This is a genomic window from Stenotrophomonas cyclobalanopsidis (genome assembly GCF_008710035.1).
GTDB classification, from domain to species: domain Bacteria; phylum Pseudomonadota; class Gammaproteobacteria; order Xanthomonadales; family Xanthomonadaceae; genus Stenotrophomonas; species Stenotrophomonas cyclobalanopsidis.
Window position 1 is genome coordinate 51,411 of record NZ_VYKI01000005.1, and the last position, 55,312, is coordinate 106,722.

The 55,312-nt window shown below is 66.1% G+C and carries 53 protein-coding genes and 2 pseudogenes (1 of these 55 running past the window's edge); 32 read left to right on the plus strand and 23 right to left on the minus strand.

Features of this window, described 5'->3' with window-relative positions; translation table 11 throughout:
- Positions 1-79 precede the first annotated feature (79 nt).
- A complete protein-coding gene (locus FJU31_RS05765) occupies positions 80-898 on the minus strand; it encodes a helix-turn-helix transcriptional regulator (RefSeq protein ID WP_150453891.1) in 819 nt (272 codons plus the stop codon).
- A gap of 106 nt (positions 899-1,004) precedes the next feature.
- Here FJU31_RS05765 and FJU31_RS05770 point away from each other — a divergent pair, with 106 nt between their 5' ends.
- The 6 genes from FJU31_RS05770 to FJU31_RS05795 all read left to right on the plus strand — a co-directional run bounded on the left by FJU31_RS05770 (position 1,005) and on the right by FJU31_RS05795 (position 5,870).
- Positions 1,005-1,901, plus strand: coding sequence for an SDR family oxidoreductase (locus FJU31_RS05770; RefSeq protein ID WP_150453892.1), 897 nt, complete (start codon positions 1,005-1,007; stop codon positions 1,899-1,901).
- Positions 1,902-1,994: 93 nt separating this feature from the next.
- Positions 1,995-2,786, plus strand: coding sequence for an exodeoxyribonuclease III (locus tag FJU31_RS05775; RefSeq protein WP_150453893.1), 792 nt, complete (start codon positions 1,995-1,997; stop codon positions 2,784-2,786).
- Between the two features lie 135 nt (positions 2,787-2,921).
- Entirely contained in the window at positions 2,922-3,860 is a 939-nt protein-coding gene (locus FJU31_RS05780) for an acyl-CoA/acyl-ACP dehydrogenase (protein WP_150453894.1), read from the plus strand.
- The gene (locus tag FJU31_RS05785; RefSeq protein WP_150453895.1) at positions 3,848-4,600 is read left to right on the plus strand and encodes a PIG-L deacetylase family protein; all 753 of its coding nucleotides are present in this window, start codon (positions 3,848-3,850) and stop codon (positions 4,598-4,600) included. Before FJU31_RS05780 ends, FJU31_RS05785 begins: the two co-directional genes overlap by 13 nt.
- Positions 4,597-5,184: a class I SAM-dependent DNA methyltransferase gene (locus tag FJU31_RS05790; RefSeq protein ID WP_150453896.1), complete on the plus strand. Its 588-nt coding sequence runs from the start codon at positions 4,597-4,599 to the stop codon at positions 5,182-5,184. The genes FJU31_RS05785 and FJU31_RS05790 overlap by 4 nt, the downstream gene beginning before the upstream one ends.
- A complete protein-coding gene (locus tag FJU31_RS05795; protein WP_150453897.1) occupies positions 5,181-5,870 on the plus strand; it encodes a glycosyltransferase family 2 protein in 690 nt (229 codons plus the stop codon). The genes FJU31_RS05790 and FJU31_RS05795 overlap by 4 nt, the downstream gene beginning before the upstream one ends.
- Positions 5,871-6,009: 139 nt before the next feature.
- Here the strand turns inward: FJU31_RS05795 and FJU31_RS05800 are convergent, their stop codons facing one another.
- Positions 6,010-6,876: an SDR family oxidoreductase gene (locus FJU31_RS05800; protein WP_150453898.1), complete on the minus strand. Its 867-nt coding sequence runs from the start codon at positions 6,874-6,876 to the stop codon at positions 6,010-6,012.
- 96 nt (positions 6,877-6,972) lie between these two features.
- Complete coding sequence (locus FJU31_RS05805; RefSeq protein WP_150453899.1) at positions 6,973-7,359, minus strand: sensory rhodopsin transducer; 387 nt, start codon at positions 7,357-7,359, stop codon at positions 6,973-6,975.
- Between the two features lie 181 nt (positions 7,360-7,540).
- Between FJU31_RS05805 and cho the strand changes: the two genes are divergently transcribed.
- From cho to FJU31_RS05825, 4 genes are all read left to right on the plus strand, one after another.
- Positions 7,541-8,398: an excinuclease Cho gene (gene cho / locus FJU31_RS05810; protein ID WP_150453900.1), complete on the plus strand. Its 858-nt coding sequence runs from the start codon at positions 7,541-7,543 to the stop codon at positions 8,396-8,398.
- Positions 8,399-8,500: 102 nt separating this feature from the next.
- Positions 8,501-8,953: a DUF421 domain-containing protein gene (locus FJU31_RS05815; RefSeq protein ID WP_425473636.1), complete on the plus strand. Its 453-nt coding sequence runs from the start codon at positions 8,501-8,503 to the stop codon at positions 8,951-8,953.
- 99 nt (positions 8,954-9,052) lie between these two features.
- Positions 9,053-10,216, plus strand: coding sequence for a zinc-dependent alcohol dehydrogenase (locus FJU31_RS05820; RefSeq protein WP_150453901.1), 1,164 nt, complete (start codon positions 9,053-9,055; stop codon positions 10,214-10,216).
- Entirely contained in the window at positions 10,213-10,542 is a 330-nt protein-coding gene (locus FJU31_RS05825; RefSeq protein WP_150453902.1) for a hypothetical protein, read from the plus strand. Before FJU31_RS05820 ends, FJU31_RS05825 begins: the two co-directional genes overlap by 4 nt.
- Before the next feature lie 120 nt (positions 10,543-10,662).
- On the opposite strand, the gene FJU31_RS05830 is transcribed toward FJU31_RS05825, so the two are convergent.
- Positions 10,663-11,064 carry a response regulator gene (locus FJU31_RS05830; protein ID WP_150453903.1) on the minus strand — a complete coding sequence of 134 codons (402 nt, stop codon included), beginning with the start codon at positions 11,062-11,064 and terminating at the stop codon, positions 10,663-10,665.
- Positions 11,065-11,235: 171 nt separating this feature from the next.
- Here FJU31_RS05830 and FJU31_RS05835 point away from each other — a divergent pair, with 171 nt between their 5' ends.
- The 4 genes from FJU31_RS05835 (at position 11,236) to FJU31_RS05850 (ending at position 14,358) form a co-directional block, all read left to right on the plus strand.
- Positions 11,236-12,000, plus strand: coding sequence for a DUF72 domain-containing protein (locus tag FJU31_RS05835; protein WP_150453904.1), 765 nt, complete (start codon positions 11,236-11,238; stop codon positions 11,998-12,000).
- On the plus strand, positions 11,993-12,796 hold the full coding sequence (locus tag FJU31_RS05840) for a DNA-formamidopyrimidine glycosylase family protein (RefSeq protein ID WP_150453905.1): 804 nt from the start codon (positions 11,993-11,995) through the stop codon (positions 12,794-12,796). Before FJU31_RS05835 ends, FJU31_RS05840 begins: the two co-directional genes overlap by 8 nt.
- A gap of 148 nt (positions 12,797-12,944) precedes the next feature.
- Positions 12,945-13,604, plus strand: a complete 660-nt coding sequence (locus tag FJU31_RS05845) for an NAD(P)H-binding protein (protein ID WP_150453906.1) — start codon at positions 12,945-12,947, stop codon at positions 13,602-13,604.
- Positions 13,605-13,806: 202 nt separating this feature from the next.
- A complete protein-coding gene (locus FJU31_RS05850; RefSeq protein WP_150453907.1) occupies positions 13,807-14,358 on the plus strand; it encodes a cysteine hydrolase family protein in 552 nt (183 codons plus the stop codon).
- A gap of 122 nt (positions 14,359-14,480) precedes the next feature.
- Here FJU31_RS05850 and FJU31_RS05855 read toward each other — a convergent pair whose 3' ends face one another.
- The 5 genes from FJU31_RS05855 to FJU31_RS05875 form a co-directional block, all read right to left on the minus strand.
- On the minus strand, positions 14,481-15,407 hold the full coding sequence (locus tag FJU31_RS05855) for a GAF domain-containing protein (RefSeq protein ID WP_150453908.1): 927 nt from the start codon (positions 15,405-15,407) through the stop codon (positions 14,481-14,483).
- Positions 15,408-15,753: 346 nt separating this feature from the next.
- A complete protein-coding gene (locus FJU31_RS05860; RefSeq protein ID WP_150453909.1) occupies positions 15,754-16,437 on the minus strand; it encodes a type 1 glutamine amidotransferase domain-containing protein in 684 nt (227 codons plus the stop codon).
- A gap of 99 nt (positions 16,438-16,536) precedes the next feature.
- Entirely contained in the window at positions 16,537-16,863 is a 327-nt protein-coding gene (locus tag FJU31_RS05865; RefSeq protein WP_150453910.1) for a TetR family transcriptional regulator C-terminal domain-containing protein, read from the minus strand.
- A 45-nt stretch (positions 16,864-16,908) separates the two neighbouring features.
- On the minus strand, positions 16,909-17,787 hold the full coding sequence (locus FJU31_RS05870) for a LysR family transcriptional regulator (protein WP_150453911.1): 879 nt from the start codon (positions 17,785-17,787) through the stop codon (positions 16,909-16,911).
- A gap of 15 nt (positions 17,788-17,802) precedes the next feature.
- Positions 17,803-18,837: a YeiH family protein gene (locus FJU31_RS05875; protein ID WP_150453912.1), complete on the minus strand. Its 1,035-nt coding sequence runs from the start codon at positions 18,835-18,837 to the stop codon at positions 17,803-17,805.
- A gap of 331 nt (positions 18,838-19,168) precedes the next feature.
- Between FJU31_RS05875 and FJU31_RS05880 the strand changes: the two genes are divergently transcribed.
- From FJU31_RS05880 to FJU31_RS05895, 4 genes are all read left to right on the plus strand, one after another.
- Entirely contained in the window at positions 19,169-19,966 is a 798-nt protein-coding gene (locus tag FJU31_RS05880; RefSeq protein ID WP_150453913.1) for a DUF4198 domain-containing protein, read from the plus strand.
- A 30-nt stretch (positions 19,967-19,996) separates the two neighbouring features.
- Positions 19,997-20,902 (plus strand): EF-hand domain-containing protein, encoded by a 906-nt coding sequence (locus tag FJU31_RS05885; protein ID WP_150453914.1) that lies wholly within the window; start codon positions 19,997-19,999, stop codon positions 20,900-20,902.
- 112 nt (positions 20,903-21,014) lie between these two features.
- Complete coding sequence (locus tag FJU31_RS05890) at positions 21,015-22,466, plus strand: DUF2271 domain-containing protein (RefSeq protein WP_150453915.1); 1,452 nt, start codon at positions 21,015-21,017, stop codon at positions 22,464-22,466.
- 125 nt (positions 22,467-22,591) lie between these two features.
- Complete coding sequence (locus tag FJU31_RS05895; RefSeq protein ID WP_150453916.1) at positions 22,592-24,952, plus strand: TonB-dependent hemoglobin/transferrin/lactoferrin family receptor; 2,361 nt, start codon at positions 22,592-22,594, stop codon at positions 24,950-24,952.
- Between the two features lie 80 nt (positions 24,953-25,032).
- Here FJU31_RS05895 and FJU31_RS05900 read toward each other — a convergent pair whose 3' ends face one another.
- Entirely contained in the window at positions 25,033-27,219 is a 2,187-nt protein-coding gene (locus FJU31_RS05900) for a TonB-dependent receptor plug domain-containing protein (RefSeq protein ID WP_150453917.1), read from the minus strand.
- Between the two features lie 364 nt (positions 27,220-27,583).
- Here FJU31_RS05900 and FJU31_RS19545 point away from each other — a divergent pair, with 364 nt between their 5' ends.
- The 3 genes and pseudogenes from FJU31_RS19545 (at position 27,584) to FJU31_RS05915 (ending at position 28,779) form a co-directional block, all read left to right on the plus strand.
- Positions 27,584-27,874: an excalibur calcium-binding domain-containing protein gene (locus tag FJU31_RS19545; protein ID WP_150454002.1), complete on the plus strand. Its 291-nt coding sequence runs from the start codon at positions 27,584-27,586 to the stop codon at positions 27,872-27,874.
- 147 nt (positions 27,875-28,021) lie between these two features.
- A pseudogene (locus tag FJU31_RS05910) lies at positions 28,022-28,264 on the plus strand (alpha/beta fold hydrolase); the annotation flags it as partial.
- A gap of 146 nt (positions 28,265-28,410) precedes the next feature.
- A complete protein-coding gene (locus FJU31_RS05915; RefSeq protein WP_246161225.1) occupies positions 28,411-28,779 on the plus strand; it encodes a hypothetical protein in 369 nt (122 codons plus the stop codon).
- 12 nt (positions 28,780-28,791) lie between these two features.
- Here the strand turns inward: FJU31_RS05915 and FJU31_RS05920 are convergent, their stop codons facing one another.
- Together FJU31_RS05920 and FJU31_RS05925 are read right to left on the minus strand one after the other, a co-directional pair.
- Positions 28,792-29,151, minus strand: a complete 360-nt coding sequence (locus FJU31_RS05920) for a DUF6713 family protein (RefSeq protein ID WP_150453918.1) — start codon at positions 29,149-29,151, stop codon at positions 28,792-28,794.
- Positions 29,152-29,255: 104 nt separating this feature from the next.
- On the minus strand, positions 29,256-29,816 hold the full coding sequence (locus FJU31_RS05925; protein ID WP_150453919.1) for a fasciclin domain-containing protein: 561 nt from the start codon (positions 29,814-29,816) through the stop codon (positions 29,256-29,258).
- Positions 29,817-30,127: 311 nt separating this feature from the next.
- Here FJU31_RS05925 and FJU31_RS05930 point away from each other — a divergent pair, with 311 nt between their 5' ends.
- Positions 30,128-31,501, plus strand: a complete 1,374-nt coding sequence (locus FJU31_RS05930; RefSeq protein ID WP_150453920.1) for a putative bifunctional diguanylate cyclase/phosphodiesterase — start codon at positions 30,128-30,130, stop codon at positions 31,499-31,501.
- A 170-nt stretch (positions 31,502-31,671) separates the two neighbouring features.
- Positions 31,672-32,970, plus strand: coding sequence for a chloride channel protein (locus FJU31_RS05935; RefSeq protein ID WP_150453921.1), 1,299 nt, complete (start codon positions 31,672-31,674; stop codon positions 32,968-32,970).
- 33 nt (positions 32,971-33,003) lie between these two features.
- Here FJU31_RS05935 and FJU31_RS05940 read toward each other — a convergent pair whose 3' ends face one another.
- A complete protein-coding gene (locus tag FJU31_RS05940; RefSeq protein ID WP_150453922.1) occupies positions 33,004-33,411 on the minus strand; it encodes a BLUF domain-containing protein in 408 nt (135 codons plus the stop codon).
- 624 nt (positions 33,412-34,035) lie between these two features.
- On the opposite strand from FJU31_RS05940, the gene glgX reads away from it, so the two are divergent.
- Complete coding sequence (gene glgX, locus FJU31_RS05945; protein ID WP_150453923.1) at positions 34,036-36,180, plus strand: glycogen debranching protein GlgX; 2,145 nt, start codon at positions 34,036-34,038, stop codon at positions 36,178-36,180.
- A 40-nt stretch (positions 36,181-36,220) separates the two neighbouring features.
- On the opposite strand, the gene FJU31_RS05950 is transcribed toward glgX, so the two are convergent.
- The 4 genes from FJU31_RS05950 to FJU31_RS05965 all read right to left on the minus strand — a co-directional run bounded on the left by FJU31_RS05950 (position 36,221) and on the right by FJU31_RS05965 (position 41,346).
- Positions 36,221-36,697 (minus strand): hypothetical protein, encoded by a 477-nt coding sequence (locus FJU31_RS05950; protein WP_150453924.1) that lies wholly within the window; start codon positions 36,695-36,697, stop codon positions 36,221-36,223.
- A 123-nt stretch (positions 36,698-36,820) separates the two neighbouring features.
- On the minus strand, positions 36,821-38,446 hold the full coding sequence (locus tag FJU31_RS05955) for a histidine kinase famiy protein (RefSeq protein ID WP_150454004.1): 1,626 nt from the start codon (positions 38,444-38,446) through the stop codon (positions 36,821-36,823).
- A gap of 129 nt (positions 38,447-38,575) precedes the next feature.
- On the minus strand, positions 38,576-39,469 hold the full coding sequence (locus tag FJU31_RS05960; RefSeq protein WP_150453925.1) for an SDR family oxidoreductase: 894 nt from the start codon (positions 39,467-39,469) through the stop codon (positions 38,576-38,578).
- Positions 39,466-41,346 carry a glycoside hydrolase family 15 protein gene (locus FJU31_RS05965; RefSeq protein ID WP_150453926.1) on the minus strand — a complete coding sequence of 627 codons (1,881 nt, stop codon included), beginning with the start codon at positions 41,344-41,346 and terminating at the stop codon, positions 39,466-39,468. Before FJU31_RS05965 ends, FJU31_RS05960 begins: the two co-directional genes overlap by 4 nt.
- 222 nt (positions 41,347-41,568) lie before the next feature.
- On the opposite strand from FJU31_RS05965, the gene FJU31_RS05970 reads away from it, so the two are divergent.
- From FJU31_RS05970 to FJU31_RS05985, 4 genes and pseudogenes are all read left to right on the plus strand, one after another.
- Positions 41,569-42,912 (plus strand): alpha/beta fold hydrolase, encoded by a 1,344-nt coding sequence (locus FJU31_RS05970; RefSeq protein ID WP_150454005.1) that lies wholly within the window; start codon positions 41,569-41,571, stop codon positions 42,910-42,912.
- Positions 42,906-44,438: pseudogene (locus tag FJU31_RS05975) on the plus strand (GMC family oxidoreductase); the annotation flags it as partial. The gene FJU31_RS05970 and the pseudogene FJU31_RS05975, both read left to right, overlap by 7 nt.
- Before the next feature lie 50 nt (positions 44,439-44,488).
- The gene (locus tag FJU31_RS05980; protein WP_150453928.1) at positions 44,489-45,292 is read left to right on the plus strand and encodes an SDR family NAD(P)-dependent oxidoreductase; all 804 of its coding nucleotides are present in this window, start codon (positions 44,489-44,491) and stop codon (positions 45,290-45,292) included.
- A 57-nt stretch (positions 45,293-45,349) separates the two neighbouring features.
- Positions 45,350-45,772: a hypothetical protein gene (locus tag FJU31_RS05985; protein WP_150453929.1), complete on the plus strand. Its 423-nt coding sequence runs from the start codon at positions 45,350-45,352 to the stop codon at positions 45,770-45,772.
- Between the two features lie 11 nt (positions 45,773-45,783).
- On the opposite strand, the gene FJU31_RS05990 is transcribed toward FJU31_RS05985, so the two are convergent.
- The 5 genes from FJU31_RS05990 to FJU31_RS06010 form a co-directional block, all read right to left on the minus strand.
- Entirely contained in the window at positions 45,784-47,010 is a 1,227-nt protein-coding gene (locus tag FJU31_RS05990; protein WP_246161227.1) for an arsenic transporter, read from the minus strand.
- Positions 47,011-47,045: 35 nt separating this feature from the next.
- Entirely contained in the window at positions 47,046-48,281 is a 1,236-nt protein-coding gene (locus tag FJU31_RS05995) for an MFS transporter (protein WP_223176402.1), read from the minus strand.
- Positions 48,282-48,389: 108 nt separating this feature from the next.
- Positions 48,390-49,640 carry a DUF2254 domain-containing protein gene (locus FJU31_RS06000; protein ID WP_150453931.1) on the minus strand — a complete coding sequence of 417 codons (1,251 nt, stop codon included), beginning with the start codon at positions 49,638-49,640 and terminating at the stop codon, positions 48,390-48,392.
- Between the two features lie 136 nt (positions 49,641-49,776).
- Complete coding sequence (locus FJU31_RS06005; RefSeq protein WP_150453932.1) at positions 49,777-50,541, minus strand: EAL domain-containing protein; 765 nt, start codon at positions 50,539-50,541, stop codon at positions 49,777-49,779.
- Positions 50,542-50,636: 95 nt separating this feature from the next.
- Complete coding sequence (locus FJU31_RS06010) at positions 50,637-52,295, minus strand: cryptochrome/photolyase family protein (RefSeq protein WP_150453933.1); 1,659 nt, start codon at positions 52,293-52,295, stop codon at positions 50,637-50,639.
- Positions 52,296-52,337: 42 nt separating this feature from the next.
- Here FJU31_RS06010 and FJU31_RS06015 point away from each other — a divergent pair, with 42 nt between their 5' ends.
- The 3 genes from FJU31_RS06015 (at position 52,338) to FJU31_RS06025 (ending at position 54,333) form a co-directional block, all read left to right on the plus strand.
- A complete protein-coding gene (locus FJU31_RS06015) occupies positions 52,338-52,484 on the plus strand; it encodes a DUF2256 domain-containing protein (protein ID WP_425473633.1) in 147 nt (48 codons plus the stop codon).
- An 89-nt stretch (positions 52,485-52,573) separates the two neighbouring features.
- On the plus strand, positions 52,574-53,671 hold the full coding sequence (locus FJU31_RS06020) for a hypothetical protein (RefSeq protein ID WP_246161229.1): 1,098 nt from the start codon (positions 52,574-52,576) through the stop codon (positions 53,669-53,671).
- A gap of 146 nt (positions 53,672-53,817) precedes the next feature.
- Positions 53,818-54,333: a nucleoside 2-deoxyribosyltransferase domain-containing protein gene (locus tag FJU31_RS06025; RefSeq protein WP_223176403.1), complete on the plus strand. Its 516-nt coding sequence runs from the start codon at positions 53,818-53,820 to the stop codon at positions 54,331-54,333.
- A 67-nt stretch (positions 54,334-54,400) separates the two neighbouring features.
- Here the strand turns inward: FJU31_RS06025 and FJU31_RS06030 are convergent, their stop codons facing one another.
- Positions 54,401-54,901 carry a hypothetical protein gene (locus FJU31_RS06030; protein ID WP_150453936.1) on the minus strand — a complete coding sequence of 167 codons (501 nt, stop codon included), beginning with the start codon at positions 54,899-54,901 and terminating at the stop codon, positions 54,401-54,403.
- A gap of 164 nt (positions 54,902-55,065) precedes the next feature.
- On the opposite strand from FJU31_RS06030, the gene FJU31_RS19280 reads away from it, so the two are divergent.
- On the plus strand, positions 55,066-55,312 hold the beginning of the coding sequence (locus tag FJU31_RS19280) for a hypothetical protein (RefSeq protein WP_246161230.1). 479 nt of this gene lie beyond the right edge of the window; the window shows 247 of its 726 coding nt (coding positions 1-247); the start codon lies at positions 55,066-55,068; the stop codon falls past the right edge of the window.

Sequence of the window (55,312 nt, forward strand, 5' to 3'; positions counted from 1 at the left end):
GTGCGTGCGTTTTGATGCTCGCGGGCCCGACTCCCCGACCCGCCGCGCCACCCCCCCCCCCCCCCCCTCGACTCTACGGCTATCGGCGCGCCTCGATGAACGCCGAGATCCGCTGCAGCGTCTCCGCATTGCCCGCGGTATAGACGATCATCGACAGGTCCGGGCGCGCTTCCACGGCAAAGGTCGAGAAGTCCAGCTCCAGCAGGCCCAGCTCCGGGTGCTTGAGCCGCTTGCTGCCATCGCCCTCGCTGGCCACGTCGTTGCTGCGCCAGAGTGCGGCGAATTCGGTGCTGCTGGCCGAGAGCTCGGCGGCCAGCTCGGCCACTTCGGTCTCGGCACCGGCACGGATGGCGTCGGCACGCAGCGACGCCACCACGAAGCGGGCGACGCTGCTCCAGTCGTCCTGCGCCGAGCGCACCCGGCTGTTGCTGAAGATGAAGCGCAGGATGTTGCGCTCGCGGGCCGGCACCTGCGCGTAGTCGGTCAGCAGCACCGTGGCGGCGTGGTTCCAGGCGACCACGTCCCAGGTCGGGGTGCGGATCAACGCCGGGCTGTAGGCCAGGGCGTCCAGCACCCGCTGCAGGCGCGGCGAGATGCTGTCGCCGCTGCGGTACTTCACTTCCGGCGGGCGGCCCAGCCCCAGCATGTAAACGTGTTCGCGCTCGGCGTCGGTCAGCCGCAGGGCGGCGGCGATGCGGTCCAGCACCTCGGCGGACGGCGCGCCGCCACGGCCCTGTTCCAGCCAGGTGTACCAGGTCGGGCTGATGCTGGCGCGCTGCGCGACTTCTTCGCGACGTAGGCCGGGGGTGCGCCGGCGACCGGTTTCGAAGCCGAAACTGGCTGGATCCAGCCGCGCGCGACGGCTCTTGAGGAATTCGCCAAGCGAATGCTGGTTCATGCCGGTGACCGCCTGCCTGTCAGTGGCTATACCTGTATAACGTCACTACTTTAACAGGATGCGGCGAACGGGATACTGGGCCCACTTTCCAGTGGAGGCAGACCTCATGCGTGTATTCCTGACCGGTGCCACCGGCTTCATCGGCAGCCGCGTACTCCAACAGCTGCAGGCTTCCGGCCACCAGGTCATCGGCCTGACCCGATCGGAGGCGGGTGCGGAGGCACTGCGTGCAGCGGGCGCCGACGTGCAGCACGGCGAACTGGGCGACCTCGCCAGCCTGCGCGCCGGAGCCAAGGCGGCGGATGCGGTGATCCACACCGCCTTCGACCACGATTTCAGCCGCTTTGCGGCCAACTGCGAGCAGGATGCCGCGGTGATCGGCGCAATGGGCGAGGTGCTGAAGGGTTCGGCGCGCCCGTTGCTGATCACCTCCGGCGTCGGCATGGGTGAAGCGGAGCCCGGCCAGCCGGCGGTGGAGACCGTGTTCAATCCGGGCCACGGCAACCCGCGCATCGCCTCCGAACGCGCAGGCAACAGGCTGCTGGAGGCTGGTGTGGACGTGCGGGTGATGCGCCTGCCGCAGGTGCACGATGCCGTCCGCCAAGGGCTGATCAGCTATTTCATCGATATTTCCCGGCAGCAGGGCGTGGCCGCCTACGTGGGCGAAGGCGCAAACCGCTGGTCGGCTGCACATGTGGACGACGTCGCCCGTGCGTACTGTCTGGCGCTGGAGCGCGGTCGCTCGGGTGAGCGTTACCACGCGGTGGCCGAGGAGGGCATCAGTGCGCGCCGTATCGCCGAAGTGGTGGCGACGGGGCTGGGCGTGCCGGTGCGCAGCATCACACAGGAGGAGGCCGCTGCGATGTTTGGCTGGTTCGCGCTGTTCGCCGGGATGGACCTGCCGGCATCGAGTGCACTGACGCAGCAACGCCTTGGCTGGCAGCCGGGTGGCCCGACGCTGCTGCAGGATCTGCGGGTGATGGACTACCGCGCGGGGCGCTGACAACGGGTGAATGGCCCTGCACCGCGCGTGCATCTGTCCGCGCGGATACTGGCCACCCTTGAATCGTGCATTGGGCCAGCCGGGGCCTCCGCCATGCCACGTCGGAAAACGCTGCGCATCGCCACCTTCAACGTCAACGGGATCGGCCCGCGGCTGCCGCAGCTGCTGGCATGGCTGGACCGTGAAGCACCGGATGTGGTCGCGCTGCAGGAGCTGAAGGCCACGGACGCAGCGTTTCCAGCGGCGGAGCTGGGGCAGGCGGGCTATGGCGCAATCTGGTGCGGCGAGGCGCGCTGGAACGGTGTCGCGGTACTTGCCCGCGATGCGATGCCGATTGAAAGCCGTCGCCGGTTGCCGGGTGATCCCGAAGACAGCCAGAGCCGTTATCTGGAAGCGGCCGTGCATGGCATCGTCGTGGGCGCCCTGTACCTGCCCAACGGCAACCCGCAGCCCGGTCCGAAATTTGATTACAAGCTGCGCTGGATGCAGCGCCTGCTGGACCATGCCCGTTCGCTGGTCGACCTTCCACACCCGGCGGTGCTGATGGGCGACTTCAATGTCATCCCCACTGATCTGGATGTGTATGACCCCAAGGCGTGGAAGCGTGACGCGCTGTTCCAGCCCGATGTCCGTGATGCGTTCGAGCGATTGCTGGCGCAGGGCTGGACCGATGCGCTGCGAAAGGTGCACGGCGAGAAGATCATCTACACGTTCTGGGACTACTTCCGCCAGCATGCCGAGCGCGACCGCGGGCTGCGCATCGATCACCTGCTGCTCAATCCGGTGCTTGCGTCGCGGCTGAAGGATGCCGGGGTCGATCGCTGGGTGCGCCTGCAGGACAGGGCCAGCGATCACGCGCCGACCTGGATCACGGTCAGCATCTGAATGCTTCATCGTAGCGTTGGGCAGCGGCCGTGATGATGCCTATCCACGGCAATCATCCAGCGGATACATCGGCAAGACAGCAACGTGACCGGGGAAGGCCTACGTTCCAGATCTGTCCCCTGCGACGTCCATGAAATGCTCGCTCCTGTCCTGCCTTCCCCGTTGTCCAACCTCGCCAGGCAGCGCCTGTTGCAGGTGCCTGATCTTCCGCTTCCGGGCCAGGGGCGCACCCTTGAACGCTGGCGTGCACTGGCAGCGCTGGGTCATGAAGACCTGTGCCTGGCCAAGGTGCTTGAAGCCCATCACGATGCAATCGCGATCCTGCACGAACTACGCGTGCCCGTGCCTTCAGAACAATTTCTGGCGGTATGGGCGGCAGAGGGCCCGGCCTGCACCTTGCGCGCGGAGCACGACGGCCGGCTTCGCGGCGACAAGCCGTGGTGCTCGGGAAGCAATCTGGTCGACACCGCGCTGGTGACCGTGCGTAGCGAGGCGGGCGTGCAGCTTTACAAGGTGGACGCATCGCAGTGGCACTGCATGGATGGCGAGCCGTGGCCGGCCGCTGGCATGGCCGGGGTGCCGTCCACCACGGTGCGCTTTGATGGCGCAGAGGCCGAAGCGGTGGGTCCGGTCAATGGCTACCTGGAACGACCGGGCTTCTGGCACGGCGGCGCCGGGATCGCGGCAGTATGGTTCGGCGCGGCAACAGCGCTGGCCGAGCGCATGCAGCACGGCTGTGGCGAGGGCCTGCGCGCGCGGTTGCTGGGCAAGGCCGATCTGGCACTGGCACCGGCAGCGGCGCTGCTGCGCGAGCTGGCCATGGCCATCGACGCGGCACCGCAGCTGACACACCGCGTGCAGGTGGTACGCGTGCGCAGCGTCGTCGAGCGCGCCGCCACGCAGGTGCTCGATCTGGCCGGCCGCGCGCTTGGCCCCGCACCGATGTGCATGGAAGATGCCCATGCCCGGCGCTGGGCGGACCTGACGGTGTTCATGCGCCAGAGCCACGCCGACAAGGATTGGCAATGGCTGGGCGAGCAGTGCGCCCGACAGGTGATGCCATGGTCGCTGTAGCCACCATCCACGGCCAGGGTTCGGACGAGCGTGCGTGGGAACACTGCGACTGGCTCTGGCAACAACCTGAAACTGCGCTGGCGGAACTCTGTGCAGGCGTGCGCCGGCTGGTAGTGGTCGCGCCTCATCCGGATGATGAGGTGCTCGCGTGTGGCGGGCTGCTCTGTGCGGCTGCAGGCATCGGCCTGGAGGTGCAGGTCGTTGCGGTGACCGACGGCGAGGCCTGCTACCCGGGCGAGCGCTGGTGGACGCCGCAGCGCCTGCGCCAGGCACGCCGTGAAGAGCTGCGCGACGCTTTGGGTGCGCTGTCCATCGATGCCGCCGCCATTGTCCATCTTGGCATTGCCGATGGCGGCGTCACCGACCACGAAGCCGGCCTGGAAGACTGGCTGTGGCAGACCCTGCGCGAAGACGACCTGGTGCTGGCGCCGTGGCGCTTCGATGGTCACCCCGATCATGAAGCGGCTGGCCGCGCCGCCTGCCGGGCGGTACGGGCGGCCGGCTGCAGGCGTCTTGAATATCCCGTCTGGGGCTGGCACTGGCTGGACCCCGGCTGCGCCCACATGGCGTGGGAGCAGCCGAAGCTGCTCGACATTTCCGCCGTCGCCGCGCACAAGCGCAAGGCGATCGCGCAGTTCCGCACCCAGACCGGCGATGTCTCCCGCCTGCACGCCGAGCCCATCCTGCCGGCCCATGTACTCACCCGCTTCTATAGAAATCACGAGGTTTACTTCGCATGAGCGCCCAGCCTTACTTCGATGACCTGCACGCCAACGACGATCCGTTCGGCTACCGCACCCGCTGGTACGAAGAGCGCAAGCGCGACCTGCTGATGGCCAGTCTGACCCAGCCCAGCTTCCAGCGCGGCTGGGAGCTGGGCTGCTCCAACGGCGTTCTCACCGAGCGCCTGGCTGGACGCTGTGAGCGACTGCTGGCCACCGACATCAGTCCGCGCGCGGCGTTCCAGGCGCGCCGCGGCCTGGCCCATCTGCCGCACGTGCAGGTGCACTGCGCGCAGCACCCGCAGCAGTGGCCGGCCGGTCGTTTCGATCTGATCGTGTGTGGTGAGATGGGCTACTACCTGGGCCCGGAAGCACTGGTCGAACTGCGCGATGGGCTGCACGCCGCGATGAAGGACGACGGCCTGCTGGTTGCCTGCCATTGGCTGCCGTCGTTCCCGGGCCGGGCCAGTCGCAGCGCGCTGGTGCACGAACGGCTCGGGCATGGCCTGCAGGAGGCGTTCTGCTACCGCGACAGCGATTTCATCCTGCAGGGCTGGACGCGCAGGCCACTCTCGCTGGCCAGCAACGAGGGCCTGAGATGATCGGCGTGCTGGTGCCGGCGCACAACGAGGCCGAGCACCTGGCGGCGTGCCTGCGCTCGCTGGCCATCGCTGCAGCGCATCCGGGGCTGGCAGGCGAACCGGTGCAGATCATCGTCGCGCTGGATGCGTGCACGGACGGTAGCGCTGAGGTCTGTGCGCAGATGGCCACCGAAGTCCTCAGCCTGCAGGCGCGGTGCGTAGGCGCTGCGCGCGCGGCCGCGGCGGCCGTGCTGGTCGAGCGCGGCGCCGCGTGGCTGGCCAGCACCGATGCAGACAGCGCAGTCCCGCCCGATTGGCTGGTGGCCCAGCGTGGCGCTGGCACCGACGTGTTCTGTGGCGTCGTCGATCTCTGCCCAGTGGCGCCGCAGCAGGCGTGGCTGCGCAGCTGCTTCCAGCGCAGTGAGCGCTGGGGTGAGGGGCATGGTCGCGTGCACGGGGCCAACCTCGGTGTCTCGGCCGCTGCTTACCGGCGCGCAGGCGGCTTCGCAGCGAAGCGATGCGCCGAAGATGTGGATCTGGTGCGTCGGCTTGAAGCGTCGGGTGCGTCGATCCGCTGGGCTGGCGCGCCTGTGGTGACCACCAGTGGCCGGCTGTCAGGCCGCGCCGTCGGTGGCTTTGCCGATTATCTCGCCAGCCTGGCCGCGGCTGAGGCTTTGCCGCCTGCTCAGCTCTCCCTTGCGAGCTAACAGAAGGCTGCACTTCCGCTGCGTGTCGATAAGTCACCTCATTCCACCGGGGTTGGCAGCGCAGGGCAACAGCCGTCTGCCCCGCCAGCCCATGCGGGGTTGCGCCGCAGGGAATGCCCTGCGGCAGGCAAGCAGCAGGTTAAAGGGTCACAGCGCCACCGGAGATGGTCAGCAATGCGCCCGATGTATAGCTGGCGCTGTCCGCTGCCAGCATCACATAGGCAGACGCAAGCTCGGCGGGCTGGCCAGGGCGGCCGAACGGGGTTTGGCTGCCAAAGCTCTCAACCTCTTCTGCGGCCATCCCAGCAGGAATGAACGGCGTCCAGATCGGGCCCGGCAGAACCGCATTGACCCGGATGCCCTTTTCGGCCAGCAGTCCGGCCAGACCGATCGTGAGGTTGGCCACCGCGCCCTTGGTGGCGGAGTACGGCAGGATGTTGGGCGTAGGCTTCTTCGAGTTCACCGACGCGGTGTTGATGACCGAGCCGCCGTCCTTCAGGTGCGGAACGCTGAGGCGGGTCAGGTTGAAGAGCGCATGGACATTGGTATCGAACGTCTTGCGCCAGTCGTCCATCGTGATCTCGTCAAACGACTCGTAGTAGCGCTGGTAGGCGGCGTTGTTGACCAGGATGTCCAAGCCGCCCAGCTCATTCACGACGCGCTGGATCAACTGCTCGGCCTGCGCTTCGTCACTGATATCGCAGGGGATCAGTACCGCCTTCTGGCCGGCCTCCTGGATGAGCTTGCCGATGGCGGCAGCATCGTCCTTCTCGCTCTCCAGGAAGGCGATCGCCACATCCGCACCTTCGCGTGCATAGGCGATGGCCACGGCTGCACCGATGCCGCTGTCGCCACCGGTGATGAGTGCTTTCTTGCCCTCAAGCTGGCGGTGTCCCTTGTAGCTCTGTTCGCCGTGGTCCGGCTTCGGGTCGAGTTTGCTGGTCTTGCCGGGGAAGGACTGCTGCTGCGCTTTAAACGGCGGCTTCGGGTAATTGGGGAGTGGCATGCGTGCATCCTCTGCTGGGGAAGGGAACTGCCAGTGTGGGCACACCGCAGTAAACGCCGTGGCCCAGCAATGTCGGCAGGGCGTGCACGGCGTGGGTCACAGCGGGTGCGCGATGGTGGTCATGATGCTGTTCGCCGCCTGGCGCGAATCCAGGCGCGTATGCTGCACCACCACGGGCACGTCGGACTGGATGACGCAGGAGAAGCCAACGCCCAGTGGCACCGGGGCCGGTTCCTGCAGGTCATTGAAGCGTTTGTGGCAGGTGCGCTGGGCAGGAACGGTGAAGATGTAGGGGCCCTGCGGCTCGCGATCCTCGAAGTACAGCATCAGGCTGATCCGGGCATCGGTGCTGCCGGCATTGAGGATGCAGCACGTCTCGTGGCTCTCCAGCTCGGGCTCCCGGCCGTTGCTCCAGCTGGGGATATAGCCCTCGGCAATGGCCCAGCGCGTGCGCCCGAGGGCGCCGGATTCGTCCTGCGTCATGGTCCTTCTCCGTACGGGGGGCCACCAGAGTGGTCGAGGCACCCGCGTCGGGGGCGTGCATGGCACGTGTCCACGACATCAACGTGAAGCGTTCAGTGGCGTCCGCCGCTACGCGTTGGCGGTCCTGCGGCGCTTGCCTATCATGCATCGCTGGTTCCACTGCACCTGACTGCTGCCCTTCATGCCTTCCAATGCGCAGGCCGCGCGCCGTTCCGCCCGCGCCGCCGGCTATGTGTTTCCCGAGCATCTGCGCGAGCAGGCGCAGGCGCTGCCTGCACAGCCCGGTGTCTACACCTTCCACGGCCGCGAGGGTGGCCTGCCGCTCTACATCGGCAAGAGCATCAACCTGCGCACGCGCGTGATGGACCATCTACGGACGGCCGAGGAAGCTGCGATGCTGCGCCAGTCCGAGCGCATCAGTCATCTGCCGATGGCCGGGGACCTGGGAGCGCAGCTGCTGGAGGCAGCGATGGTGAAAGAACAGCGCCCGCTGTACAACCGCCTGTTGCGGCGCTTGCCGCGTCAATTCAGCCTGCGTCTGTACCGGGGCGAGATCAGCGTGGTGAACTCGTCAGAGGTGGATCTGACGACCACGCCGATGCTGTACGGCATCTACTCAAGTGCCCGCGCCGCGCGTGAATCGCTGCGCCGCGTGGCGGATGAGAACCGCCTGTGTTATTCGCTGCTGGGCCTGGAGCGGCTTCCCTCTGGACGCCCGTGCTTCCGCTCGATGCTGCGCCAGTGTGCCGGTGCCTGCTGCGGCGGCGAGACCCTGGCCGAGCATCAGACACGGCTGGCCGACGCGTTGAGGCTGCTGGAGATTGCCGAATGGCCCTACGCCGGACCGGTGGCCATCGAGGAGCGCGGCGAAGCGATGCGGCAGTTTCATGTCGTCGATGGATGGTTCTATCACGGCAGCGCGAAGACCTTGGCCGCTGCCCGGCGCGTGCGCCGCAGTGATCCGGTCTTCGATCGCGACGCGTACCGCATCCTTCGCAAGGGGCTGTCCTTGGGCCACTGGGCCCTGCACCCGCTGTGACAGGCCGGGCAGACGGAGTCACGCAGCGTGGACGACCTGTTCTGTATCCCTCCGGGCAGGCCATGCAGGGAGAAAACCGTGACCGATCTGTTCGAGCTGGGCATGCCGTGGTTCGAGTTCGTACTACGGGCCACCGCCGTCTACGTCGTGGTGCTGCTGCTGACGCGCCTCAGTGGCAAGCGATCGATCGGGCAGTCCGCACCGTTCGACATGCTGGTCATTGTCCTGCTCGGCACGGCGGTGCAGAACTCGCTGATCGGCGAGGACACCTCGCTGCTTGGCGGGCTCATCCTTGCGGCCACGTTGCTGGGTCTGAACTGGCTGGTCGGCTACTTGACCGCGCGCAATCGTCGGCTGCACCGTTGGGTGGAGGGCGCGCCGGTCGTGCTGGTGCGCAACGGCAAGGTGTTCTGGGACCAGTTGCGCCGCTGCAACGTAGCGCCGGAGGACCTGGATGTGGCCATGCGCAAGGCAGGCTGCGATGGCCATCACCAGATCGAACTGGCCATGCTGGAGACCTCGGGAGAGATCACCGTGGATGCTGAAGACCGCTGAAGCCGCAGCAGCGGAATGCACACGCCGCACACGGCAAGGTCACCGCCGGCACAGCGGTGGCCATGCGATGCTGCAGCCCCCAACGGCAGGAGAACGATGATGCAGGCGCTGACCTATCACGGCCGCAAGGATGTCCGCGTTGAGACCGTACCCGATCCGGTACTCGCTGCCGAGGATGACCTCATCCTGCGGGTGACCGCCACCGCCATTTGCGGCTCCGACCTGCACCTGTACCGGGGCAAGATTCCCGACCTGCACAGCGGCGACGTGCTGGGCCACGAGTTCATGGGTATCGTGGAAGAGGTTGGCAGGGGCGTGACCCAGGTACGCCCTGGCGACCGCGTGGTCATCCCGTTCGTGATTGCCTGTGGTGAATGCTTCCACTGCCAGCTGGCGGAGTACGCCGCATGCGAGACCACCAACCCCGGCAAAGGGGCGGCGCTCAATGCGAAGGGATTGATGCCGCCGGCCGCGTTGTTTGGGTATAGCCACCTCTACGGTGGGGTCGCTGGGGGCCAGGCGGAGTTCGTGCGGGTGCCCAAAGCCAACGTCGGTCCACTGCGCATTCCCGAAGGCGTGGCAGACGAGCAGGTGCTGTTTCTGTCCGACATCCTGCCGACCGGCTACCAGGCCGCGCTCAACGCCGGGGTGAAGGCGGGCTCGACGGTTGCCATCTTCGGTGCAGGACCGGTAGGGCTGATGAGCGCTGCCTGCTGCCGCCTGCTGGGTGCGGAAACCATCTTCATGGTCGATCACCTGCCGTATCGGCTGGATTTCGCGCAACGCACCTATGGCATCACGCCCATCGATTTCAGCAAGGTGGACGATCCCGCCGACTACATCGTCAGCCAGACCAGCGGGCGAGGCGTGGATGCCTGCATCGAGGCGGTTGGCTTCGAGGCAGAGGGCAGCTCGCTTGAAACTGCGTTGACCGCGGTGAAGCTGGAAGGCAGCAGCGGTGTTGCGATCCGCCAGTGCATTGCTGCCGCTCGCCGTGGCGGCGTCGTCAGTATTCCTGGCGTCTATGCCGGCTTCATCCACGGCTTCCTGCTGGGGGATGCATTCGACAAGGGCCTGACGTTCAAGATGGGGCAGACCCATGTGCAGGGCCTCATGCCTGAGCTCCTGACCGCCATCCTTGATGGCAAGCTGGACCCCGGCAACATCATTTCGCATCGGATGAGCCTGGCCGACGCCGCGCAGGGCTATGCCATGTTCGATGCAAAGGACGATGACTGCCGGAAGATCGTGCTGACCCCGTGACAGGCGATCCTGCGCGCGCTACGCCGCTGACCCCTGACAAGCGTTACATCGTGGTACGCGGCCGACTCTGGCGTGCGACCAACCCCAATCTCACCGCCACCGAGCGTGCGCGGTGGGTTGCCGCTCTCATGGACGCGCGGCGCGCGGTGCAGGGCGCAATGAGGAGTGGGGAGTCGACCGCGCTGCGCAGTGCGCGCCGCGCGGTGGAGGCGGCCAAGCGAGGCCTTGGCGAGCGCGGCCCGGTCTGGTGGACAGATGGCGGCAAGGACTACAACCGCTATCTGGTGAAGAATACGCCATACGCGAGCTGGTTCGACGCGCTTTGAAGCCGGAGGCGAAGCAGCTCAGCCTCTCCGGCGTATGCGCCTTGTCCTGGTCGCTGGCGTCGCCCGTGGGATTGAATGGCAGCTTGCTCATCAGAGGGGTTCCTTGGTGGGTATGAAGTCTCAGCGCTGTGACGGGCGCGCGGCACGGCCCTGCGCGAGCGTCTGGTTGACCGCTTCCTGCAGCTGCGGGATGTGGAAGGGCTTGGCCACGAAACGGGCCTTCTGGTGGCGAGCGGGGACCACCTGGTCATAGACTGCCGACGCGAACAGGAATGGCACTCCCAGCTCTGCCAACCGGTCGGCAACCGGGAACACCACGCCGTCGCCGAGCTCGATATCGAGAATGGCCGCGTCAAACTGTCCGTTGCGGAGCAGGCTCAATGCCTCGAACACGCTCTCAGCATGCGTAATGGTACTTCCGTCGCTGGACAGCGCATCTTCGACCAGCTCGGCCAGGTCAAGCTGATCCTCCACCAGCAACAGGCACTGTTCCTGGACCCGTTCACTTCCGTACTTCTGCATGCCGAACCTTGTTCATTACCTCTTATAGGAAGGTACTGTCCGCTTCCGTGCATCAAGGCAGTGCCTGCCCCCTGTGTGCGGCATGCGAAGGCGCTGTTCTGCTGAAGCACTTCACGCGGGACGCGTGCCTGGTTCACCCCCGCAGGACAGGGAGTACGGGAAGCTGGATTGATGCAGACCGCGCCCCCCACCTTGCCATTTGAACCCATTCACGTAGGCTGCGCAGGGTGGTCCTTGCCGTCCGCGCATGCAGCCGACTTCGGTGAGGGTCAGAGTGCACTGCAGCGCTATGCAACCCGCTTTTCGCGGGTGGAGATCAACTCTTCGTTCTACCGCCCGCACAGACCAGAGACCTACGCGCGATGGGCGCAGGCCGTCCCCGCGCATTTCCGCTTTTCGGTAAAGATGCCGCAGGCCATCAGTCACGAAGCCGGCCTGCGGGGGGCGGGGCCGTTGCTTGACCCTTTTCTGCACGCAGTGAACTACCTCGGCGATCGGCTGGGCGTACTACTGCTGCAGCTGCCGCCGCGCCTGGCGTTCGATGCCCGCGTGGCATCGACCTTCTTCCGGGCAGTCCGGCATCGCACGGCCGTAGCCGTGGCCTGCGAACCCCGCCATGAAAGCTGGTTCTCGGCGCCGGCTGACGAACTGTTGGAACGTCACGGCATCGCACGCGTCGCCGCCGATCCTGCGCGGGTTCCCCGCGCGGCCGAGCCCGGTGGCGCGCGCCAATGGAGTTACTGGCGATGGCACGGTCGACCGCGCGTGTACTACAGCAGCTACCCGCACAGTGACCTGCGCGCGCTTGCCCAGGCGGCAGGTGCAGCCGCCGGCCAGGGTCCGGCCTGGATCATCCTGGACAACACCGCGCAGGGTCACGCCATACCCAATGCGCTGCGCCTGCAAACCCTGCTGAAGGAGAACCAGCATGCCTGAAGGTCCCTCTATCGTCCTCCTGCGCGAAGAGGCCGCTCGATTCAGGGGCAGGACGGTGCGCCATGTCGGCGGCAACAGCAGGGTGGACCTGGCGCCCCTGGTAGGGCGACGGATAAAGGCGGTACGCAGCTGGGGCAAGCATTTCCTGCTGGAGTTCAGCCACGTCTCACTGCGGATCCACCTCATGCTGTTCGGCAGCTACCGTATCAACGAGCGCAAGGATGGCGTTCCGAGGGTTTCGTTGCAGTTCGACAGAGAGGAATTGAACTTCTACGCGTGCTCGGTCAAGCTCATCGAGCAGCCTCTCGACGATGTCTATGATTGGCGGGCGGACGTGATGAACGACGCCTGGGATGCACGCCTGGCGCGCCGCAAGCTGAAAGCCATGCCCGATGCCCTGGTTTGCGATGCCCTGCTGGATCAGACCGTGTTTTCCGGCGTTGGCAACATCATCAAGAATGAAGTGCTGTTCCGCATCGCCGTGCATCCGGGGAGCCGGGTAGGGGATCTGCCTCCCCGAGTGCTGACCCGCCTCATCGATGAGGCGCGCAATTATAGCTTCGACTTCCTGCGCTGGAAGCGTGGGCACGAGCTCAAAAAGCACTGGCAGGTGCACGCCCGGAAGGCATGCCCGGGTTGTGGTGGGCCAATCAGTAAACTGTACATGGGGACCACGCAGCGCCGCACGTTCTTCTGCCCTGGCTGCCAGCGCCTGTACGGACCTGCAGATGCTCCATCGCTGCCGACAGAGCAGGCGGCATCTTCCCGGCGATCACGCCCAAAGGTTCCGCGTTGACGGCTGACATGTCAGCACGGTGGCGTTGCAGCTGCATGCAGATGGGCATGGAGAGTCTCGGTGAGTGAGGCAGCGTCATGACTGCCAATCACGCTGCGTTTGATCGCGGCACTCCACACTGGACTCCAGTCAGTCCAGAGGAGCTTGAATGAGCCAGGTTTTCATCGTCGGCGCGGCCGGCAAGGTCGGTCGTTCATTGGCCCAGCAGGCCAGCGCACGCGGCCACCGCGTACTGGCACTGCACCGTGCGCAGGAACAGGCCGCCGAACTCACCGCGCTCGGCGCACGCCCGGTGCAGGGCGACCTGTTGCAGCTGGATGTTGCCGCGCTGGCGGCGAAGATGCAGGGCTGCGACGTGGTGGTGTTCTCAGCCGGTGCCGGCGGCAAGGGCGGCGCGTCGATGACCGACGCCATCGATGGACGCGGACTGGAACTGGCCGTGGCTGCGGCTCAGGCTGCTGCCGTACCGCGTTTCCTGCTGGTGTCGGCCTTCCCGGAGGCCGGACGCGGCAAGCACCTGTCGGATACGTTCGAGAACTACATGGTGGTGAAGAAACGCGCCGACGTGCATCTGGCCGAAAGCCCGCTGGACTGGGTGATCCTGCGCCCGGGCACGCTCACCGACGAACCGGGCACGGGCCGGGTGCGGGCCGGGCTGGCCATCCCCTACGCCAACATCGCCCGCGCCGACGTCGCCGCCACGCTGCTGGCATTGATCGAACACCCGCAGCTGCGGCGTTGCATCATCGAACTCACCGAGGGCGGAACCCCGGTGTTCGATGCGCTGCAGGCGCTGTCGCCGGCATGAGGGCTTGACCACGACAACGCGCTGACGCAGCATCGAGCGCATGCTCCTTCGCGCCACCACCACCGTCACCACCACCACGACTGCCGCTGGCGGGTCGTGAGGTCGTTACGTGACGTGAAATAGCGCACTCTCGCAGGACCCCGCCAGTCATGGACGGGGTCGTATGTTTCTCCGTCCGTGTCCACCCCACAGGAGAAACACCATGAGCCCATCCGGAATCCCCCGCCGCGGCCTGCTGGTCATCGACATGCAGCACGGCCTGTTCAGCGGCGCGCATCGCCCTTACCGCGCTGACGAAGTGCTGGCCAGCATCAATGCGCTGATCGACCGCGCACATGCCGTCGGTGTCCCGGTGTTTGCCGCACGCCACGTCGGTCCCGCAGGCTCGCCGCTGGTCAGCGACAGCCCGCTGTCGCAGCTGCTGGCCGACCTCGCCATCGATCCCGCGCGCGACACCGTGTTCGAGAAGAGGCGGCCAAGCTGCTTCTTCGAGACCGGCTTGGCCGAGCGGCTGGCGGCGGCCGGCGTCGAGGAGCTGGTCATCGTCGGCATGAAGACGGACTACTGCGTGGATAGCACCTGCCGCGCCGCGCGCGACCTCGGCATCCCTGCGGTGCTGGTGGCCGACGCGCACACCACCACCGATTCGCCCGTGCTTGAGGCGAAGATCATCGTCGAGCATCACAACGCCACGCTGCGCGGGGCGTTCGTCAGCCTCGTCGCCAGCGCAGACTGCACGTTCGCGGCAGGGTAGGCCGTCCGCAACGCATACACTGGCCGTCGATGTGCCCGCGCCAACCAAGATTGGCGGCTACCAGGGCAGGGCCATGAGCCCGTCTGGTAGATGCCCACCTTGGTGGACACACTCACCCTCGCTCAGCGCTGCTCGTCCTTGCGCGCGCTCAGCTCACGGTCGGCACGCAGGAACACCGCACTGGTGCTCTCCTCGCCGGTACCGCCGGCGGCGCCCAGCAGCAGCGGCCGCGGCAGTCGCGAGGAAGCATCGTCGGCCACGGCCTGCAGGGCGGCCAGGGTCGCGGCGGCCTGGTTGCTGCCGAGCACCGCGATGAACTCGCCGCTGCCGGTGACCCGGTTGATGCTGTCGCCACGTCCGGCATCCAGGCACTGTTCCAGTGCCACGTCCAGCTGCTGCAGCTGACGTTCCAGGCTGCGCTCGCCCATCTGTTCGGCCAACGTGGCCATGTCCTGCAGCTCGAGGATGACCACGGTGCAGGCAGTGCCGGTGGTGGCGTGCGCCGCTTCCACCAGCGGGCTTTGCTCGAGGATGGTCGCCACTTCCTGCTCGCGCTCGCGGCTGCGCGCTTCCAGCAGGGTCATGGTCAGCCGGGCCAGGGCCTGCAGCGCCTCGCGCTGCTCCTGGCTGAGCGAGCGCGGGGTCAGGTCGACCACGCAGACGCTGCCGACCGCTGCGCCTTCGCGGGTGACCAGCGGCATGCCCGCGTAGAAGCGCGCCCCCATTTCGTTCAACACCGGGTTGTCGACGAAGCGGCTGTCCTGTTTCAGGTCGCCCACTTCCAGCAGCTGCTCAGGCTGGCGGATGGCGTGGTCGCACACCGCCACGTCGCGGTCGGTTTCGGTGCCATCCACGCCGATGCGGGCCTTGAACCACTGGCGATCACGATCGATCAGGGTCACCATGGCCATCGGCGTACCGCAGACGGCGGCCGCCACCTTCACGATATCGTCGTAGGCCGGCTCGGGCAGGCTGCCGACCACGTGCAGCGCATCCAGCGCGTGCTGGCGTTCGGCTTCATTGAATGCGGCAGAAGAGTGATCCGTCATGGTTATCCTGGGCAGTCAGAGGTTCTCGCTCATGCTAGAGCACGCCCGCGCCCGACGGATGAACCATCGCCGCACCCGGCGTGCATCCCGGCGCATGTCCTGCACACTCTCGCGGGCTCGCTCGAAACTGACAAACGATAGGCTGCTGATGGCCTCGCTGTCGGGCAGGTGATCTCGATGCCTGGAACGTTACCTGCGTTCGCAGGCGTCAGAGGCTGCAGTCGGTCGCATCATGGCCGTGCCGTGGTCCACCACGCGATCTGCGGCGCCTGCGCTCACCTGAGTGCGCCTGCGTGCAGAGGTGAAGCGGTCCAGGTGTTTGCACCCGACCGCTTCTGCAGTTCGCTCAGGCCTGGGTCACGGCCTGGATCAGCACCGTGGCAGCCTCGGCCGACGAGCCCGGGTTCTGGCCCGTCACCAGCAGGCCATCGCGGCGCACGTACGAACCCCAGTCCGGACCCTTGCTGTAGTCACCACCGAGGTCCTTCAGCATGTCCTCCACCAGGAAGGGCACGACCTTGGTCAGGCCCACCGCGTCCTCCTCGGTGTTGGCAAAACCGGTGACCTGCTTGCCGGCGACCAAGGGCTTGCCATCGGGCGCCCTGACCTGGCGCAGCACGCCCGGTGCGTGGCAGACCAGGCCGACCGGCTTGCCGCTGGCAACGAACGATTCGATCAGCGCGATGGAGTGGGCGTCATTGGCCAGATCCCACAGCGGGCCGTGGCCGCCGGGGTAGAACACCGTGTCGAAGTCGGCAGCGTTGACGATGTCCAGGCGCACGGTCGCGGCCAGCTGCGCCTTGGCGTCGGCGTCGGCTTCGAAGCGGTGGGTCAGTTCGGTCTGGAATGCCGGCTCGTTGCTCTTCGGGTCCAGTGGCGGCTGGCCGCCCTTGGGCGAGGCCAGCACGATCTCCGCGCCTGCATCCTTGAAGGCGTAGTACGGGGCGGCCAGTTCTTCCAGCCAGAAGCCGGTCTTGTGCCCGGTATCGCCAAGCTGGTCGTGCGAGGTCAGAACGATGAGGACTTTCATGGTGGTGCTCCTGTTGGAGGGTTGGTGCAGTAGACCGGCCGTCTAGCGGTCGATTGTGAAAAAACACTCCGCAGGGAGTGTGTCGGATGCATCCCTCGCTCAGCGTGAGGGATGCAGGATCTGTCGGGTGCTGAGCCGTGCGTTCTCGAAGGGCTGCGGGCCGCGCACGATCTTGACCATGATGCTGGCGCCCAGCCAGAGCTGGTAGAGGCTTTGTGCCAGCGCGGCGGCATCACCGTCGCTGGCCAGCGAGCCGTCGGCCCGGCCGCCTTCGATCGCCCGGGTCAGGCGTTCGATGATGCCGGCCGTGCCACTGCGCAGGGCCGCACGCATGGCCGGCGAGAGGTCAGCCACCTCGGCGCCCAGCTTCACCGCCAGGCCACCCCAGGCGCGTGCGCTTGACCAGCTTTTGTAGAGTCGAGCCATGCTCGACTCAGGGCCTGCAGCCGAGCATGGGCTCGGCTCTACAGATCAGCCTTTGCGCACCCTCTGCAGGAAGGCCTCGACCGCCGGCACCTGATAGGCCCCCTCGCGACGCAGGATGCTGAGCGGTCGCTGCAGCCCCAGCGCCCGCACCGGAAGCCGGAGCACACTGCCGTCCTGCAGGTCACGCACCACGCTGATGCTGGGCAGCCAGGCAATGCCGCCGCCATGGATCGCGGCCTGCTTCAGCGCCTCGGTATTGCCGAACTCCACGATGCTGCCGGTCTGCACGTCCAGTTCCCGCAGCAGCTCGGCGATCAGCTCGCGGGTGCCCGAGCCCGGCTCGCGCATCAGCAGCGGCAGTCCGTTGATGTCGGCCGGATTCGCGCGTCGGCGACGGGCCAAGGGATGCTGCGCACCCACCACGGGAATCAGCTCATCACGGCTGAATTCCTCGGCGACCACGCCTTCGACCCGCACCGGCCCCTCCACGAAGCCGACGGTGAAGCGCAGGTCGGCCACGCCCTGCGCGACCTGCCCGGTGTTGCCGACGAACAGGGAAATACCCACCTGCGGGAACAACGTGCGGAACTGCGCGACGAAACGCGGCAGCACATAGGTGCCGATGGTGTTGCTGGCGCCCATCGACAGCTGCCCGGCGCGGGCATCGGCGAAATCACGCATCGCCGCCTGCGCGCTGTCGGCCACGGCGAACAACCGCGCCGAGTAGGCATGCAGTACCTTGCCTGGTTCGGTCAGCCGCATGCCGCGCGGAAGCCGCTCGAACAGCATCACTCCCAGACGCCCCTCGAAATCCTTCAATTCCCTCGACAACGCCGGTTGGGACACGCGCACGCGGATCGCAGCGGCGGAGATGCTGCCGGTCTCGGCGATGGCGTGGAAGATGGCCAGGTGATGGAGGTTCATGCGCGTGGGTTTCGGTCAGAGCTGCCCGATAAAGTACTGCACCACCAGGCTGCTGGTCGCCACGGCCACCCATACGCCCAGGCCCAGCAGGATGGGGCGGACGCCAGTGGCGGCCATGCGCCGCAGGTTGGCGGAAAGGCCGATGGCGGACAGCGCGAACACGATCAGCACCTCGGCCAGTGTATGCAGCAGCGGCAGCGCGGCGTCCGGCACCCAGCCGGCGGTGCGCAGGCCCGATGCCACCAGGAACCACAGGATGAACCACGGGAAGATCGCGCCGAGATTGAAGCCGCCCGCAGCGCCTGCAATGTTGCTGCCCCGCTTCGCCAGCGCCGCCATCGCCACGGTCAGCACCAGACAGATCGGAATGATCAGGGTCGAGCGGGTCAGCTTGACGATGGTCGCGTAGCCGCCTGCCAGGTCACTGAAGGCGTAGCCGGCGGCCACCACCGACGAGGTGTCATTGATGGCGGTGCCCGCCCACAGGCCGAAGCCCAGGTCACTCATGTGCATCAGGTGGCCGAGCAGCGGGAACAGCAGCACCGCCACCAGGTTGAACAGGAAGATGGTTGAGATCGAGAGCGCCGTTTCGTGATCGTCGGGCTTGAGGATGGGGGTGACCGCGGCAATCGCCGAGCCACCGCAGATCGCCGTACCCACGCCGATCAACACCGTCATCCTGCCGTCCACGCGCAGCCAGCGGCCGAGCAGCCAGGCACTGACGAAAGCCACCGACATCGTCACCAGCGTCACCGACAGGGATGACATGCCGGTCTTCAGCACCTCGCCCAGGCTGAGCCCGAAGCCCAGCGCGATGATCGACCACTGCAGCACCTGCTTGCCGCCGAAGCGGATGCCGGCATCGAAGCGGCTGCCGGGCGCAAGCAGGATCTTCACCACAATGCCGAGCACGATGCCGAACACCGGACCACCGGCCAGTGGCAGCCAGTGCCCAAGTACGAGCGCGACGGCGGCGACGGCGGCCGTCAGCAGCAGGCCGGCGTAATGATGCAGGATCCAGGACGGGGGGCGGGAGAGCGGGCGGTCCATTTCAGCAGCTGCGTGGGTTGGGATGGCCAGTGTGGTCGTCCACGATCCATGCATCCAATACAAATAATGCAGCCATCTCATATCGAAATGGCATGGCAGCGAAAGCGGACCGGCGCTGACCATCGGCAACGCCCCCCCGATCCGGCGAGCACAGCGCACGATGGTCGCCCTCGGGAACGTGCGCCGAGGGGTGCCGGTGAACTGCGATGCCCGGTGATACATTTCGGCAGATTTCACTAATTGATAACCAATCTTATTTGGCATAGCATTCCGTCCGCCAGCCCCGGACCTTCGTCTCGCCAGCGCCCACGCTCACCGACACGAAGGCCCCATGAAGACTCTTTCCCTGCTCGCCGTCGCCGCGCTGGCGATGGCTGCATCCCTGCCGGCACACGCCCATACGCCCTACCTGGTGCCCAGCAACTTCGCGCCGCGGGCAGGGCAGACCGTTGCCGTGGACGCCTCGTTCGCCGAGACCTTCTTCGTTCCTGAAACCGCGTTCGATGACAGCCAGTTCACCGTGACCGGCCCCGACGGCAAGCAGGCGCCGCTGGCCTCTCAGGTGATGAAGACCCGCACCGTGGCCGAGTACACGCTGCCAGCAGGGACGGGTACTTACCGCCTCAGCACCGGCCCGCGCCTGGGCGCGCTGTTCCGCACCTGGGAACAGAATGGCAAGCGCGAGAGCTCGCGCGATCCGGCGGTGAAGATTCCGACCGGTGGCAAGGTGATCTCCGATTTCCAGTCGCTCACCCAGGCCGACAGCTACGTCACCGTCGGCAATCCCGACCGCGCCGCGCTGGCGCCGCGCAACAAGGGCGTGGAGCTGGTGCCGGTCTCCCATCCCAACGATCTGTACGTGGGTGAGACCTTCGATTTCATCGTGCAGTACGACGGCAAGCCCTTGGCCGACCAGGCCGTGGACGTCACCGAGGCGGTGTGGAGCTCGGACCGCACGCCGCAGGTGGTCAACCTGAAGAGTGATGCCGCCGGGCACGTGCGCCTGCCGCTGTCCGCAGCCGGCACCTTTATCGCGCTGACCCGCCACCGCACCGCTGCGCCCACCGGCGCGCCGGTGGCCGAGTACAGCAACAGCATCACGCTCTCGTTCCGCGTGCTGAATCCCTGATTTCCCCGTAACACCGCCTTCGAGGTCGACATGAAAACCACCGTGCTTGCCAGTGCGTGCGTTGCCGCGCTGCTGCTTTCTTCCGCTGTTTCCGCACAGACCGCGCCCGGCCCGCGTCCGCTGGTGGGCGGCCACGGCAACAACGTGCTGGCGTTCATCGCCGAGCACGATGACAACGGCGATGGCCGCGTGACCTGGGGAGAGTTCGAAACCTTCCGCCGCAACCGCTTCGACGCCACCGATACCGACCAGAACGGCACCATCGAAGAAGCCGAGTACGTGGCCGAGTTCGATGCCCGCGTGGCCGCCGAGATCGAGCGCGAACGCGCCGCCCAGGTCGAGCAGACCAAGACCCGTTTCGCTGCGCTGGACACCGACAGGAATGGCCAGGTCTCGCGTGCCGAGTTCGATGCCGCCGGTGAGAAGACCTGGCAGGGCGGGCAGAAGGCACTGGCCAGCAAGGGCGCGGATACCAAGGCCGCGCCGCAGCGCGAAGCGAACACCGCGGCCGGCGCGCAGCGCTTCGACAACCAGCAGCGCAGCCGCCTGGGCATGCCCACCAGCCACACCGCGGCCGGCTTCCTGGAGCTGTACGACGAAAACGGTGATGGCAAGGTCGACCGCGCCGAATACCAGCGCGTGCGCGATGCGCAGTTCGCCCGCACCGACAGCAGTGGCGACGGCCAGCTGAGCCTGGATGAGTACCTGGCCGAGTTCGAGGCCCGCGTGGACCGTCGCATCGATGCGCTGGACCCGGGCGGCGACCGCCAGGTGCACGTACGCTTCGGCGTGCTGGACGGCGACAAGGATGGCCACATGACCTTCGCCGAGTACCAAGTCTCGGGCAAGCGCCTGTTCGAAACCGCCGACCGCAACAAGGATGGCGTGGTCGATGCGGCCGACGCCAAGGTGCCGGCACCCGCACCGCGCCGTTGAGTGCCCGGGTCACCCCGCGCGGGTGACCCGCCGTTGCAACCGTTGTTCTTTCTGCTGACCGGGCCGCCTGCATCAGGTGGTCCGGGAGGCTCCATGCCTGATCGAGCCCTCGATGACGTCCCTTTCCAACCTGCTGCTGGTGACCTGCGTGACGCTGTGCGGACTGCATGCGGGCAGCGCCAGCGCTGCCGAACTGCACCGCGACGATGTGCTCGGCACCTCGCTCGACCTGCGCATTGACGCGCCTGCAGTGCAGGCCGCTGCTGCCCAGCATGCGGCGCTGGCCGAGATCGAGCGACTCGATGCCGTGCTCAGCCGCTGGCGCGCGGATAGCGAGCTCAGTCGCTTCAATGCCACCACCGGGCCCCAGCAACTGTCCCGCGATCTGCGCGCCGTGCTGCGTCTGTGCGAGGAATGGCGCGCACGTACCGAAGGGCTTTTCAGCTGCCGCCTCGGCACGGTGGCGCAGCGCTGGCGGCAGGCCCAGGAGAGCGGCGTGCTGCCGACGCGCGAGGAGCTGCGCGCATTGGCATCGGCTGCCGCCAGTGCCGAAGTCAGCCTTGATGACCGCGAGCCGGTGACCCGTCCGCAGGCGGTGGTGTTCGATGTCGATGCCCTCGCCAAGGGCTACATCATCGATCGCGCCCTTGCCGCCGCACGTGCAGCAGCACCTGCCGCCACCGCGATCGGTTTGGATATCGGCGGCGATGCCCGTTACTGGCAGGCCAGCGTGGCAGGGCAGGCCCGGCCGGTGGGTGTGGCCGATGCCCGCGCACCGCGTGACAACCGGTCCGTGTTCGCCACCGTGGCGCTGCGCTCGCAGGCCATCGCTGCCAGCGGCCATGCTACCCGTGGCTACAAGGTGGGACGTCGCCAGTACAGCCACATTCTCGACCCATGGTCGGGCTGGCCCATGCAGTTCGCACCGTCGGCGACGGTGGTGGCGCCCGATGCCAGCAGCGCCGATGCGTTGGCCACCGCGCTGTCGGTGATGCCGATCCGCTCCGGGCTGGAGCTGGCCGATGCGATGCCGGACGTCGCCGCACTGATCCTGAGTGATACCGGTACCGCCTTCGCCTCGCAGCGCTGGCCGGCCTTGCTGGTGGCCACCGACAGTGCAGCCACTGCACCCGAGCAGCTGGTCATCGATTACCAGGTACCCAACCTGGCCAGCGAGCGTTACCACGCCCCGTACCTGGCGATGTGGATCGCCCGCGAGGATGGCAGCCCGGTGCGCCAGCTGCTGGTGCTGGGCGAGCGCTCGCGCTACCTGCAGGATCTGCCGCAGTGGTGGCGCCGCTACGGCCGCGATGATCTGCCGGCGATCCAGGGTATCGCCCGGCCGACCCGCATGCCTGGCCGCTATTCGGTGGCCTGGGATGGTCGCGATGATCGCGGCCAGGCACTGCCGCGTGGTGCGTACCGCGTGCAGGTCGAGGCCGCTCGGCAGGGTGGGGGTCACGAATTCCTGTCCCTGCCGATCGATACCGGCCAGGACAGCAGTCTTCCTGCGAAGGCGCAGGGCAGCAGCGAGATCGGCACCCTGCAGGTCTCCAGGCCCTAGCCACACCTCATTACCGATTACTCCCAGCAACGCAGACCGCGCCGTACCCCGGCGCTCCGCAGCCAGGAACGCCCCAGCCACATCGCGCACGGGCACAACCACCTTCCACAACTGCGGAGTTCCCGATGAAACTGCAACCCTCGCTGCTGGCCCTGGCCGTCGCCACCAGCCTCGCCGTGCCGGCCCTCGCCCGTGCGGCTGCGCTCGAAGCCGACAGCACCCTCGACACCATCCAGGTGACCGAGACGCGCAAGAAGTCCGACAACCAGAACGTCACCACACTGTCCGCCAAGAACCTGCAGCAGCAGGGCGCGCAGAGCATGGAAGACGCCATCAGGTACGTGCCCGGCGTGGAAATGGTCGATCTCGGTCGCGCCGGTTTCAACGGCTTCAACATCCGCGGCATGGAAGCCGACCGCGTGTCCATCACCCTGGACGGCCTGAGCTTCCCGCAGAGCATGGATCCGGGCACCTACCAGCCCTATGAATTCTTCCGTTCCGGCCGCGGCAGCGTCGATCTGGAAGCGGTGAAGACGGTGGAGATCATCAAGGGCGCCGACGCGATCACCGCCGGCAGCGGTGCGCTCAGCGGCGCGGTGATGTTCACCACCAAGGACCCGGCCGACTTCCTCAAGGCCAGCGGCAACGACAGCTTCGGTTCGGTGAAGTACGGCTACACCGGTTCCAGCGACGAGAACATGGGCTCGCTGACCCTGGCCAACCGCACCGGCAGGTTCGAATCGCTGTTGGTCTACACCAAGCGCGATGGCCACGAGACCGAATCCTGGTACGACACCACCATCGATCGCCTTGGCCCGGGCCGCCGCACGCCCGATCCGGTCGACCGCGAGAGCGACAACCTGCTGTTCAAGGTCAACTTCCTGGCCACCGACACCCAGACCCTGGGCATGGTGTATGAGCGCGCGCGCTCCACCAACGATGTTGACAACTGGACCCGCAGCGACGGCACCGGTTCGTACTTCTTCCGTAGTGCCGAAGACCGCAGCGACCGCGACCGCTACGGCCTGAAGTACACCTGGCGCGCGGACAACGCGCTGTTCGACAGCATGGAAGCCACCGCCGACTACCAGAAGAACTACATCCAGGGCCAGACCAACGTGCTGGTGGCCAACGGCACCGCGGCCACCTATGGCACCCGCTGTTCGACCACCGACCCGTGCTCGCGCCAGGAAAACCGCTGGGACACGCAGAAGCGCAACCGCGTCGCCCTGAACTTCGACAAGAGCGTCGAAGCCGCCGGCCTGCGCCATGACATCGTCTACGGTGCCGCCTGGCAGCAGGCGAAGATCCACTGGAACTCGGTGGACTCGCGCTGGGGCAACGATGGCAGCCTGTTTACCCGCGATACCGATCCGTCACTGTGGCCGGACACCCGCGAGACCGACCTGACCGCTTACGTACGTGACCGCGTCCGCCTGCTCGACGATCGCCTCAGCCTGACCGGCGGCCTGCGCTACGACCGCTACAAGTACACCCCGGAGACCTCGGTCGGCGGCAATGGCCAGTCGGGCTACGAGGATGATGCAGGCAGCGTCGGCGTCTCCAAGTTCTCCTCGCCGACCTGGAACCTGGGCGCCGAGTTCAAGTTCACCGATACCCAGTCGCTGTGGGTGCAGGGCGGCCGCGGCTTCCGCGCGCCGGGCGTGAATGACATGTACGGCAGCGCCGCCAGCACCGACTACACCCGCGTGTCCGACGGAGCCACCGTGTCGTTGCCCGATGGCCGGAGCAACCCGGACCTGGATGCCGAGCGCAGCCTGAACCTGGAAATGGGCTGGCGGTTCCAGAGCGATCGCCTGCGCGTGGGCGTGTCGGTGTTCCGTGACAAGTACAGCAACTTCATCGACACCGCCCAGTACCTGGCCGACGAAGGCATCCAGTACCGCAGCAGCCGTGGCGTGGTCAGCAACGGTTACACCTACACCATGCCGATCAACCGCGGCGACGTGGAGGTGAAGGGCGTGGAGGCCGAAGGCATGTGGCTGCTGGCCGATGACTGGCTGGCCCGCGTGGCCTACTCGTACAACGAAGGTACCGACAACGACGGCGAGCCGCTGGCCAGCATCATTCCGGCCAAGGCCGTGGGCGGCCTGACCTACAACGCGCCGTCGCGCCGCTGGAGCGTCACAGCCAACGTCACCCACCAGCAGCGCAAGGACCCGTCGGATTACGGCAAGAGCATCACCAACGGCAGCTACGGTGTTGAAGTGGTGCCGGTCTACGCCTACAAGGCACGTGAGTACACCCTGCTGGATGTGTTCGGCAGCTACGCCATCACCCCGAAGATCAACCTGACCGCCGGCGTCTACAACGTGTTCAACAAGGAGTACTACCTGTGGAACCGCGTGCGTACCGCAGGTGCAGGCACCGCGATCTTCCAGGGTGCAACCAGCCCTGATGGCATCGGCCGCTGGTCGCAGCCGGGCCGCAACGTGCGCTTCACCCTGAGCTACGACTTCCTGTAAGCAGGGCAGGGGTCGGATCCCTTTCCGCAGGAAAGGGCTCTGACCTTGCTGCACGGAACGCATCCACGCACGGCATGGCTCTACAGCGTCTTCTCATACTGCACTTTGATGCCCATCCTGCTGTCGCTGCCGGTGTAGCGTGACACCGTCCCAACAGCATCCCGATACACCGTGCGCGAGCCCTGCCGCTGCTGCAGCACATTGGACAACGACAGATTCAGGCGACTGGCCTCGTCCAGCTTCCAGTCCGCGGCCACATCCAGGGTCCGCTCCGGCGTCGATGCGCGCGCCCACTCGGCACTGAGCCGGTTGGTGCCACCGCCGCTGTAGCTGTAATCCACGCTGCTGGAGAAGCGCTTCGACGCCTGCCAATGCAGCCCCACGTTGCCACTCAGCGGCGTCTGGTCGGCCAGCCGATTGTCCGGTCCCGGCACCGACGCCACCCGTGACCAGTTGCGGGTCAGGTTCGCCGTGATCTGCAGATCCATATCCGTCCGCAGCAGGTCGGCCAGCGCGAAGCGGGTATCCAGGGTGAGACCATGGGTCTGCGCCCTGCCTGCGTTGTACGGCGTGCTGATCCACAGCCCGTCCTGCACCGACAGCGAGCGCAGGATCACATCGTCGACGCGGCGCGCATACGCCCCCAGGCTCACCAGTCCATCCTTTCCAAGGTAGTGCTCGTAGCTGGCATCCATGCCCCACGCGATCTCCGGCCGCAACGCCGGGTTGCCCTGCTGGTCCGGGTTGGTCGGGCCGTTACCGTTGTTGACCGAGTACCGCCGCGGCAGCAGCTGCCAGGGCTGAGGTGCATTGAAGGTACGGGCCAGGCCGAAACGGAACTGATCCTTGCTGGACGAGGACGGTTTGAACACCCACTGCGCGATGGGGCTGAACACGTTCGAGCGGCTGCGCAGGATGCCGCTGGTACGGCTGCCGACGGCCGTGTCCAGTCCTTCCCAACGCAGGCCGAGGTAAGTCTGCAGGCGCGGCGAGGTGCGCCACTGGTCCTGCGCGTAGAGTGCGAGGCGACGGATGTCGGCCCGATAGTCGTCCTCGATCAGATCCAATGGGCTGCCATTGCCCGCACGGTCGCGCTGTACGCGGCGTTCGTTGCGGTCGGTGTAGCCCGCGTCCCAGCCGAAGGCCAGATCATGCCGATCGCTGAAGCCGCTGACGTACTTGCCGGTGCTGGAGTAGGCGGTATGGGTCGCGCGGGTGCGCACGCTGCGGTCCAGGGCGAAGCTGCCGTCGGGCGCGTAGCCGAGGAAGGCGAAATCCACGTCACGGCTGAAGTGCATCACGCCGAATTTGACGTCCAGCGTGTCACGCTCACCGATCTGGCGCTTCCACTGCCCATCGCTCTTGGAGGTCCATGTGCGTGAGTCGTTGATCCAGCGGTTGCGCGGATAGTCACTGGGGCCGCCGTCAAGCACGACCTCGTTGCGCTCACGGGTCCAGGCTTCCTTCCTGTACTGCTGCAGGTTGTTCCAACTGACTTCATCGCGGTCGCCCAGGGTCCAGGTCAGCTTCGGCGCAACGTTGAAGGTGCTGGTCTGGCCGACGTAGCGCTCGCCGGTGCGGCGCAGATAGAGCCGTTCCTCCAGCGCATCGCTGGCCTGGTCCTCGATGACCGCGTCGAGGCGTTCCTTCGGAGCCGAGGCCGTGGCGCTGACCGACCAGGCCAGTGCCTGCCGCTTCCCCGACAGCAGCAGGGTGGCGGCGGGCGTGATGTCAGCGCCCGACTGCCCGGCACTGATCTTGAGCGTGCGCTGGCGTGCGCCATCATTGCGGCGCAGGACGATGTTGATGGTGCCGGCGATCGAGCGCGTGCTGTACTCGGCCACCGCAGTGGGCAGGATCTCGATGCGTTCGACCAGTTCGGGCGCGATGGAATCGATCGAGAACCCGGCCGGTGCCGGGTCGCCATCGATCAGGATCTGCACATGATCCCCGCCGAGCCCGCGCATGCGGATGCCTTCGGCGGTGACGGTGACCCCGGGAAGCCGGCGAAGAACGCTGCCGAGCCGGTCGTCATGGTGGCGCAGGATGTCCTCGCGGCCGATGCTGATGCGCAGGGTCGGGTCTTCACGGCGCAGGTCGGTCTGCGAGGGGCCGGTGACCTTGACCGTCTGCAGATCAGTCGCACGGGTATCCCGTGCAGGCGGCTCAGCAGGCTGGGCGTATCCGGTGTCGGCCAACAGGCTGATGCCCAGTGCCAGACTCGCGGCCAGGGATCGCCGTGGCGAGCCGGCGGGGTCGGTTTGCATGCATCCATTCCTTCAGGGGTCGAGGGGCGTCCTGCCCGAGCAACTCTATCGACCCCGGTCCGCGCGCAGCAGCGGTATGTTGTTGCAGCAGCCATTAGCAGAATTCATGGCGAGCGCCCACAAACCTGTAGCGTCGAGCCATGCTCGACTGGCTCTCAGGACGCCTTGCTCGACTGAAGGCCGGGGGACCATCGCCAGTGCGGCGGCCATGGGCTTCCGTACTGGTGCATTGTTTTGGTGCTGGTCCAGCCCATGCTAGCCTCCCCACCGGGACGCCCACGCCTGACAGGGGGAGGACATGGATTTCCGCAGCCACGTACCTGGCGTGCTGATCGCACTCGCACTCAGTACTCTTGCGGCACCGATGACCTCAAGCGCCCACAGCGGCGGACTGGACAGGAACGGCTGCCACACCAATCGCAAGACCGGCGACTACCACTGCCATCGCGTCGCACCCATCGCGCCGCGCATCATCGAACCGCCCCGCAACAACCTGGCCCCCGGGCCTGCAGGCAGAAACCGCCCGTTCGCCAACTGTGCTGAAGCTCGCGCCGCAGGCGCAGCCCCCGTGCGCCGGGGCGAACCGGGCTACGGCCCACACCTGGACCGCGACAACGATGGGGTAGGGTGCGAGCCCTATCGGGGTCGTAGATAGGGCCCCGTTCAGCGCGCCCGCTGCAATGCCTTCATCTTCGCCTTGCTGCGGTCCAGCCACGATGAAGTGGAGTCCGGTTCCAAGGTGGGGCTTGGTGCGCCAGCAGTTCCGTCTGAGGGAGGGAACGATGCGGGATCGCACCCTTCCGACTCGATCGCCGCGTTCTCGGCCACCGACTTCCGCGCCGACCTGAAGAAGTTCGACGTGCCGACGCTCGTCATCCACGGTGATGACGACCAGATCGTGCCGATCGACATCTCCGGCCGCCAGTCGGCCAAGCTCATCAAGGGTGCGAAGCTGATCATATACCCGGGTCCGCCGCACGGCCTGACCGTCACCCGCAAGGGCAAGGTCAACCAGGACCTGCTGACCTTCCTGCAGGAAAAGTAAGCGACGGGGGCCCCGGTATGTGCAGGGGCCTTCTGCTTTCCATCCTCGATGTCGCAGACCGTGAGACCGCCCTCCGTATTCTCTGGGCCATGCTTACGTCCTCCGCACATCACGGCTTCCAGCGCCCATCAACCCCGTCCGGCTGGGTGCAGACCGGCGAGCGCTGGGCGCTGTGGTGGAACGCGCGCGAAGTAGCCGCGGTCGTCCCGGACGGGCGGCCGGGCGTCCGGCTCTGGATGAAGGGACAGAAGATGTGGCAGACCAAGGATGTGCGAGCTGCCAGCATCCGCCAGGGAAAACGCTTCGCCGAGCGCTGGTGTGCCGCGCGGCTGTACCCGGAGCTGCCGTTGCGCGAAGCGGTGGCCCGGCTGGTAGAGCCTGCAGCGCATGATCCCGCGGTGCCGCTGCCGCCGAAAGAGCGGCAGCAGGTACGTCGTCTCGCCGACGCGGGCGGCTGCGATATCGCGCGCATCAAGGAAGCACTGGACGCGCGCCGGCCGCAGCACGCGCACTGAGCTCCTTTCGCATCATCGGCGATGGCGAAGGGTAGTCAGAACAAGTCCTGCTCCAGCAAACAGACACGCAGCAAGCGCCGCGATTGAAAGCGGAAGATGGAATTCCTCCCGCCCCGCCGCAGCAAACAGGACATGGATTCCTGCCGTCGCCATCCCGGTTATGCCGCAGATGATGGCGTAGGTTCTGGCGGACCGCTTTGCCAGCGCTACCTGCCGATAGCCGTGAAGCAGCCCACCAACGGCGACCAGATTGAACACCAGGAATCCCTGGACCCCGCCCGGCACCCGGAACATGTCCCATTCGTGCCAGAAAGCCGCATCGATCTGATGAAGGATCAACGACAACAGGGTTGCCAGATACCAACGCTCCATGAAGACTCCGTCCTTTTTATCGAGCGCGAGTCTATCAGTGTCCGATCACTGCCCGACCGGGCACAACGGAGCCCACCCTCTGCGATGGGCCCCGCCGGCAGGCGTCACTTCGGCATCAGCACGCTGTCGACCACGTGCACCACGCCGTTGGACTGCATGACATCAGCGGTTGTCACCGAGGCCTTGCCACCCTTGGCATCGATCACCCAGACCTTGCCATCCTGCAGCTTCACCGTCAGCGGCTCGCCCTGCACGGTCTTCAACGTGCTGGTGCCACCGTGGCTGCGGGCGGCGGCGGTCAGCTGGCTCGAGGTGTAGGTGCCCGATACCACATGGTAGGTCAGCAGCTTGGTCAGCTTGGCCTTGTTTTCAGGCTTCAGAAGCGTATCCACGGTACCGGCCGGCAGCTTTTCGAAGGCTTCGTTGGCGGGCGCGAACACGGTGAACGGTCCCTTGCCACTCAGCGTATCGACCAGGCCGGCGGCCTTCACCGCGGCGACGAGGGTGCTGAGGTTCTTGGCCGTGGAGGCATTCTCCACGATGGTCTTGTTGGCATACATCGGTGCGCCGCCCACCATCGGGTTGTCGGCGGCAAACGCTGCAGGTGCGGTACAGGCGACCGCGATACCCGCGGCAATGGCAAGACGCTGGATCTGGCTACGCATGTTCGTTTCCTCAGTGAACAAGGCCGTTCGGCCTCTGGATGGATGCAGGCGTGCCTGCGGATAACGCGCCAGTGGCAGCTGTCGCAGCGCGTTGTGCCTACCTCTACGTGTCATCGAGGCAGATTGGATGCGGCGGATTTCAAGCATCTTTTGAATGGTTCAACGACGTTGACGAGACGTGACGAGGGGCAGGGGGCATGCAGCGGGCCCGCGCCAGAAAATCGACGCTATTTGGCCCGGGCGCGGGCTTTGCTAACCTTCTCCGGGGCGCGACCAGGCGCGCTTCGGATGCCAAAAGGATGCTTAGGTAGATGCCCAACAGAGCAGCGCGGAAATGGCAGGGCCTGCCGAAGTTCCAGGAGGCACCGCGCCGCAGGAAGATCGGCACCATTCTGAAGCTGGCGGGTGTCTCATGCATTCTCCTGGGACTGGGCTGGACCGCGTGCTACCTCTATGTTGACCGCACCGAGCTGGCCGCGCCCTTCCTGGGCGTGATAGCGGTCGGGGTGCTGGCCCTGGCTCGTAGCCGCCGCGCCGATGGCATGTCCCTGCTGATCGTCGCCCATGGCGTCTTCCTGTCCGTGGTGGGCGTGGCGGTGATCGATGCGCCGATCGCCTGGGTGCCGCGCTCGGGGCACTTGTTCCTGTTGCCGCTCGCGGCGGGTGCGGCCTTCACCTTCGATGCGCGCGAGCGCTACGGCTCACTGGTCTTCCCGCTGGCCTGCCTGGCCACGTTCGCAGCGTTTGCCATCGGCGCGCTGGATTTCCTGGCCCCGGGCACGTCACCGCCGATCGAAGTGCGCGTGTGGGGCGCGCGGTCCAATACGGTCATCTCGATGACCCTGCTGGCCGCGATCTTTGCGATCTACCGCAAGGACATCGGCAACCGGCTGCGGTTGGAGCGCGAGCTGGGTCGCTCAGTGCGCAACGGTGAGATCGAAGTGCACTACCAGCCGCAGGTGCGCGGCAATGGCGTGGTGACCGGCGTGGAAGCGCTGGTGCGCTGGCGTCGTCCGACGGGCGAACTGCTGCCGCCGGGTGCCTTCATTGCGCAGGCCGAGGAAAGCGGCGCGATCCGTGACATCGGACTTGAGGTGCTGAGGCAGGCCTGTGAGCTGCTGGTGCAGTGGGCCAGCCAAGCCGAGACCCGCGACCTGCGGGTTGCGGTCAACATCAGCCCCATCCAGTTGCTGGACGACGGTTTCGTCGCAGCCATCAGCGCCGTCATCCGTGATGCGGGGGTAAACCCGGCGTTGATCGAACTGGAACTGACCGAGTCCGCGCTGTCGGCGGAAACCGCTGAGATGATCGAGAAAATGAAGGCGCTGGAGGCCCTGGGCGTGACTTGGGCGCTGGACGACTTCGGCACCGGTTTCTCCGGCCTGTCCACGCTGCGCACGCTGCCGGTACGCAAGTTGAAGATCGACCGCAACTTTGTCGACGAGGCCACCACCCAGGAACGCGCGCAGCGCCTGCTGGGCAAGATCGTGGAGATTTCCCAGGTGATGGGAATGAGCGCGCTGGCCGAAGGCGTTGAAACCAGCGCGCAGCGTGACCTGCTGGTGGGACTGGGCTGCGATCACTTCCAGGGCTATCTGTTTGCCAAGCCGATGCCGAAGGACGCGCTGGAGCAGTGGATCAACGCGCGGGTAGCGTTGGGCTTGCTCGATACATCGCTCCTGTAGAGCCGAGCCCATGCTCGGCTGCTTTTCGCGGAGAGCAACCGAGCGTTGGCTCGGCTCTACAGCTGGGCGCAGGCTTCTGCGGAGGTTGCTGGCCCAGCCACCGGATGCCGCAAGGTGGGCCGCCAAGGCGCCTTCTTTCCCGGGCCGGCCAGACTGCCCATACTGTCCGCATGAACCCGTTCCGCCGCATCCAGGCCTCTCTGGCCGGCCACCTGCGCAGCGAGGCCTGGCGACGCCGCGCCGCGCTGTGGATCGGCGCCGTTGCCGTCGCGCTGGTCGCCATTCTGTTCGCCAAGGCCAGCGACGCTGCGTTCGGCCTGTTCCAGCGCGCCATCGACCACTCGCCGTGGTGGGCGCTGCTGCTCACGCCGGGCATCTTCGCCTTGCTCGCCTGGCTGACCAGTGGCGCCCTGCGCCCGACCCGGGGCAGCGGCATTCCCCAGGTCATCGCCGCGCTGGAAAAGCCCGATGAGACCTTCCGGCAGGTCAATCTCTCGCCCGGCGTTTCCGCCGGCAAACTCCTGTTGACCTCGCTCTCGCTGCTCGGTGGTGCATCCGTCGGCCGCGAGGGCCCCACCGTCCACGTCGGCGCCAGCCTGATGTATCTTTTCGGCCGCTGGTTCGGCTTCAAGGACCCAAAGGAGCTGTCGCACTTCCTGCTGGCAGGCGGTGCAGCCGGCATCGCGGCGGCGTTCAATACGCCGCTGGCGGGTATCGTGTTCGCCATTGAAGAGTTGAGCGGGCGCTTCGAGCATCGGTTCTCGGGCACGCTGTTGACCGCGGTCATCGTGGGCGGCGTGGTTTCGCTGGGCCTGTTGGGCAACTACACCTACTTCGGCCACGTGACCGCACGCATGCCGCTGGGCCAGGCCTGGTTGGCCATCCTGCTGTGCGGGGTGGTGGCGGGCCTGTTGGGCGGGGTATTCGCCCGCATGGTGCTGGCCAGCGTTGCTGGCCGGCCGCGCTGGCTGGGCACGCTGCGGCAACGGCACCCGGTGCTGCTTGCCGCCGGGTGCGGCCTGGTGGTGGTCGGTCTGGCCGCCGCGTTCGGCGATGGTGCGTATGGCACCGGGTATGAGCAGGCACGCAGCCTGGTGCAGGGCCACGCCGAGGTGGGCCACGAGTTCGGCCTGATGAAGCTGCTCGCCAACCTGGCCTCGTACATTGCAGGCATTCCAGGCGGCCTGTTCTCGCCGGCACTGGCCGTGGGCGCCGGCATCGGCCACAACCTGGCCGCACTGATGCCTGCCGTCGACCCGCGCGCCTTCGTGCTGCTGGGCATGTGCGCCTACCTCACCGGCGTGACCCAGGCGCCGCTGACGTCGGCGGTCATCTCGCTTGAACTGACTGACAGTGGCGACCTGCTGCTGCCGATCCTGGCCACGGTCCTGATCGCACGCGCGGTGTCCGGGCTGGTGTGCCCGGTGCCGATCTATCGCGGCCTGGCCGAGCAGTTGCTTGTGAAATAACGCCGCGAACTCGAAGTACCCACCTGTCCAGGATCAACTCAGCAACTGACGCAGAAGCAGCAGGCCGCCGACAGGGTTGCCTGCGGGATCCAGCGAACGGTCCATGCTTCCCCAAGGCGCTACGAACAGGCGATCGAGTACGGTATTGGGCTGCATCAGGCAGCTCATATCCCAAGCCGGGAATCGACGGGTTTCGATCACACCGTCGCCCAGCATATGCAGCCGCTCATGGTCGCTGCTGGCCCTGATGCGGCCGATGGCACCCTCGATGCCATCCTCCGGCCCTTCGATGTACTGCAGGAACCGGGCGCCATCAAACAGCATTGCGCCGGTGACGCCCGCCATCCGGTTGAAGCGCTGGGCGCCGTGCACGATGCGTTCAAGGCGGGGGGCATCAATGCCCGGCACAGCGACGCTTCGGTAGGCAACAGCACGCAACATGGATCAGTCCGGTGGGGTTCGAGAACACAAGGTACTCCTTCCTGCCGGTCCCCGCTTGTCCATTTCCGCTCAACGGGCCGCTTTCCCTCCAGGCGCTTTCACACGGGGATCAGCGGTGCAGCACGCCGCGTTCTCCCCATAACCGGGATGCTGCGGCAAACATCACGGCTGGACATCACATGTGCGAGCGAGAGGGACACTACAGCTGCGGTGCAGCCGGCGAAACAGGCCGGTTTCGGCTGGACCGGGTTGAATGCGACACGGAGCGCGGGGCGGGACCCCGCATCGTGACGGTACACGCCCATTGTCATGCGTGCGACAGCGACTTTGTCGCGCGCGAACCGCTGGGGCTGACGGCGATTTCCGGTGGCGCCGTGATCAGCTGCACCCACTGCAGCAACCGCCAGGCCATAGGCCAGGGCGTCTTTGACAGCCTGCCAACCCCTGAACGTCCATCGGCGCTCAGAAGAAGGGAGGCGTGAGCCAGGCCAATCCTGAAAGCTTCAGCAACCGGGACGCGCTGCAAATCCACGTGATGCCGCCGCCACACAGCGTCTACACACAGACCGGGATGCTCCCGACTCCCCGGCTGCAAGCCCGCAACCGGAACACAGAGCATCCCCCATGCGCGACCAGGTCAGATCCACACGCTACGCCACCCCGTCCCGCGTCCGCGAAGGGCGACCGTTCCCCCAAGGCGCCTCTTTCGATGGCCAGGGCACGAACTTCGCGCTCTTCAGCGCACACGCCACCAAAGTCGAGCTGTGCCTGTTCGATGACCAGGGCAACGAGCAGCGCATCGAGCTGCCCGAGTACACCAACGAGATCTGGCACGGCTATCTGCCCGAGGTAAAACCAGGCCAACGCTACGGCTATCGGGTGCACGGACCGTACGCCCCGGCCGAAGGCCACCGTTTCAATCATCACAAGCTGCTGCTCGACCCCTACGCACGCGAAATCGATGGCGACCTGACCTGGGCGGATGAGCTTTACGGCTACACCATCGGCCACCCCGACGGCGACCTGAGCTTTGATGAACGTGACAGCGCAGCGTTCATGCCCAAGGCCGTGGTGGTGGAAGACAGCTATGACTGGGAAGGGGATGAGCGCCTGCTCACGCCCTGGAACCGCACGGTTGTCTACGAGACCCACGTGCGCGGTTATACCCAGCGCCATCCCGAGGTGGGCGAGGACGTGCGCGGAACCTGTGCCGGCCTCGCCCAGCCTGCCGTGCTGGATTACATCCGCGAACTGGGTGTGACCGCCGTGGAGCTGCTGCCGGTGCACGCCTATCTGGACGACAACTACCTGCTGGACAAGGGCCTGCGCAATTACTGGGGCTACAACACGCTGGCCTTCTTCGCGCCCAAGCGCCGCTACCTGGCCAGTGGCCACCGCGACGAGTTCCGCGACATGGTCAAGGCCATGCACGGGAAAGGTCTCGAGGTCTTCATGGACGTGGTCTACAACCACACCGCCGAAGGCAACGAACTCGGGCCGACGCTGTCGTTCAAGGGTATCGACAATGCCAGCTATTATCGGCTGGCCGAGGACAAGCGCTACTACATCAACGACACCGGTACCGGCAACACGTTCAATCTGAGCAACCTGCAGGCCATCCGCTTCGTCTGTGACTCCCTGCGTTACTGGGCGCAGGAAATGCACGTCGACGGCTTCCGCTTCGACCTTGCCACCATCCTGGGGCGGGAGCCGACGGGATTCGACCAGCGCGGCGGCTTCCTCGATGCGGTGGGCCAGGATCCGCTGCTCAGCCAGGTCAAGCTGATTGCCGAGCCATGGGATTGCGGCCCTGGCGGCTACCAGGTCGGGCACTTCCCACCAGGATGGGCAGAGTGGAACGACAAGTTCCGCGATACCGCCCGCAGCTTCTGGAAGGGCGACGAAGGCAAGCTGGCCGAGTTCGCGACCCGACTGACCGGCTCGGCGGATCTGTTCGACCGACGCGGCCGCCGGCCGTGGGCCTCGGTCAACTTCATCACGGCGCACGACGGTTTTACCCTCAACGACCTCGTCAGCTACAACGAAAAGCACAACGACGCCAACGGAGAAGAGAATCGTGATGGCTCCAACAACGATTCGTCCTGCAACCATGGCGCCGAGGGGCCCACAGACGATGCCGGCATCAACGCGCTGCGCGAACAGCAGATGCGCAACCTGTTGGCGACGCTGCTGCTTTCGCAGGGCACACCGATGATGCTGGCCGGGGACGAACGCGCGCAGACGCAGGGCGGCAACAACAACACCTATTGCCAGGACAACGAAACGGCCTGGATCAACTGGGAGCATGACACGACCGAGGGCCGGCTGGCCCAGTTCGTCCGCGACCTGCTGGCCCTGCGCCAGAGCCATCCGATCCTGACCCGCGGCCGCTTCCTCAACGGCCAGTACAACGAACAGGCCGATGTGCGAGACCTGACCTGGCTCAACCCCGCGGGCAGGGAGATGACCGATGAGGACTGGAATGACGCGGGCGCGCGCTCGGTCGGGCTGCTGTTGGAGGGCAGGGCACAAGCATCGGGCGTGCGCGAGCATGCCAGCGACGCCAGCCTGCTGGTGGTGATCAATGCCTATCACGAGGGGGTGGATTTCGCGCTCCCGGACGACGAGGGGGCCTCGCTCGACTGGTCCATGCTGCTGTCTACCGATGCTGGCCTTGCGAGTAAGCGGGAAGTGCTGGGCGCCGGTCACTTCCTCGCCCCACCGCGCAGTCTCACCGTGTTCCGTTGCGGGGCAGCGGCTGCTGCCTGAGCCATGCAAAGAAGCCCCGCTTTCGCGGGGCTTCCTTTGTTTACGCAATATCCCACTTGTGTGCGGCGGCGGGCTTCTGCTTGTAGATCCCGCCGGCGAAGTCCACGTGCAGCTCCATCCAGTCGCCACCCTTCTGGCGCGCCAGTACTTCAAAGTGCTTGGGGTGACGCTGCGGTTCCCCTGCAGATGTCCATCCTGCCCGTTTCACGGCATCCAGCGCGGCGGCCGGATCTGCCTGGACGTGCTTGTCGCCATGATGGCCCGGCCCGTGGTGCGGTTTCTTGTGCTCGATCTCCACCCGCTTGCCACCGGTGCGGGCAATGCTGAGCACCTTGATCTCCGAAGGGCGACGTTCGCCCTCCAGCGTGACAGCCAGGCCGGGCCTGAGGGCGAAAGCTTCGGCGCCTTTCGGCCCCAGATCGGCCAGATAAGGCTGGCCACCCGCCAGCAGCGTGAAGCGGTGGGCGAACACGTGTTCAACAACGCCGGTCAAGGCGATTTTTTCGTGGTGCGGCATGTACTTCTCCTGAGAGCGCCCATGCGCGGGCGCAGGTATCAGGTGGGTGCCGCAACGCACGCATGCAATGGAGTTCGATGCCGGAGTTCAGCGCAGGTTGCCCCACGCAGATCGCATGATCACTCAACCAACGCCGGTCGGCCCTTCCAGAACCAGGCGTACCTTTCGCAACAGCTGCTGCCGGTTGAACGGCTTGTTCAGGACCTCATACTCCGAACCACCTGCATCTGTACGTTCAATCCCGGCTTCGGCATAACCCGTCGTCAGCAGCACCTTCAGTCTCGGCAGGCGGCGCTTGGCCTCGCGGGCAAGAAGTACGCCGTTCATGCCGCCGGGCATGATCAGATCGGTGAACAGCAGGTCGAAGACCTCACCCTGTTCCAGCAGCGCCAGCGCCGATGCCCCATCGTTGGCGACACGGGTCTGGTAGCCGCCGGCCTCAAGCAGCATCTGCGCAAGTTCGGCGACATCATCACGGTCTTCGACAACCAGGATGCGCTCGCTGCCGCCACGGTCCATGGCCATGTTGGAGGGCGCAGCATCCTTGGTCAGCGCATCGGTCGTGGCAGGGAAATACAGGCTGACAGTAGTGCCCACGCCTGGCTCAGAGGCGATCCGTACGGTGCCACCGGATTGCTTGACGAAGCCATAGACCATCGACAGTCCCAGCCCGGTGCCTTCACCTTCCTCCTTGGTGGTGAAGAACGGGTCCATCACCCGGCGCACGATGTCCGGCGACATGCCACTGCCGTTGTCCTGCACCGAAATGCAGACCAGGCGACCCGCCGGCAGATGATCGAGCTCGTTGGCGGCCGCAGCCTTGGAGACCTCCACGTTTCGCGTGCTCAGCAGCACGCGCTGGTCCGGGCGACCCTTCAGCGCATCGCGCGCATTGATGACCAGATTGAGGATGGCCACCTCTGCCTGGGTCGTATCGATCCTGCAGTTCCAGAGCGCGGGGGCGAGGTTCATCTGCAGCTCCACGTCCGCGCCCACACGCTGCGCGGCCAGCTCCACCGTGGAGGACACGAGAGAATTCAGATTCACCGTGCGGCCTTCCAGTTTCTGCCGCCGCGAGAACGCCAGCAGCTGCTGGGTCAGCACCGCGGCCTTGTTGGCGGCGGACTGCGCCTGGGTGGCGGCGCGCCTGACGAAGCTGTCGGACGGAAGCACCTTGTCAGACGTCCCAGTGATCATCTCCAGGTAGCCTGACATGACCTGCAGCAGGTTGTTGAAGTCGTGCGCGATGCCGCCCGTGAGCTGGCCAAGGGCTTCCATCTTCTGTGCCTGGCGAAGCGAATCCTCCGCATCACGCCGGCGCGACACATCCAGCTGCGAGCCGAAGAAGTACACCAGCGTGCCATCGTCATCGAATACCGGCGACACAAACAGCGCATTCCAGAAGGTCGAACCGTCCTTGCGGTAGTTCAGCACCTCGGTCGCCGCCTCTCGGGTCTCGGCAATGGCGTCGCGGATCTCGGCGATCGCATCGGGGTCGGTTTCCGGTCCCTGCAGGAAGCGGCAGTTGCGGCCAATCAGCTCGTCCCGCTCATAGCCGGTCATTTCGACGAAGGCCCGGTTGGCGAAGATGATCGGGTTATCGGGCTGATGCGGATCGGTGATGATCATCGGCATCCGCGTGGTTTCCACGGCGCTGAAAAAGATGTCTGACCGTTTGTCGCCGATGGGCAACGCGTTCTCGCTTCTTACCGACGGCGAGGGAAACCCCTTGAATTGATCGTTCGACACGCGATTCCCTGCTCGGTTGGATCGGATCACCGGAATGGCACCGGGCCCATCAGAGCCCGGCACCTTGCCACAACCGGCGTGAAAATGACCGCGTTCAGTCTTAACAGTTCAGCTTAAGGCGCGCTTTGCTCAGGCGATGCCCGCACCACCGGTAACGCCGAAGACCTCACCGGTCAGGTAGCTGCCTTCCTGGCTGGCCAGCAGTACATAGATCGGCGCGATCTCCACCGGCTGGCCCGGGCGCTTCATCGGCACCTGGGTGCCGAACTTGGTCACCGCTTCGGTCGGCTGCCCACCGGACGACTGCAGCGCGGTCCAGAACGGTCCCGGCGCAACGACGTTGGCGCGGACTCCCTTTTCGACCAGCTGTGCCGACAGTGCCTTGGTGTAGGCGACGATGCCCGCCTTGGTGGTGGCGTAATCCAGCAGGATCGCCGAGGGATCATAGGCCTGCACCGAAGCAGTGGTGATGACCGCTCCGCCCGGCGGCAGGTGCGGAACCGCTGCCTGGCAGATCCAGTGCATGGCGTAGAGGTTGGTCTTCATCGTCTTGTCGAAGTCCTCCGCGCTCAGCTCGGCAATGCTGTCGCGGTACTGCTGGCGAGCCGCATTGACGACCAGGATGTCGAGGCCACCGAAGGCCTCCACGGTGCGCTCGACCATCGTCCTGCACCACTCCGGGTCGGTGATGTCCCCCGGCAGCGCCAGCGCCTTGCGGCCTTCTGCTTCGATCAGTGCGAACACTTCTTCCGCGTCCGAGGCTTCGGACGGCAGATAGGACAGGGCGACATCGGCGCCTTCGCGGGCATAGGCAATGGCCGCAGCGCGACCGATACCGCTGTCGGCACCGGTGATCAGCGCCCGCCGTCCGCTCAGCTTGCCCGAGCCCTGGTAGCTGGTTTCGCCGTGGTCCGGTACGGGGTCCATGGCTGCGGCCTTGCCCGGCACCGGCTGCGGCTGGGCGGGGAAGGGCGGCTGCGGATACTGGCTGCGCGGGTCCTGCATTTTCAGACGATCATTCATGGTCGATCCTTATCGTGGGGCGGGGGAGTGGGCTGCTCAGGGGCAGCCTGGGAGTCTGCAATCGTGGCCATGGCCATCACCTGGGCCAGGTGGCTCAGGCCTTGCGGGGTGTTGCCGAGGTAGTGGCCCGTGGCCGGGTCCACCATTTCGCTGAGCACGCCCTGGCAGCGGCCGAGCGCGCCGTTCAACGCATCCACGCGGGCCCGGGCGTCCTCGACGAAGCCCAGCCGAGCGTAGCCCTCAGCCATCCAGTAGGAGCAGGCGATGAAGCAGCCTTCTTCTTCCGGCATGCCCGAGTAGCGGTAGTGGAAGTTCGACTGGCCCAGCTCGCGGTCGATGGCGCGCAGGGTGGCCAGCAAGCGGTCCCGGCCGTCGAAGCGGAAGCGCACGGCCAGCGCCACAGACGCATCGAGCTTGCCGCTGCCGGGGTACATCTCGAAGGCCTGCAGGGCATCGGACCAGCAGTGGGTTTCAATCCAGTCACTGATGCGGTCGCGCTCGCGCTGCCAGCGGTCACGGCACGTGGTCGGCAGCTGGCCCTGGTCGGCCAGCTCCACCGCCCGCGCCAGCGCCTGCCAGCAGCTGATCTTGGACATCGTGTAGTGCTCCAGCTCGGGCAGTTCCCAGATGCCGGAATCCTTCGCGCGCCAGTGGTCCGCGCAGAGATCGGCAATGCGGGAAAGCAGCTCCGCGCTGGCGCCATCCAGAATGTTGCCGGCCGCCACGAAGCAGAACGCGGTCTCGAAGATGTCGCCGTAGATGCCATGCTGGTGCTGGTCGCCGGCGAGATTGCCTTTCACCACCGGCTGCGTATCGCGGTAGCCGCGCATGGGCAGTTCCTGTACCGGCGCTACCCTTTCGCCGTCCAGAGTGAACACTACCTTCGGCCCATGACGGCGCAGCTGACGCAGCAGCCAAGTGAATGCCGCCTTGGATTCGGCCTCCAGACCGGCGGCCAGGAACGCCTGGATCGTGTAGCCGGCGTCGCGCACCCACGCGTAGCGGTAGTCGAAATTCTTGTCGCCGCCAATCCGCTCGGGCAAGGAGGTCGTGGCGGCAGCTGCAATGGCGCCCGAGGGTGAGTACAGCAGCAGCTTCAGGGCCAGCGTGCTTCGCACGAACGTGGCGCGGTCCCAGCCGTCATAGGACACATTACGTGCCCATGCCTTCCATTCCCGATCGGTCAGGTCGATGCGGCCATCCACTTCCTCCACCGATGGCGCCACCAGCGGCTCATCCTCGCCGACCACCAGCGCTACAGTCACCCGCTCGCCGGCAGAGACCGTGCACTCACCGCGTGCACCCTCGTCGGCCCACTGCAGCTGCAGCGCCGGATGATGGATCACAACACCCAGCAGCTGCTGCACATGGAAGACCGTGTGCTCGCCAATGGACGAACAGTAGGGGCTGGCTGATTGCGCACGCGTGCTCGGGAACATGCGCACGGCGAAGCGCACCTCGCCCTCCAGGCCCTCGATGCGCCGCGCCAGTTCGCACCAGGGCAGGCGACCGGCGTTGCCGCTGTTCAGCGACTCCGTCAACGAGGCACGGCCAGACGCCGTCGTGAAGACCGTCTCCAGCACGTTGCTGTCCGCCCGGTAATGGCGTTCGACAGCACAGGGCTCGATGGGCGCGATACTGAAGTAGCCGCCGTTGCTGCCGTCCAGCAGGCGATCAAACAACGGCGGGCTGTCCATGTTGGGCGCACACCACCAATCGATGGAACCGTCGCAGCCGGTCAAGGCAACGGAACGGCCTTCGCCCAGCGCCGAATATTGTTCGATGGGCAGCGCGCCGTCGCGCCTGCGTTCACGTGCGACCGGTGCTTCGCCGTTCTTCGTTTCAACCAGGGAGGTAGCCTCGGGCAGCGTCGACATCAACGCACCCTCCGGCAAGCGTGTGAGGCTGCCGGAACAGCCGCAGGGGTGCACATGATGGACATCTCAGACATGGGGTGCATCGAAACTATGGCGCCGCATGCGCAAACGGGGTGAGCCAGTGTTCAACGCCACGTGATCATTGCGCGGCGTTGACACCCGCATGCACGCCCCATGGACACGCCGACGACCATGCTCGCGCCGCTACATGCTGAGGTCTACATGCAACGTCCCACACTTTTCCTTCTGCACAGCCTGGGCGCCAGCCATCGGGAGTGGGACGCGGTGCAACGCGTCCTCGGCAGTCAATTCGAGTGTGTCGCGCTGGACATGCCTGGCTTCGGCGGCACCTCCGCAGGCAATGCGACCGACATCGACGCCCTCGTGGACTGGTTCCAACAGGAAGTCATCGCGCGTTCGCCCACCTGCTGGTTCGCCATTGGCCACAGCATGGGGGGCAAGATCGCCACGTTGCTTGCCGCCCGCAGCCGCGACGGGGTACAGGGCCTGGCAGGCCTGGCCGGTGTGGTGCTGGTGGCCGCATCACCACCGTGTCCGGAACCCATGCAGGAAGCACGCCGCGAGAAGATGCTCGAGTGGTTTGCCGGAGGCCCTCCCGCCCGCGCCGATGCTGAAGGATTCATCGACGCCAACACGCATCGACCGCTCCAGGGTGGCTCCCGCGAAGCCGCCATCCTCGATGTGCTGCGCACCGACCCCATCGCCTGGCGTGCCTGGCTGAAGCAGGGTAGTTGCGAGCATAAGCAGGAGGAGGCAGCCCACCTGCACGTACCTGCACTGATACTGGCGGGCGAAAAGGATGGTGACCTCGGGGAAGCCGCCCAGCGTGCCTTGAACGCGCCGCATTACGTGCACGCGACCGTCGACATCGTGCCGGACGCTGCGCACCTGATTCCCCTCGAGCAACCCGCGTGGCTTGCCCACCGCATTGCGGCGTGGGCACTGCCACTGGCTGCACGCGCACTGCCGCCGGCATTCATCCAGTTGCTGGATGCCGAACGGGTTGCACCGCGCATGCGGGCCCGGCTGCTGGCGCGACACGCCATGCCGCTGCCGCTTTCTGAGTCTGCGCTCCCCGCGCGCCGTCTGGGCGTGCTCACGGCCTTGGCGGCACACCTGGTGCCCGGCGCAGATGCCGATGATCTCGCACTGCGCGTCGGCCACGCTCTGGTGAACCATGAGAGCGACGGTTGGCGCTTTGCCGATCTGCCAACGGATGCGGACGCGTGGGCGCAGGCGTTGGATGAGCTCGATGCCGCTGCCAATGGGTTCAGCACGCTCGCGCCCGCCGCACAGCAGGCACTGCTGGAACAGGTGCAACGGCAGAGCGCCGCCGCGCCCGCAAGCGCCGCGCTTGACCCTGCGCAGTGGGCACTTTGGTTTGAAGATGCGAGGGCGCTGTTTGCCAGAACCTGGATGAGCCTCCCGTCGACGTGGGCCTCCGTCGGCTATGACGGTTTCGCTGTCGGTGGCAAGGGTGCGCACAGCCCCGGCTACGAGCACACCGGGGCAGGGGTCATCGACGGATGGCAGCTGCCATGCTGAATCGAACCGGCCGCAACGACGGGAAGGATGAATCGTTCGATGCCGTCATCATCGGTAGCGGCGCCGGCGGTGCCCCTCTGGCGGCCCGCCTGGCCGAGGCGGGCGTATCGGTGCTTGTGCTGGAAGCCGGCCGCACATTCACGCCGGATGATCATCTGGCCGACGAACTGGCGACGGACATCTACTGGATGGAAGAGCGCCTCAGTGGCGGCCAGACCCCAACCGCCTTCGGCGCCAATAATTCCGGGCAGGGCGTAGGCGGTTCCACCCTCCACTGGGGCGCATTCTGCCCGCGGCCCGATCCGCGCGATCTGCGCCTGCGGTCGCTGACAGGGCAGGGGGCGGACTGGCCCATCGCGAATGCAGAGTTGCTGGCATACGTGCAGCGCGTCGAGGCCTTCATCGGCGTTTCGGGCCCTGCGCACTACCCGTGGGACCCGGCGCGTCGGTACGGCTATCCGCCCGTGCTGCGCAATGCCTCGGCCCAGGCCATGCAGCGCGGTTGCGACGCGCTGGGCATCATCGCGACCGATGCGCCCGCGGCGCTGGTCAGCCAGGCCCGCCAGCAAGCGCACTGGGGCGTGCGCCAGGCCTGCAACCACTGTGGCGCCTGCCATCAGGGCTGCAGCAATGGCGCCAAGGCCAGCATGGATACCTCTTGGCTGCCCTGGGCGACGGCGCACGGCGCGGTCATCCGCGACCAAAGCCGGGTGGTAGACCTGGAGCGTGATGCTCTGGGACGTATCAGCGCAGTGGTCTACCAACGCGAGCATCGCCTGCACAGGGTGAAGTGCTCGGCCGCGTTTCTGTGCGCGGGCGGCGTGGAAACACCGCGCCTGCTGCTCAACCTGGGGCTGGCCAACAGCAGTGGCCAGGTCGGTCGCAACTTCATGGCCCATGTGGCCACCCAGGTGTGGGGGTTCTTTGACGCGGACATGTGCATGAACCGCGGCTATCCGTCCTCGCTCATCACCGAGGATTTCGTGCGCCCGCACGACGCCTCGTTCGCGGGCGGCTACCTGGTGCAGAGCCTGGGCGTGCAGCCGGCCACACTGGCCAACACCCTGGCCCGCGGCGCAGGGCTGTGGGGCCAGCCGCTGGTGGATGCACTGTCTTCCTACCGTCACCTGGCCGGCATCGGCATCAATGGCGAGTGTCTGCCGCAGGAGGGGAACCAGCTGACCCTCAGTGATGAGCGCGATGCGTTTGGCATGCGCCGTGCGCGCGTTGATTTCAGCTATGGCCGCAACGAAACGGCACTGGACGCACACGCCCAGGCTGCGCTGACCCGCATCTGGGAAGCCGCAGGTGCGACCGGCATCTTTACCGCCGCGCGATCGGCCCACACCCTGGGTACTTGCCGCATGGGCGACTCGGCCGAAACCGCGGTGGTGGATTCCGACGGCCGCAGCTTCGACATCCCCAATCTCTTCATCTGCGACAACTCCATCTTCCCCAGTGCGCTGGCCGCCAACCCGGCGCTGACCCAGATGGCACTGGGCCTGCGCACCGCCGAGCGGTTCCTGCAGACGCTGCCACCGCGCAGCACTACTTCCTCTCCAACAAAGGACACATCATGGATCTCGGAATAGAAGGGCGCATTGCGCTGGTCAGCGGTGCTGATTCGGGCATGGGCAAACAGACTGCACGCGAGCTGCTGCAGGCTGGGGCACGCGTCGCCATCACCGACGTACCCGATGGCACGCTGGATGAGGCCCTGCAGGAACTCTCGCCCTTGGGCGAAGTGATTGCCGTTGCCGGTGATGTCACCGATGCCGAAGATGTGGAGCGCATCTGGGCCTCGGTGCGAAGCGAACTCGGTGACCCGGACATCTATGTCAACGCGGCGGGCGTCACCGGCGCCACCGGCGATTTTCTTGATGTAGACGACGAGGGCTGGCTGCGCACGCTGGATATCAACCTGATGGGCGCTGTACGCATGTGCCGCCAGGCCATCCCCGCGATGCGCGCCAAGGGCTGGGGTCGCATCGTGTTGTTTGCTTCGGAAGATGCCGTGCAGCCGTATACCGACGAGCTGCCGTACTGCGCCTCGAAGGCGGGCGTCCTCAGCCTGGCCAAGGGCCTGTCAAAGCAGTACGGCAAGGACAACATCATGATCAACACCGTCTCACCGGCCTTCATCCATACGCCGATGACAGACGCGATGATGCACAAGCGCGCCAAGGAAAAGGGCATGTCGTTCGAGGAGGCCATCCGCACCTTCCTGGACGAAGAGCGCCCCGGCATGGTGCTCAAGCGCCGCGGCCGGCCCGAAGAGGTCGCCGCCGCCGTCCTTCTTCTTTGCTCCGAACGCGGCAGTTTCATCAACGGCGCCAACATCCGCGTAGACTCGGGCTCGGTCTTCACCCTGGCCGGATAAAACCCATCGCCGGCGCAGGTAGTGCCGGCCGCTGGCCGGCACCTCTCAAGGCTCATGATGCCCACCATCGCCACCGCTGCCGACTGGAAAAACAAGCCGCTCCCTGCCCGCCATATCGCACTGAAGCTCGACTTCCACCTCGATGCTGCGGAGTCGGCCTGCGTTCGCCATGGGCTCCTGCCCTTGGAAATGGAGGACAAATGGTTCCTCTATTACGAGGGCAGTACGCTCCACATGCACCGCAGCTGGACCGGCGTCTGCATTGCCCGGGTTCACTTCCTGCCAGAGGGCGACGGACTGCATGCCGTCAGCGTGGAGATCAATCGTGACCCTGAGCAGTATGCCGGTACCGACGATGCCGCGGATGTTGCCCTGATCGAGCGCATGGTGCGTGGGATGGGGGTCTCACAGCGTTACCTCGAACAGCGGCAGGCCGGTGGCCATGCGTGGGTAACCATTGCGCCGCCGAAGCCGCGCTGAACCACCTGCTGTCACAACAGCAGCAACGCACCGATCAAGGCGGGCGGCATCACCAGGATCCCCACACGCAGGAAATCGAGGGCGCCTACGTGCTCGCCCTCACGTCGCAGCGCAACCAGCCACAACAGGGTCGCCAGGGAGCCGGTCACGGACAGGTTGGGCCCCAGGTCCACGCCGACCAGCAATGCGGCCCGCACCTGCGCGGGCAGATCCGCCGCCTGCGCCACGGACCCGGCCGCCAGGCCTACCGGCAGGTTGTTGGCCACGTTGCTCAGCAGGGCGGCGGCAACGCCCGCAACCCAGCCAGCGTGGCTGGTCGAGCTGCGCGCCAGGGTCTCCAGTGCGTCCGCCGCCTGCTGGATCACCCCGGTCTGAGCGACTGCCTCCACCAGCACGAAAAGACCCGCCACCAGCGGCAGCACACTCCAGGACACGTGGCGCAGCAGCGGCAGGGGGCTGCGCCGTTGCGCCAGGGCTACGACGGCCACGCTCAGCAGCCCGGCACAGAATGTCATCAGACCCAGACGACCATTGAGTGCGGAGGTGACCACCAGCACCGTTCCGGTGAACACCACTCCCCCTGCTGCCAGGCGGCCTCCAGGGGACAGCGGCTGCTGTTGTGGCGAAACTAAGATCGGCTGGGCAATCTCACGGCGGTACAGCAGCCTCAGCACGGCATATGTGGCAGCGATGGCGGCCAGCGAAGGCAGCGCGAACTGCTTCAGCCATTCCAGCAGGGGCGGCATATGTGCGCCAAACACCACCAGATTGGCAGGGTTGGAAATGGGCAGCACGAAACTGGCGGCATTGGCGATGAAGGCGCAGACAAACAGATAGGGCAGGGGCGTGACCCTGGTGACCCGGCATGCCGCGTACACCGCAGGGGTGAGTACCACCGCCGTGGCATCGTTGGACAGAAGGACCGTCACCACCGTGCCGACCAGGAATACCAGATCGAACAGGCGCCGCCCCGAGCCGGCCGCGTGCTGGACCGCATACAGCGCCAACCAGTCGAACACCCCTTCGCGCCGCGCCAGCTCGGCCAGCAGCATCATGCCCACCAGGAACAGGTAGACATCCTGGCCCTCGGCCACCGCGCCCACGAAGGTTGCGACCGGCACGGCCCCGGCCAGTGGCAGCAGCAGCGCGGCGGCCACGGCCCAGACATATTCGGGAATGCGGAAAGGACGGAACAACAGGCCGGCAATGGTCGCCGCCACGGCTGCCCAGATGATCATCGACGAAGCTTCAACGTGCATGTACTACCCAAACCTCATGAGTGCTCAATTGCCGGCGTATCCCGTGTCTCAGGCACCTTCAGCGCCAGCAGCACTGCCGCCGTGGCAATCGCCGCCAGCACGAGAAAGGCGGCATCATAGCCTGCGCGCTGCACGATGAAGCCGGCCAGAGCGGGACTGAGCGCACCGCCCACCCCGAACACCGTTGTGACCGCGCCCAAGGTGACATTGAAGCGCCCGGTCCCTTCGCTCAGGTCCCTCACCATGATCGGGATCAGCGCACCGAAGATACCCGCGCCCACGCCATCCAGCAGCTGCACGCTCAACAGCCAGGCCGGGGCATCGGACAGAGGGTAGAGCGCGGCACGGATCGGCAGGATCAGAAAACCCGCCAGCAGCAGCGGCCGGCGCCCCCACCGGTCCGCCCGCGCGCCCACCAGCCACGCCAGCGGAATCATCACCAGCTGCGCGGCCACGATGCACCCGGCAGTCAGCGTGGTCGCAAGGGCAGGGCTGCTCAGCGCCAGTTTCTGCCCGACCAGCGGCAGCATCGCCGCGTTGGCGAGGTGGAACAAGCAGCTGCACGCGGCCAGCAGCAACAACCGACGATCGCGCAACAGCAGCCGCGCGGGTGAGGGAGCGTGCGCCTGCCTTGGCTCGTCAACCAGGCCACGCGCCCGCGCATCGTCGATGGCCACGCCCGGAATCGCAGCCGTGGCGGCCACGCTTGCCAGTGTCATCACCGCCATCAGGTAGAACACCACCGTCGGTCCCCACAGGTAAGCCAAGCCACCGGCCAGCAGGGCCGCCACGACGTTGCCGGCATGGTTGAAGGTCTCGTTTCGCCCCATGCGCCGCGCAAACGCGCGCGGCCCGCTGACGCCCAGCGAAATGGCCGCAATGGCCGGCGCAATCACCGAGGCCGCCACGGCACTCAACGCCTGGGTGGACGCTACCACCGCAAAGCCCTTCGTCCACGGCAGCAGCAGGCACGTAGCGGTCACCAGGACGGCAGCGATGGCCAAGGTCATCCGCTTGGCGTGGAGGCGGTCCATCAAGGCCCCGGCAGGTGTCTGGGTCATCAGCCCGATGATCGCCGACACCGTCATGACCGCACCGATGCTGGCCGGCTGCCAGTGGTGTACCGACAGCAGATAGATGGCCAGGTAAGGCCCCAGCCCATCGCGCACATCTGCCAGGAAGAAATTCAGGCCATCCAGGCCGCGCTCGGCGCGCCTGTTTACAGGAGAGTGCGTAACGGCAGTTGTCACGTCGGCGCGGCCACGGCATCAAGGGAGCCGGCTGATTCCGGCTGCGGTGTTATGCGCGATGGAGCGTGATGGCGATGTCGCGCGGCCCGGACCGTCAGCTGAGGTTGTTCAAGGCTGAGGAACCACCGCTGAGGCCAGCAGCGCCTCACGGTCGGGCTCGAAGGTCAGCCGCTCCAGCGCACGGGCCAGTGCCCACTGTGCATGCCTGCGTGCCTCCCGGGCGATGGCCGGATCGGGCGCCTGCAGCAGCGCGGCAAAGCCCTTCTGCAGCCGGATGTTGACCTCCAGCGAGCCCGCCGCGTCGCGTGCGATGGGGGTGAAGACATCGTCGAAGAGATCACTGGCCTGCAAGGGTGCGACGTGTACGTGCGGGTATCGCACCTCAGCATTGGCAGCATCCTGGCGCAGCTCGGCCCAGCGGTGCAGCAGCCGCACGCAGGTGCCGATCACATCGATGCAGGTACCGGGATCGTTGATGGAGGCGGACATCGCTCGCTGCCCCACCTCCGAAAGAATGACCAGGCCATAACGCGGATCGTTGTCGATGGCCCGCGCGTCGCTGCAGCTCAACGCGGCCAGCAGCTGGCAGCGCGTCTGGTCACTGACCACGCCCTCCACTTCCATCACCGGGCGAGCGGGGGTGGCGAAGGTGCCGATCTGGCAGTGCAGGTGGATGCGCAGCCGATGCTCCAAAGCCAGGTCCTCCAGCCGCGCCATGTCGATGTGCTCGACATAGGCGATACGCTCGTCCGTCATTGGCAATGCGCCGACCGCCACGGGCCGGCACGGCGCGCCGCCCAGCAGCGGGTCGGCCGCACGGCGCTTCATGCCCGCCTCCGTGGCACGTTCGACCAGATCGATGGTCTCTCCCAGTCGGCCGAACCGCGAGAACTGCTCGATGGCACGCAGCAGCGTGATGGTGATGATCACTATGACGCCTACCGTCGCACCAAAGAGCACCAGCCGGCCGCTGTCCCCATACAGGCCTGTGCTCAGCGCGATCAGCCCGACGATGGAGAACAGGAACGCGCCGATGAAGGTCGCCAGCGCACCCTGCGCCCGGCTGTCCTCGATCAGCAGGCGTGCAGCCCGGGGCGTCGCACTGTTGGAGGCCGAACCGTAGGCCGAAACCATGGTGGACAGCGAAAACGTCGTGACCGTCAGCATGGATGCGGCCAGAATGCCAAGGATGTTGCCGACCGAGTCAGCGCCGATGCGTGTGGCCAGTCCGGCCGGGATGAGAAACTTCAGGAACGCGCCAGCCAGAGCAGTGGCCACGCCCATCGCACCATAGAGTGTGGAGCGGAACCACATCCGTCGCGTCACCCGGCTCAGGTAAAGTTTCCATCGGGTCAGCATCGTGCAGGCTCCGCAGATCGGCCATTCTCCGGTGAAGAATACGCAGTAGATCCACGCCACGCCTGGATGAGCCAACCGACAGCAGAAAACCGCACAGCGAAAACGCCGCCACGCAGCCATGCCCCGCAAAGCCCCCTCAGCCGGGCCATGGAACCCCGGCCTCCGAGGTGATGCCTTCAAACAGGGGCCGCCCAAACCAATACCCCTGCATCAGCCGGATACCCAGATCGGACAGGCAGCGTGCCTCTTCGCCGGTCTCGATGCCCTCGGCGATGACATTGATGCCAAGCTCACCGCACATGCCCACCACGCCGGCCACGATGGCCCGGCGCGGAAGGCTCTGGTCGATACCGCGCACCAGGGCCATATCCAGCTTGACGATATCCGGCTGGAAATCGGCCAGCAGGTTGAGCCCGGCAAAACCGGCGCCAAAGTCATCAATCGCGGTTTTGAAGCCGATGCGCTTGTACTCCGTCAGGATTTCCGCCAGCCATTTGCCATCGTTGATTTCCTCGCCCTCCACGGTCTCGAAGATGATGCGCTCGATCGGGAAGCCGTGGCGGCGAGCGGCCTCCAGCGTGGAGCGGATGCACACCTCCGGCCGATAGATGGCGTTCGGCAGGAAGTTGATCGACAGATGGGATTGCATCTCCAGCGAGGCCGCTATCCGTATCGCCTTTTCCCTGCAGGCCTGGTCGAACGAGTACTGGTTATCTGCAACCACCTGTGACAGCACCGAATGGGCAGACTCGCCTGCCGGGCCACGCACCAGCGCCTCGTGCGCGAAGATCCTGCGTGGACGGATGTCCACGATCGGCTGGAATGCGTAACTGAACTCAAATGGCAGCGGCGCTGCATCCCGGCAGAGGGCACATCCGGCAGGTCGGTCGGGGGAGGGCATGCGTGCCACCTCATACGGCAGGAGCCGTCAGCCTACTGGCGGCTGTGGCAAGGCGGAGTGCAGATGCGCTGTAGCGCTGAATGCTTCATTGCAGGCTACAGCGCATCCAGATTGCGCAACAGTGCCTCGGACTGCTGGGTAATCGCATCGCGCTTGCTGGCGGGCATCCGCGCCAGCTGCCGGTAGGGCATCTCCAGGCGCGGGTTGCCGCCCAGCTGATCCGCATTCCGGGCCAGGAAATTCCAGTACAACGCATTGAATGGACAGGCCTTTGGCCCGGTGGGCTGGTCCTGGCGATACGGGCATCGGCCACAATGGTCACCCATACGGTGCAGGTAGGCGGCGGCGGAGATATAGGGCTTGGTCGCCAGCAGGCCACCATCGGCGAACTGGCTCATGCCCACCGTATTGGGCAGCTCCACCCACTCGAACGCGTCAATGTAGATGCCCAGATACCACTGGTGCAGCGCGTGCGGGTCCAGCCCGGCCAGCAGGGCAAAATTACCGATCACCATCAGGCGTTCTATATGGTGGGCGTGGGCATTGGCCAGCGAGCGGCCGATCGCAGCGCGCACGCACGCCATGCGCGTGTTGCCGGTCCAGAACCATTCCGGCAGCGGACGGGTGTGGCCGAAGGTATTGTTGTGCTCGTAGCCCGGCATCTGTGCCCAGTACACGCCACGGACATACTCGCGCCACCCCAGGATCTGGCGGATGTAACCCTCCACCGAGGCGAGGGGCGCACGGCCTTCGCGCCCCGCCAGTTCCACCCGGGCAATCACCTCCCGCGGCGAGAGCATCTTCACGTTCAAGGCAAACGACAGCAGCGAATGGAACAGGCGCGACGCCTGCGCACTGACCGCATCCTGGTAATCGCCAAAATGCGGCAGGCCATGTTCGACGAACGCGTCGAGCTGCTGCAGTGCCTCGGCCCGGTCGAGCGGCCAACGCAGAGCATGCGCATTGGGATCGCCAAAGCTGGCCACGCCGGCATCGCGGATCGTCTGCCACAGCGCGCTGTGATCGTGGGTGGGCCGCAGGTCCGGCGGTTCAGGTGGATCGCCCGGCCACGGCTTGCGGTTCTCCGCATCGAAGTTCCAGCGACCGCCCAACGGCGCGCCATCGGGTGCGAGCAGCACGCCATGGCGCTGCCGCATGTAGCGGTAGAACACCTCCATCGTCCAGCGCTCGCTACCTCGATTGCCGAAGAACTGTGCCACTTCGTCGCGCGTGGTCAGGAAGTGGTCACTGTCCACGCAGCGCACTGCGAGGGCCTGCTGCGCCGCGTAATCGCGCAGTTGCTGGTCCAGTCGCCATTCGTCCGGCGCCTGGTATTCCAGCTCGCTGGCCCCATGCTGGTGCAGCAGCTCGCTCAGATTGGCGGGTAATGATTGCCGGTTTACAGGGTCATCGATGGCCAGGTAGCAGACCTGGTGCCCGGCCTCACGCAACTGCTCGGCAAAGCGGCGCATTGCAGCGAAGATGGCCAGGATTTTCTGTGCGTGATGCATCACATAATCCGTCTCCTGGCGGATCTCCATCAGTACATACACCACTTCATCCGACCGCTCGGCAAACCACGGATGGCCAGGATTGAGCTGGTCGCCCAGGACCAGGCGCAGGCAGGTCACAGGGCGCTCCCGGGCGAGATACGTGGCGTCAGCAGCGAAGGCGAGGGCAGAGGCATAGCGTTCAGGGCGGAAGGGATCGGGACTACCTGAACGTCTACGCGGCGCAGGCCGCACTGGATGCATCCGATTCCGCCCTCACCGCGTACGCGAGGGACTATGGCAAAGATGAAGAAGCGGTCAGACCTGCCGCAGAAGATCTGCGCGACCTGCGGACGCCCATTCGCATGGCGCCGCAAATGGGCGCGCGATTGGGAGCACGTGCGTTACTGCTCGGACCGTTGCCGTGACCAGCGTGGGCGGCCGGGCGCCTAGCCGAACCTCGGCGTCAGACGCGGCCTTCATCGCGAAGACAGCAGAATAGCGCGCTTTCCCCGCAGAACAGGGAGGCAGGTGGCGCCATCGTGAGAGTCCTTTCCTTTATTACCGCCACGGTGCTGGCGGGTGCCGCACTTCAGGCCAGCGCATCAGAACGCGGCCCGGATGCAGCACCTTATTTCGAGCCCGGCGGTGCCGTGCGGTTCAACTATGGCTGGTTGGATTACGCGCCCACCAGTCGGCTCCAATTAGAACTGCTGCGTGCAGACCTCGATGCCGGGGTCGGTCCCTTGTCATTCTCCGCCCAGTACCGCTGGTATGACGGCTTCCATGCCGTGCACCATGCCTATGCTGGCTGGCAGTTCTCCGGGCAGACCCAGCTGAAGGCCGGCATCCAGCAGGTGCCGTTCGGGCTGTTGCCTACCGTCTCGCAAAGCTTCTGGTTCGGCTCAGGCTATTACCTGGGTATCGAGGATGACTACGATCCCGGGTTGGTGCTGGCCCACACCCGCGGCGACACCACCTGGCATGTTGGCTGGTTCTCCGGCGATGAATATGGCACCGGCGCCCGCTACGACCGCTATTCGTTCGATGTGGCGCAGACCGACGCACTGCCGTATCGCGAGCGGCAGCGGCTGCATGCACGGGTAGAGCAGACGCGCAGCTGGGCAGGCGGCGATCTGCTGCTGGGCGCGTCAGCCTTTGCAGGCAAGGTGCAGAACACGCAGACGCGCCGCCATCACGGCCACCAGGGTGCAGCCGTGCACGCCCAGTGGAAGCGCGATGGCTGGACGATGCAGCTGCAGTGGGCGCGTTATCGCTATGACATTCCCGGCGAGCGCATTGCGATGTCGGCATTCGAAGCGCCGTTCGAGATTGCAGCGCAGGCCGATGTGCCCAGTGCGAATGTGGCCTACTCGTTCACGCGAAAGGGCAGGCTCGATGACCTGACCTGCTACAACAACCTCAGCATGACGCGCCCGGTGGGGCATAGTGCTGGCGTGCGCGATTCCTGGCAGAACGTCACCGGCTGCAGCCTGCAGAAGGGCATCATGACCACCTATGTGGACTGGATCGCCGGTCGCAACATGTGGTTCGCCGGCGGCGATGGCATCGGCATCAACGATGGCGGCCCCTCGCGATGGCATTCCCGCCTGAACGTAAACATCGGCTTCTATTTCTGACGAAACCCATCTCCCCCGTAGAGTCGAGCTTGCTCGACTGGCGTCCGGTTCCGCTGTCATCAATAGATGCAACAATGCCATCTAACCGTCCTTAACGCGCCCCCATGAAACATCGCCTAGCCCTTCTGCTGTCTTTGATCGTTCCCATGACCTGCTGGGCGGTCCCCTCGCAGACCGTGACCTCACCCGCGCCACTTCCGCCATCGGACGGCCGGGTGACCGTGTTCCTGGCCGGCAGCATCGAGATGGGCAAGGCCGGCGATTGGCAGGCGCAGGTGCAGCAGGCGCTGGCAGATGACGGCGTGCTGATGCTCAACCCACGTCGGGAGGACTGGAATCCTGCATGGAAGCCCAGCGCCGACGACGCGAACTTCCGCCAGCAGGTCCAGTGGGAGCTTGCCGCGCTGGAGAAGGCGGACATCGTGCTGATGTACTTCGCCCCAGGCACACAGAGCCCCATCACGCTGCTGGAATTCGGGTTGTATGCGCGTTCCGGCAAGCTGCTGGTTGCCGCACCGGAAGGGTTCTGGCGCAAAGGCAATCTGGACATCACCGGCGACCGCTATGGCGTGCCGCGTTATGACAACCTGGCCGAGCTGATCGAAGCAGTCCGCGCCCGTATCCAGCAGCGCCGTCCCGTAGAGTCGAGCTTACTCGACTAAGCCATCTGCCCCTACGGGCCTCAGCACCGAACAGCACCCGAGCTTGCCGCTTCGCCGCCCAACGACTCTACGCGTCCGGCTTACTCGCAAGTGCCGGGTGGCTGTCCGATTGCTGGCCCGGAGGCCGCCGACGCGCCTCGGCCACAAGACGATGGAATGCATAGATGGCGATCGTGCCGCGAACACTTACGAACGTCATCACGGCGGACACGGCCAGCGCGGGCACCGATACATCGCCCATCGCCGCCCTCACAAACGCCCCCAGTAATCCAATCACACTGATTATCAGCGTGCCCACGGCCACCAGCGGGATGCGTTTGTAGATGCCAATTGCCAAGGGAACATACATGCAGGTCGTCAGCCCCAGGCCCGCGGCCAGGAAGGTTCCATGGCGCTGGATGGCGAACAGCAGCACAAGGGCTGCAGCAAGCGAGATGGCGCTCAGCACCGCAAGCATCAGCCACATGTACTTGATGGGGCGAGTGATGGAGCCTGGAATCTCAATGACCCAGCTGTCTGCCGCTTGGCCTGGGAGGGGCGGGGTTGCTCGGTACGGGTCCTGATCCATGGTGGGCAGCTCCGGGAGAAGGCCGTCGAAGTCTAGCGCCGTCGAGATGTACCGGAAATCGGACTTCTCCTACGCTGGGCTCTAGGCCAGTAGAGTCGAGCTTGCTCGACTCCGCAGACTCCACACCGCTAACATTCCCCGAGCCGCAAGGAGCGCCATCCGCCATGGGCAATGAAATGGACACGCACTATCAGGATGGCACCCCCGCCGTGGCCCACCCGGCGGACGAAGGGCTGACCTTTCACTGGCTGTACGCGCGTGTGCAGGGGCTGAAGGGCGCGACCATCTACCCCAAGGCCGGGCCAGTTGAAAAATGGGCCTACCGCGTTGCCGTCGTTGCCGCGCTCATCGGCCTGACGGCGGGTCTTGTGCTTGACCGCTGGGTCCCCATCGTCGCCCTGTTGCTGGCGC

What these genes read in the sequence shown, in the direction of transcription:
- FJU31_RS06005 (WP_150453932.1), bottom strand. Translation starts at nt 50,541, where the DNA reads ATGCCCTCCCCCGACCGACCTGCCGGATGTGCCCTCTGCCGGGATGCA.
- FJU31_RS05860 (WP_150453909.1), bottom strand. Translation starts at nt 16,437, where the DNA reads ATGAAAGTCCTCATCGTTCTGACCTCGCACGACCAGCTTGGCGATACC.
- FJU31_RS05805 (WP_150453899.1), bottom strand. Translation starts at nt 7,359, where the DNA reads ATGACGCAGGACGAATCCGGCGCCCTCGGGCGCACGCGCTGGGCCATT.
- FJU31_RS05880 (WP_150453913.1), top strand. Translation starts at nt 19,169, where the DNA reads ATGAAGACTCTTTCCCTGCTCGCCGTCGCCGCGCTGGCGATGGCTGCA.
- cho (WP_150453900.1), top strand. Translation starts at nt 7,541, where the DNA reads ATGCCTTCCAATGCGCAGGCCGCGCGCCGTTCCGCCCGCGCCGCCGGC.
- FJU31_RS05900 (WP_150453917.1), bottom strand. Translation starts at nt 27,219, where the DNA reads ATGCAAACCGACCCCGCCGGCTCGCCACGGCGATCCCTGGCCGCGAGT.
- FJU31_RS05780 (WP_150453894.1), top strand. Translation starts at nt 2,922, where the DNA reads ATGCTCGCTCCTGTCCTGCCTTCCCCGTTGTCCAACCTCGCCAGGCAG.
- FJU31_RS05830 (WP_150453903.1), bottom strand. Translation starts at nt 11,064, where the DNA reads ATGCAGAAGTACGGAAGTGAACGGGTCCAGGAACAGTGCCTGTTGCTG.
- FJU31_RS05845 (WP_150453906.1), top strand. Translation starts at nt 12,945, where the DNA reads ATGAGCCAGGTTTTCATCGTCGGCGCGGCCGGCAAGGTCGGTCGTTCA.
- FJU31_RS06030 (WP_150453936.1), bottom strand. Translation starts at nt 54,901, where the DNA reads ATGGATCAGGACCCGTACCGAGCAACCCCGCCCCTCCCAGGCCAAGCG.
- glgX (WP_150453923.1), top strand. Translation starts at nt 34,036, where the DNA reads ATGCGCGACCAGGTCAGATCCACACGCTACGCCACCCCGTCCCGCGTC.
- FJU31_RS05895 (WP_150453916.1), top strand. Translation starts at nt 22,592, where the DNA reads ATGAAACTGCAACCCTCGCTGCTGGCCCTGGCCGTCGCCACCAGCCTC.
- FJU31_RS05920 (WP_150453918.1), bottom strand. Translation starts at nt 29,151, where the DNA reads ATGGAGCGTTGGTATCTGGCAACCCTGTTGTCGTTGATCCTTCATCAG.
- FJU31_RS05795 (WP_150453897.1), top strand. Translation starts at nt 5,181, where the DNA reads ATGATCGGCGTGCTGGTGCCGGCGCACAACGAGGCCGAGCACCTGGCG.
- FJU31_RS05770 (WP_150453892.1), top strand. Translation starts at nt 1,005, where the DNA reads ATGCGTGTATTCCTGACCGGTGCCACCGGCTTCATCGGCAGCCGCGTA.
- FJU31_RS05980 (WP_150453928.1), top strand. Translation starts at nt 44,489, where the DNA reads ATGGATCTCGGAATAGAAGGGCGCATTGCGCTGGTCAGCGGTGCTGAT.
- FJU31_RS05950 (WP_150453924.1), bottom strand. Translation starts at nt 36,697, where the DNA reads ATGCCGCACCACGAAAAAATCGCCTTGACCGGCGTTGTTGAACACGTG.
- FJU31_RS05985 (WP_150453929.1), top strand. Translation starts at nt 45,350, where the DNA reads ATGCCCACCATCGCCACCGCTGCCGACTGGAAAAACAAGCCGCTCCCT.
- FJU31_RS05990 (WP_246161227.1), bottom strand. Translation starts at nt 47,010, where the DNA reads ATGATCATCTGGGCAGCCGTGGCGGCGACCATTGCCGGCCTGTTGTTC.
- FJU31_RS05855 (WP_150453908.1), bottom strand. Translation starts at nt 15,407, where the DNA reads ATGACGGATCACTCTTCTGCCGCATTCAATGAAGCCGAACGCCAGCAC.
- FJU31_RS05850 (WP_150453907.1), top strand. Translation starts at nt 13,807, where the DNA reads ATGAGCCCATCCGGAATCCCCCGCCGCGGCCTGCTGGTCATCGACATG.
- FJU31_RS19545 (WP_150454002.1), top strand. Translation starts at nt 27,584, where the DNA reads ATGACCTCAAGCGCCCACAGCGGCGGACTGGACAGGAACGGCTGCCAC.
- FJU31_RS05940 (WP_150453922.1), bottom strand. Translation starts at nt 33,411, where the DNA reads ATGTTGCGTGCTGTTGCCTACCGAAGCGTCGCTGTGCCGGGCATTGAT.
- FJU31_RS05970 (WP_150454005.1), top strand. Translation starts at nt 41,569, where the DNA reads ATGCAACGTCCCACACTTTTCCTTCTGCACAGCCTGGGCGCCAGCCAT.
- FJU31_RS06015 (WP_425473633.1), top strand. Translation starts at nt 52,338, where the DNA reads ATGAAGAAGCGGTCAGACCTGCCGCAGAAGATCTGCGCGACCTGCGGA.
- FJU31_RS05935 (WP_150453921.1), top strand. Translation starts at nt 31,672, where the DNA reads ATGAACCCGTTCCGCCGCATCCAGGCCTCTCTGGCCGGCCACCTGCGC.
- FJU31_RS05930 (WP_150453920.1), top strand. Translation starts at nt 30,128, where the DNA reads ATGCCCAACAGAGCAGCGCGGAAATGGCAGGGCCTGCCGAAGTTCCAG.
- FJU31_RS05800 (WP_150453898.1), bottom strand. Translation starts at nt 6,876, where the DNA reads ATGCCACTCCCCAATTACCCGAAGCCGCCGTTTAAAGCGCAGCAGCAG.
- FJU31_RS05875 (WP_150453912.1), bottom strand. Translation starts at nt 18,837, where the DNA reads ATGGACCGCCCGCTCTCCCGCCCCCCGTCCTGGATCCTGCATCATTAC.
- FJU31_RS05885 (WP_150453914.1), top strand. Translation starts at nt 19,997, where the DNA reads ATGAAAACCACCGTGCTTGCCAGTGCGTGCGTTGCCGCGCTGCTGCTT.
- FJU31_RS05965 (WP_150453926.1), bottom strand. Translation starts at nt 41,346, where the DNA reads ATGTCGACGCTGCCCGAGGCTACCTCCCTGGTTGAAACGAAGAACGGC.
- FJU31_RS05870 (WP_150453911.1), bottom strand. Translation starts at nt 17,787, where the DNA reads ATGAACCTCCATCACCTGGCCATCTTCCACGCCATCGCCGAGACCGGC.
- FJU31_RS05835 (WP_150453904.1), top strand. Translation starts at nt 11,236, where the DNA reads ATGCAGACCGCGCCCCCCACCTTGCCATTTGAACCCATTCACGTAGGC.
- FJU31_RS05775 (WP_150453893.1), top strand. Translation starts at nt 1,995, where the DNA reads ATGCCACGTCGGAAAACGCTGCGCATCGCCACCTTCAACGTCAACGGG.
- FJU31_RS05765 (WP_150453891.1), bottom strand. Translation starts at nt 898, where the DNA reads ATGAACCAGCATTCGCTTGGCGAATTCCTCAAGAGCCGTCGCGCGCGG.
- FJU31_RS06010 (WP_150453933.1), bottom strand. Translation starts at nt 52,295, where the DNA reads ATGCATCCAGTGCGGCCTGCGCCGCGTAGACGTTCAGGTAGTCCCGAT.
- FJU31_RS05790 (WP_150453896.1), top strand. Translation starts at nt 4,597, where the DNA reads ATGAGCGCCCAGCCTTACTTCGATGACCTGCACGCCAACGACGATCCG.
- FJU31_RS05785 (WP_150453895.1), top strand. Translation starts at nt 3,848, where the DNA reads ATGGTCGCTGTAGCCACCATCCACGGCCAGGGTTCGGACGAGCGTGCG.
- FJU31_RS05890 (WP_150453915.1), top strand. Translation starts at nt 21,015, where the DNA reads ATGACGTCCCTTTCCAACCTGCTGCTGGTGACCTGCGTGACGCTGTGC.
- FJU31_RS05865 (WP_150453910.1), bottom strand. Translation starts at nt 16,863, where the DNA reads ATGGCTCGACTCTACAAAAGCTGGTCAAGCGCACGCGCCTGGGGTGGC.
- FJU31_RS05820 (WP_150453901.1), top strand. Translation starts at nt 9,053, where the DNA reads ATGCAGGCGCTGACCTATCACGGCCGCAAGGATGTCCGCGTTGAGACC.
- FJU31_RS06000 (WP_150453931.1), bottom strand. Translation starts at nt 49,640, where the DNA reads ATGCTGACCCGATGGAAACTTTACCTGAGCCGGGTGACGCGACGGATG.
- FJU31_RS05925 (WP_150453919.1), bottom strand. Translation starts at nt 29,816, where the DNA reads ATGCGTAGCCAGATCCAGCGTCTTGCCATTGCCGCGGGTATCGCGGTC.
- FJU31_RS06025 (WP_223176403.1), top strand. Translation starts at nt 53,818, where the DNA reads ATGACCTGCTGGGCGGTCCCCTCGCAGACCGTGACCTCACCCGCGCCA.
- FJU31_RS05840 (WP_150453905.1), top strand. Translation starts at nt 11,993, where the DNA reads ATGCCTGAAGGTCCCTCTATCGTCCTCCTGCGCGAAGAGGCCGCTCGA.
- FJU31_RS05815 (WP_425473636.1), top strand. Translation starts at nt 8,501, where the DNA reads ATGCCGTGGTTCGAGTTCGTACTACGGGCCACCGCCGTCTACGTCGTG.
- FJU31_RS05960 (WP_150453925.1), bottom strand. Translation starts at nt 39,469, where the DNA reads ATGAATGATCGTCTGAAAATGCAGGACCCGCGCAGCCAGTATCCGCAG.